This is a genomic window from Streptomyces sp. NBC_01445, assembly GCF_035918235.1.
Lineage (GTDB): Bacteria > Actinomycetota > Actinomycetes > Streptomycetales > Streptomycetaceae > Streptomyces.
Map to the genome: position 1 here is coordinate 6,020,345 of NZ_CP109485.1, position 56,868 is coordinate 6,077,212.

The following is a 56,868-nucleotide window of genomic DNA, read 5'->3' on the forward strand; positions in this document are numbered from 1 at the left end:
CGCCACCCGGTGCTCACCTTCGTGGGCCCGTACGAGGAGAAGCAGATCGGCGCGGCCGTGCGCCGTGAACTGCTGCGCGAGGGCCAGGTCTTCTACATCCACAACCGCGTCGAGTCCATCGACCGCGCGGCGGCCCGCCTGCGCGACATCATCCCCGAGGCGCGCATCGCGACGGCCCACGGCCAGATGTCCGAACAGGCCCTGGAACAGGTGGTCGTGGACTTCTGGGAGAAGAAGTTCGACGTCCTCGTCTCGACGACGATCGTCGAGTCGGGCATCGACATCTCGAACGCGAACACCCTCATCGTCGAGCGCGGCGACAACTTCGGCCTCAGCCAGCTCCACCAGCTGCGCGGCCGCGTCGGCCGAGGCCGCGAGCGCGGTTACGCGTACTTCCTCTACCCGCCGGAGAAGCCGCTCACCGAGACCGCGCACGAGCGACTCGCCACCATCGCCCAGCACACGGAGATGGGCGCGGGCATGTACGTGGCGATGAAGGACCTGGAGATCCGCGGAGCGGGCAACCTGCTCGGCGGCGAGCAGTCGGGCCACATCGCGGGCGTCGGCTTCGACCTCTACATCCGCATGGTCGGCGAGGCGGTGGCCGACTACCGGGCCGCCGTCGAGGGCGGCGTCGAGGAGGAGCCGCCCCTGGACGTCAAGATCGAGCTCCCGGTCGACGCGCACGTCCCGCACGACTACGCGCCGGGTGAGCGGCTCAGGCTGCAGGCCTACCGCGCCATCGCCTCCGTGAACACGGAAGCGGACGTCAAGGCGGTCCGCGAGGAGCTCACCGACCGCTACGGCAAGCTGCCCGAGCCGGTCGAGAACCTGCTGCTCGTCGCCGGCCTGCGCATGTTCGCGCGGGCGTGCGGCGTCGCCGAGATCGTCCTCCAGGGCAACAACATCCGCTTCGCCCCCGTGGAGCTGAGGGAGTCGCAGGAGCTGCGCCTCAAGCGCCTCTACCCGGGCACGGTCATCAAGGCGGCCGCGCACCAGGTACTCGTCCCGCGCCCGAAGACCGCGAAGGTGGGCGGCAAGCCGCTCGTCGGACGCGAACTCCTGGGCTGGGTCGGGGAGTTCTTGACGTCGATCCTCGGTTCGTAGAGTCTCGCGGGACGGGCCCGGGGCCTGTCCGGGGCGGGGTGAGTGCGACGAGGGGACGGTCGGTCATGTCCGAGAGTGCTGAGGTCGGGCCCGGCAGGGTGCGCCAGATGTGGCACCTCATCGAGCCGCTCCACGCGGTGCTGTACTACGCGCCCGAGGCCTTCGAGGAGGCGGCCGGGCTCGGGTTCCGGACCGACGAGCGGTGGCCGAGCTACTTCGCCTGGCGTGCCGCCCCGCTGGGCGCCGCCGGGCCCACGCGGGTGGCCTCGGCGTTCTACAGCTTCAACCCGGACATGGTCGCCGAGCACGTACCGGCGGCGTGGCGGACCGCGGCACCGGACGCGGGCCTCGCGGGACGGCTGCGCTCCGTCGACCGCGCGTACCGCACGCTCTTCGGTGAGCGGCTCGACGGCCCCGAGCTCGCCGAGGCCGCCGCTCTCGCCCGCCGGGCCGCCGAGGCGGTGAACGCCGAGGGCCGCCCCCTGGCCGCCGCCAACGCCGAACTGCCCTGGCCCGAAGAGCCGCACCTCGTGTTCTGGCAGGCTGCGACGGTCCTGCGCGAGCACCGGGGCGACGGCCATCTCGCCGCACTGCTCGCGGCCGGCCTCGACCCGGTCGAGGCACTCGTGTCGTTCGCGGCGGTGGGCGCAGCTTCCGCGCAGACGTTCACCAGCCGAGGCTGGAGCCAGGACCAGTGGGACGCCGCGCGGGAACGGCTCGCCGCTCGGGGCCTGTTGGACGAGACGGGCTCCGCCACGGAGGACGGGAAGGCCCTGCGGGCGGAGGTGGAGGAGCGTACGGACGAGCTGGCCGCCGCACCGTGGCGCACGCTCGGCGCGACGGACACCGCCAGGCTCTCCGACCTCCTCGGGCCCCTGTGGGTGGAGGTGCTCGGCTCCGGACTGCTGCCGTCGGAGACGACACTGGGCATCGGGAAGGTGTGAGCGGGAAGGCGTGCGCGGGAGGGGCGACCGGAAGGTGTGGCTTCCGCGCCCCGGTGCGCCCCGGTAACGCGGGCGTTCACCCGATACGGTGACACCCGAACCGGACTAGCAGGGGGGAGCGTCGTGATGCGAGGCGCTGGGCGAGCCGTCGCCGCCGTACTGGTGACCGTGGCCGTCGCCACCGGCTGCACCGTGGAGCAGCAGGGCGGGTCGGGGTCCGGGCCCGAGTACAAGGCGGGCGGTGCGCTCGACGCCGTGAACTCGCTGACCGTCAAGGGGCGGGCGCCCAAGACCGGTTACGACCGGGGCCGCTTCGGCAGCGCCTGGGCCGACACCGATTCGAACGGCTGCGACACCCGCGACGACATACTCAAGCGGGACCTGACGGGGGTGAAGTTCCGCGACGGGCGCTGCACGGTCGTGTCGGGGACGCTCGCCTCCGACCCGTACACCGGCAAGGAGATCGCCTTCGCGCGCGGCCGCAGTCAGGTCGACATCGACCATCTGGTGGCCCTCTCCGACGCCTGGCAGAAGGGCGCCCAGAAGTGGGACCCGAGCAAGCGCATCGCCCTGGCCAACGACCCGCTCAACCTCCTCGCGGTCGACGCGGGCCCCAACCGCAGCAAGGGCGAGGGCGATACGGCGACCTGGCTGCCGCCCCGCAAGGGGTACCGGTGCACGTATGTCGCCGGGCAGGTCGCCGTGAAGAAGAAGTACGGGCTGTGGGTGACGGCCGGTGAGCGGGACGCCATGAAGCGCGTGCTGTCGAGCTGCCCGGACCAGGCGCTGCCCACGGGCGGCAACCCGACGTCGGCGCCGGAGCGCTTCCACGCGCGCTGAGCCTTCGGGCCCGGTCAGCCGCCCATCTTGTCCAGGTCGACGACGTCCTTGTCGGCCGGCGGCGCGGCCTCGACCGGCTTGTCGTAGTCCGAGAACGTGAGCGAGCCCGGCTCCTTGGCGGACTTGGTGACGAGCTTGAGCACGTACGGCTTGCCCTCGGTCGCGACGTAGAGCGTGTACTCGTCCTTGCCGTCGGTCTCGGTGACCGTGAACGCGGGCGTGCCGTCGACCGTCGTCGCCCGGCCCTTGCGGGCGAGGGTGTCATTGCTCTTGAACTCGGCGAGCAGCGAGTCGAGGTCGCAGAACGCCGCCATGTCCTTGGCGTCGGGGCTGTCCGCCTTCGACTTCATCCAGCGTCCCGCGAGCATCTTCACGACGGCGTCGGTGTCCGCCTTGGACTCGCCCTCGCTCTGGGCGCGCAGGAACGCCTCGTCGGACTTGAGGTACATGGTCGGGCCCGTCTTGATCAGGTCGACCCTGCCCTGCCCCTTCATGCTCATCGAGCCGGCGCACTCGCCCTTCCTGTCGAGGGCGACGTCGAGGGCGATCTGCCCGCCCTCCCCGTCGGCCGCGTTGCCCTTGATGGTGAGGGACGTGGCGCCGCGGGTGGCCTTCATGGCCTTGTTGGCGATCTCCGGTCCTGACAGGTCGGCGAAGGGGGCCTTGGGCTTGTCGCCCGACCCCGCGGCGTTGCCGGGGCCGCCGGGCCCGCACGCGGTGAGCGAGACGGCGGCCGTGACGACGGTGAGGCAGAGGGCGGCAAGTGTGCTGCGGCGCATGGGAGTTCCCCGGGAAGTGGTTGAGGTGGTGGAGGCGGAGCGGTGGTGTACGGCCGTCAGAAGTTGCCGTTGGTGATGATCTCGCCGTCGGCGTCGTAGACCGTGACCAGGCCGTTCTTGCTGTCCTTCCAGTCCGCGAACGCGGAGGCGATCAGCTTGGAGGGGCCGGAGCCCTCGCCCGTCAGACCGCCGGTGAAGTCGGTGTAGACGTCGGCGCTGTCGAGGATGTCGTTCTGCTGGTCGGCGCCCTGGACCTTGAGGACGTGGGCGACGGCGTCCTTCTCCTTGGGCGTGCCGTTCTTCGCCACGAAGGCCTTGAACTGCTCGGCCTGCGAGGCCTTCGACGCGCCCTTGTCGCCGGCGTCGGACTTGGCGCCGTCATCGGCCTTGCCGGCCTTGTCGCCCGCGTTCTTGCCCGCGGCGGCGGAGGTACCGCCGCCGTTCCCCCCGTTGCCGTTGTCGCCGTCACCCGAGTTCGCCGATACGACGCCGATCACGACGATTCCGACGACCGCACCCAGCGCGACCTTGGTCTTCATGCCCATGGCTGATCCCCCCACAGAAGGCGGCCCCCGATTCCGGCGACCGCTCGTTTCGATGGGTCAATAAGAGCAGAGCTTGTGAACCGAGTCAACACGCTTCACGAGGTCGAGTGTGTACACGCTCGTGAATGGGGTGCTTACGCGTTCGCGGGTATGCTCGGCGCCACAGTCATGTGGGGGAGCCGAGGGGAGCACGCCGGGTGCAGGACAACGCCACTGAAGTGACCGCGGCCGGGATCGCCCGGCTCGCGGGGGTCGGCCGCGCCGCCGTCAGCAACTGGCGCCGCCGCCATCCCGACTTCCCCAAGCCCGTCGGCGGCACCGAGACCAGCCCCTCCTTCGCCCTCGCCGACGTCGAGAACTGGCTGCGCGAGCAAGGAAAGCTCGCCGAGGTCCCGCTGCGTGAACGCGTCTGGCAGCAGCTCGCCGGACACCCCGCGGGCCCCGGCGTCGCGCTCCTGCACACCGGCTGCGCCCTGCTCCTCGTGCACGACCGGCCCACCGACTGGCTCGAACTCGCCGCGGTCTCCGACGAACACCTCGCCCAGCGCCTCCCGGCCGCCCTCGACGACGTCCTGACCCCGCGCTTCGGCCCCCGCGACGAGCGCGCGGTGCGCCTGCCCGACACGGGGCTCCTGCCCTCGGTCCCGCTGCTGCGCGGCGCCGCCGAACTCGCCGCGGAACTGGGCGCCCGTCAGACGTACGAGTTCCTGCTCGGCCGTCATCTCGACGCCAACCCGCGCCAGTACACGCTCACGCCCGCGGGTCCCGCCCAGCTCATGGCCGCCCTCGCCGGATCCGCCCGCACCGTCCTCGACCCGGCCTGCGGCACCGGTGCCCTGCTGCGCGCCGTACGCGACCTCGCGCCCGAGCCGGACCAGCGCCTCTACGGCCAGGACAGCGCCCCCGACCTCGCCGCCCTCACCGCGCTGCGCCTCGCACTCGGCACCCCCGCCGCCACCGACGGCGCCACCGTGCGCACGGCGGCCGGCGACACCCTGCGCGCCGACGCGTTCCCCGACGTCCGCGCCGACGCCGTCCTCGCCCACCCGCCGTTCAACGAACGCAACTGGGGCCACGACGAACTCGCCTACGACGCCCGCTGGGAGTACGGCTTCCCGGCCCGCACCGAGTCCGAACTCGCCTGGATCCAGCACGCGTTGGCCCGCCTGCGGGACGGCGGCACCGCCGTCCTGCTGATGCCGCCCGCCGCCGCGTCCCGCCGCTCTGGCCGCCGCATCCGCGCCGACCTCCTGCGCCGTGGGGCCCTGCGCGCCGTGATCGCCCTGCCCGCGGGCTCCGTCCCGCCCAACAACATCCCGCTCCACCTGTGGGTACTGCGCCGACCCGGCGCCGGCGCGCCGCCCGCGCCCGAACTCCTCCTCGTGGAGACGACCGGGGGCGGCCCGGCCGGCTCCGGCGACGGACGCGACAAGCTGCCGTGGGAGCAGGTCCAGCAGGCCGTCCTCGACGCCTGGCGCCCCTTCGACCGCGACGGCACCCTCGAGGAACTGCCCGGCATCGCCCGCTCCGTGCCCGTGATCGAGCTGCTCGACGACGAGGTCGACCTCGCGCCCGCGCGCCGACTGCCGCCCCCGGCCGCGGGCGGCGGCGCCGAGGAACTCGCCGCGGTCCGCACCCGCCTCGGCGACACCCTGCGCCTCACCGCCGACCGCGCCCCCGACACCCCGCCCGCCGCGCAGTCCCCGGCCCGGTGGCCCCGGACGACGGTCGGTGAACTCGCCCGCGCGGGCGCCCTGTTGCTCCGGACCACCACGGCGACCGCGGCGGCATCGGGTCCCGCCACCGGCGGCGCCGCGCGTGTGCCCGTCCTCACCGACCACGACGTCCTCGCCGGAACCGCGCCCTCCGGCTCACCCCAGGGCGGGGACGAGGAGCCCGTACTCGTCGAGGCGGGCGACGTCGTCGTGCCCCTGGCCGGCGGCGGCGCGGTCGTCCGCGTCGTCGACGAGGCCACCGCGGGCGCCGCACTCGGCCGCGGCCTGACCCTGCTGCGCCCCGACCCGGCAGCCCTCGACCCCTGGTTCCTCGCCGGGTTCCTGCGCGGCACCGCCAACAACCGTCAGGCCAGCAGCTACGCGTCCACCGCCACGCGCCTGGACGTGCGCCGCCTCCAACTGCCGCGCCTGCCGCTCGCCGACCAGCACCGCTACGGCGAACGCTTCCGCGCCCTCGCCGAGTTCGAGGACGCCCTGCGCCAGGCCGCGCGCCTCGGTGAACAGCTCGTGCAGGGCCTGCACGACGGACTGACGGACGGCACGCTCGGCCCCGAGTGACGCTTTTGACATCCGTACGACAACGGTTCCGTACAACCCGGCGCGGGTTGTCGGAGTCGGCCTATACGCTCGACACACCAAGGACCCGTCAGCAGGAGCAGCAGGAGAAACCATGCACGGCCAGGGCTACATGCCACCGCCACAGCGCCCGTCGCATGGCGTGCAGATCGGATTGCGCGTCCTGTTCGTGGCGCTCGCCGTGCTGAGCATCGGCTTCCTCGCGTGGACGGCGCTGCTGCGCCTCGCGCTGACGACGCGCAGCAGGACGGACTGGATCGTCTTCGCGTCCGGCGCCGCGCTCCAGGCCTGCACGGTCGTGCTGCTCGCCACGGACCCCGGCGTCGACGAGTTCACGACGTGGCGGGGCGACGCGGGCATGACGATCCTCCTGCTCACGCTCGCCGGAGTCGTCTCGTACTACCTGGTGGCCGACATCCGCCACGGCCGCAAGGGGCGCCTCGGGTTCTACGGCGGCGGCTACGCGAACGGATACCAGCCGCAGCAGCTGCCGCTCCAGCAGCAGCCGCTCCAGCAACCGCCGCACCAGCGGCCCGCGTACGGATTCCCGCAGCAGCAGCACTACGCGCCGCCCACGCCGCCGTCGACACAGCCCGTGCACGACCAGCTCACCCAGACCGCGGGCCCGGCCCCCACGCCCGTGCCCACCCCCGCACCGCAGACCCAGACGCCGCCGCCCCACCGCATCGACCAGGTCCGCGCGGAGCTCGACGAACTCAGCGACTACCTGCGAAAGCAGGAAGGCGGACGGTGACCCACCCCCTGAACGCGTCCGGCGGACAACTCGTCGCCGGGCGCTACGAGCTGTCCACCCTCATCGGCCAGGGCGGCATGGGCCAGGTCTGGACGGCGTACGACCAGCGGCTCGACCGGCGCGTCGCCGTGAAGCTGCTGCGCCCCGACCGTGTCGCCGGCCAGGAGGCCGACGAGCTGCGCCGCCGCTTCGTGCGCGAGTGCCGCGTCACGGCCCAGGTCGACCACCCCGGCCTGGTCACCGTCCACGACGCGGGCACCCAGGGCGAGGACCTCTACCTCGTCATGCAGTACGTCGACGGGGCCGACCTCTCCGACCACCTCGCCGAGCACGACCCCTACCCGTGGCAGTGGGCGGTCTCCGTCGCGGCCCAGCTGTGCGCCGTCCTGTGCGCGGTGCACGCCGTGCCGATCGTGCACCGCGACCTCAAGCCGCGGAACGTGATGGTCAAGCAGGACGGCACCGTCACCGTCCTCGACCTCGGCGTCGCCTCCGTGCTCGACACCGACACCACCCGCCTCACGCACACCGGCTCCCCCATCGGCAGCCCCGCCTACATGGCGCCCGAACAGGCCATGGGCGGCGCGGTGGGCCCCTACACGGACCTGTACGCACTCGGGGTGCTGCTGCACGAACTCCTCAGCGGAGACGTCCCGTTCGCGGGCTCCACCGCCCTCGGCGTCCTGCACCGCCACCTCTACGAGCCACCCCTGCCCGTGCGCCGGCTGCGCCCTGAGGTCCCCGAACCCCTGGAGGCCCTCGTCCTGCGCCTGCTCGCCAAGGACCCGCAGCACCGGCCGGCCTCCGCCCAGGAGACGTACGAGGCACTGCTCCCGCTGCTGCCCGCGCGCGGCGTGCCGAGCGGCGGTCCGCTCGACCCGACCCGCCCCTTTCTGCGCCCGCACGCCCCCTGGCCCGACCGCGCCCGCACCCCCGCCCCGCAGCCCGCCGCGCCCACCCCCCACACCGACAAGCCGGACGTCGCGGGCGCCGTCGACGAGGTCAAGCGCCTCCTCGGCGAGGGCCGCATCACCCAGGCCGTCGACATCCTCGGCGCGATCCTGCCCGCCGCCGCGGCCCAGCACGGCGAGCACTCACCGGTCGTCCGCACGCTGCGCAAGCAGTACGCCGCCACGCTCATGGACGACGGCCAGTACCGCCGCGCCCTGCCCGAGCTGCGCCGCCTCGCCGACGAGCGCGCCACCGAGGCGGGCCAGGCCGACCCGCAGTCCCTCCAGTTCCGCTACGAGGCCGCGCAGTGCCTGGAACAGCTCGGCGAACCGGCCGCCGCACTCGCCGAATACCGGGCGCTGCTCCCGTACTACGAGAACCAGTACGCGACGACGGACGTCACGCTGCCCCTCGAAGTCCGGCGCCGCATCGGCCACTTGCTCCTCGCCCTCGGCGACCGGGCCGCCGCTCACGACACCCTCGTGCGCCTCCTGCACGACGCGGAGCGCCTGCACGGGCCGGGACACCCGTTCCCGGCCGAAATCCGCCGCACCCTGCAGTGGCTGGGGCAGGTCCGGGGCTGAGCCGGGGCGGGCCGGGCGCGGGGAGTGCCTCAACTCCTGGCGAATCGTTGGGTCGAATAGGTGGCCGAGAGCACGGCCACTGCCTAACATCGATCACCGCCGGACTTTGTGCACCGACGCACAAACTCGTCGCAGGGAGGCCCACCTTGCACCGCCGCAAGAGCAGCAACAGCCGCCGCACCGCGCTCGTCCTCTCCACCGCCGCCGTAGCCGCGGTCCCTCTCCTCACCGCCTGCGGCAGCGACGCGCACCCCGGCGCCGCGGCCGTCGTGGGCAGCGACCGCATCACCGTCTCCCAGCTGGAGAACCGGGTGAACGAGGTGCGCGACGCCCAGCAGGCCGCCACCAAGGGCGACCAGCAGTACGAGCAGGCCATCGCCAAGTCCGGCGGCCTCACCCGGAACACGCTGCACTCCATGGTCTTCGACCGCGTCCTGCACCGCGCGGCCGCCGACGCGGGCGTCACGGTGACCCGCAGGCAGATCCAGGAGCGGAAAGCCGCGATGGCGCAGCAGGCCGGCGGCGTCCGGCAGCTTGAGCTCGCCCTGCTCGAGCAGTACAGCATCGCGCCCGAGCGCGTCGCGGACAGTGCCCGCACCGACCTCGAGGTGATGGGCCTTGCCCAGAAGGTCGGCGCGAACATGCAGTCCCAGTCCGAGACCGACCAGGCCCCCTTCTGGAAGGCGCTCGACCAGGCATCCAAGGAGCTGAACGTCGACCTGAACCCGCGCTACGGCACCTGGGACATCGCCAAGAGCCATGGCCGCGCCGACGCGAAGACGCCCTGGGTGCGCGAGGTCACGTCCCCGAAGACCGAGCAGCAGACGGCGTAGGGCCTCTCGCCCGGTGCGCGGCAGGCGGCCTGGGTTACGTTCGAGGCGTGAACGCCGAGAACGCACCCGCCGCCGCCCCGACCGGCCGCATCGTCCTGCTCACCACCAGCCACCGCGTCGCGCCCGGCCTGCTGTCGTGGTCGGCCTGGCAGCTCCTGCACGCCGCCGACGAGGTGCTGTGCGCCGACGCCGCGCACCCGCAGCTGCCGTATCTGCGGGAGGCGGGCATCGAGGTGCGGGAGGCCGCGCCGACCGCCAGTGAGCTCGTCGACGCCTGTGCCGGGGGCCGCACCGTCGTGGTCGTCGCCACCGCCGAGGGCGACCGGCGCCTGACCGACGGCCTCGCCGCGCTCGCCGGGTCGGGCCGCGTAGCGATGCCCGACCTGGAACTGCTCCCGGCCTCCTACGATCTGCCGGGCGCCCGCCTCCTCGACCTGGTCCAGGTCATGGACCGCATCCGCCGCGAGTGCCCGTGGTCCTCGCAGCAGACCCACAAGGGCCTCGCGAAGTACGCGATCGAGGAGGCGTACGAACTCGTCGAGGCGATCGAGGACGGCGACCGGGACGAACTGCGCGAGGAGCTCGGGGACGTACTCCTCCAGGTCGTCTTCCACGCCCGGATCGCCGAGGAGGCCTCCGGCGAGGAAGGGGACGAGGCCTTCTCCGTGGACGACGTCGCCGGCGGCATCGTCGAGAAGCTCATCCACCGCCACCCGCACGTCTTCGGCGACGACACGGCGCTCACGCCCGAGGACGTGAAGGAGCACTGGCTGCGCACGAAGGCCGTGGAGAAGCAGCGCGAGTCCGTCACGGACGGGGTGCCGGTCGGCCAGCCCGGCCTCGCACTCGCGGCGAAGCTGGGGTCCCGCGTCCGCACGGCCGGCCTCGACGTGCCGACGCCGGGCGGCGACGGCGTCGGCTACGAACTGCTCGCCCTCGCCCTGCGAGCTGAGTCCGACGGAGTCGACCCGGAAGCAGCGCTGCGGGCGGCGGCCCGGGCGTACCGGGACGCGATCCGCGCGGCGGAGGGGCTGGCCTAGGGCCGGTCGTCACCTTCCCGCCTGCCCGGCGGCGTCCGGCACGCACTCCCCGAGCTCTCGGCCCCGCTCGGGCAGGGGAGACCCCGGTCGAAGGGCTGTCCGGCGCCTGGCGATCGCACGCATCAGATGCCGCCAGGTCCGCCCGCAGGGCGGACGACGGGAATCTGGCGACAGGCCCCGGAACCGGTCGGCGGTGGGGTCCGGCCAACGGGCCGCCCCGCGCCGGATACCGTCGACGCGTGACCGAAAAGCCCGCGCAGCGCACCGCTCCCGAACTCTTCACCTGGGAGTTCGCCACCGATCCGTACCCGGCCTACGCCTGGCTGCGCGAGCACTCGCCCGTTCATCGCACCACGCTCCCCAGTGGCGTCGAGGCCTGGCTGGTCACGCGGTACGCGGACGCGAAGCAGGCGCTGGCCGACCAGCGCCTGTCCAAGAACCCGGCGCACCACGACGAGCCCGCCCACGCCAAGGGCAAGACCGGCATTCCGGGCGAGCGCAAGGCCGAGCTGATGACGCATCTGCTCAATATCGACCCGCCGGACCACACCCGCCTGCGCCGCCTCGTCTCGAAGGCGTTCACCCCGCGCCGGGTGGCCGAATTCGCGCCCCGGGTACAGGAGTTGACCGACCGGCTCATCGACGAGTTCGCCGCCAAGGGCGAGGCGGACCTCATCCACGACTTCGCCTTCCCGCTCCCCATCTACGCGATCTGCGACCTGCTCGGCGTCCCGCGCGAGGACCAGGACGACCTGCGGGACTGGGCGGGCATGATGATCCGCCACGGGGGCGGCCCGCGCGGCGGGGTCGCCCGCTCCGTGAAGAAGATCCGGAACTATCTCGTCGAGCTCATCCACCGCAAGCGCGACGAGCCCGGCGACGACCTGATCTCCGGCCTCATCCGCGCCTCCGACCACGGCGAGCATCTGACGGAGAACGAGGCCGCCGCGATGGCCTTCATCCTCCTGTTCGCCGGTTTTGAAACCACCATCAACCTCATCGGCAACGGCACATACGCCCTGCTCACCCACCCCGAGCAGCGCGAGCGCCTGCAACTCTCCCTGGAAAGGGGCGAATCGGGCCTCCTCGAGACCGGCATCGAGGAACTCCTGCGCTACGACGGCCCGGTGGAGCTCGCCACCTGGCGCTTCGCGACCGAGCCGCTGACCGTCGGCGGACAGGACATCTCCGCCGGCGACCCCGTCCTCGTCGTGCTCGCCGCCGCAGACCGCGACCCGGCGCGCTTCGAGGAGCCCGACACTCTCGACCTGTCCCGGCGTGACAATCAGCACCTCGGATACGGGCACGGCATCCACTACTGCCTCGGCGCACCCCTCGCGCGCCTGGAGGGACAGACCGCCCTCGCGACGCTTCTGACGCGCCTTCCGGACCTGCGACTCGCGGGAGAACCTGCCGATTTGCGCTGGCGCGGCGGGCTCATCATGCGGGGATTGCGCACACTTCCGGTCGAGTTCACGCCGCATCAGGAGGGCTCGGACAAAGCCCCGTAACTGACGGGCCGTCAAGACTGTGACTTTCACGTGATCTCTGCTGCATCGACTTGTGACAAGCGTTCGACTCCCGCTACGTTCACCAGTCATCGCGGCACCACCCGCCGCAGCATTCCCCGAGCCACCGAAAGGCGCCTCCATGCTCACCGGGAACGGTCGTCACCGTCGCCCCCGCCAGGCTCCCGCGCTCATCGTCGCCGCGGGAGTGGCCGGCTCCGCCATCGCGATCCCTCTGCTCGGCGCGACCAGCGCGAGCGCCGCGTCGACGGCCACATGGGACAAGCTCGCCGAGTGTGAGAGCGGCGGCTCCTGGAGCGCCGATCCGGGCAACGGCTATTACGGCGGGCTCCAGTTCTCCCAGGAGACCTGGGAGAACTACGGCGGCCTCGACTTCGCGCCGCGCGCCGACCAGGCCAGCCGCTCGCAGCAGATCGCCGTCGCCGAGAAGGTCCTCGCCGACCAGGGCCCGCGGGCATGGCCGGTCTGCTCGGTCACCTCGGGGCTCACGGCGGACGCCGCCGCCGCCGATGTCGACCCCGGGGCGGCCCTGCCGACCCCGTCGGCGTCGGCCGGTGACTCCGGGAGCGACGACGCGGCGGACGGCGCCGCGAAGGGGGACGCGAGCGACGAGCCGTCGGACTCCGCTTCCTCGGGTGCGAAGGACACCTCCCGAGAGAAGAATCACGACAAGACGGGTGATACCGCAGGTAACACCTCGGATGACTCCAAGGGTGACAAGTCCGGCCGGGACGGCTCGACTTCGACCCCCGCGACGCCCTCGCCGGAGACCTCCGCCGGCTCGGACGCGGCCACCCCGCCCGCCTCCGGCCGGCACCGCGGCGACGCCGCCGCGGACGACACCGCGGACTCCTTGCGCGCCGACGACGGCTCGGGCCGCCATGCCTCACGCGGCGACGAAAGCGGGCGTAAGCAGGCGAATCAGGACGAAGGTGCCTACACCGTGCGCGCCGGCGACAACCTCTGGGACATCGCCGACACCCATGACGTGGACGGCGGATGGGCCGCTCTGTATGCCGAGAACAAGAAGACGGTGGGTGCCGACCCGGACCTCATCCTTCCTGGTCAGAGTCTGGATCTTGGGCTCGAATCGGGCGAAAAGTAGCGGCAGTTCGGGCTGAATGTCCGCTTTGGCGAGAGTGAGAGATGGGTCTCAAAGGCCCTGATCGTCTTTGAAATTCCGGCGATCCACTGCTTACGGTCATCACCGCTCGCCACAGCGGGCCCCGTCGGATGTCACGCCGAATCCTGCCAATGTCCGTACGGGAACAGTCGTCGCGTAAGCGCCGTAGGCAGGAGCGGGGGACCCAAGGTAAGTGCCGGCCCCGGCCGTTGAGAGACGGCCGGACGACCGGCTTGGGGTTAAGTCGCACGCAGGACGTGCGACCGGGCACTCATCCGGCCCGAACCCGACAGCTCACCTCGTAGGCGTCGGTGAGGGGATCTCTCGATGCTGTTTTCCAGCAAGGGCAAGCACCGCCGCCCGTCCAAGGCCGTTCGCGTCGCCACGCTCGCCGGTGTCGCCGGTGCCGCTGTCGCCGTCCCGCTGATGGGTGCCACCGGTGCCTCCGCCGCCACCGCCTCCGAGTGGGACGCGGTCGCGCAGTGCGAGGCCGGCGGCAACTGGTCGATCAACACGGGCAACGGCTACTACGGCGGCCTCCAGTTCTCCTCGTCCACGTGGGCCGCGTACGGCGGCACCGCGTACGCCTCCACCGCCGACAAGGCCTCCAAGGCGCAGCAGATAGCCGTCGCCGAGAAGGTCCTGGCCAGCCAGGGCAAGGGTGCCTGGCCGAGCTGCGGCGTGGGCCTGTCCGCCGCCTCGACCGGCTCCGCCCCGGCCGCCGCCCCGCAGCCGGAGCGCAAGGCCGAGCAGCCGACCACCCGCAGCCAGGAGCGCAAGGCGCCTGCCGCGAAGCAGAAGTCGAAGAAGACCGTCGAGACCCCGGCCGGCAAGAAGGTCAAGAAGGGTGACGGCGAGTACAAGGTGAAGGCCGGCGACACGCTCAGCACCATCGCCGAGGCGCACCACACCAAGGGCGGCTGGGCGAAGCTCTTCAAGCTGAACAAGGACATCGTCGAGGACGCCGACCTGATCTACCCGGGCCAGCAGCTCCACCTCAAGTAAGTAGGAGAGGAGCAGCGGCCCCAGGCCGCTCGGGTACCGGCTTTCGGCGGACGGCCGGTACCACGCCAGGTTCCCCCAAGGACTCCCCGCCCCGGGTGCGCATTCCCCCGTCGCGCCCGGGGCGGGGCTTTGGTGTGTGAGGGGTCCTGGGCTTTCGTCCGTTGTCGGCCGGGACTTTTTGTTCCGTTCGGAAACAATTCGCTCTCGGTTTTGTCCACGGGCCGGTCGGTCGGCTGGCCGATGCCTGGAGCCGGATAGGCTCAGGTGTTGCCGGACCATGCGGCCCGGCGTAGTTGCGTCACATCCCAGAAGGAGATGCTCGTGCCGTCCATCGACGTCGTCGTAGCCCGGGAAATCCTGGACTCCCGAGGCAACCCCACGGTCGAGGTCGAGGTCGGCCTCGACGACGGCAGCACCGGTCGTGCCGCTGTCCCGTCCGGTGCGTCCACCGGCGCGTTCGAGGCCATCGAACTCCGCGACGGTGACCCGAACCGCTACCAGGGCAAGGGTGTCGAGAAGGCCGTCCTCGCCGTCATCGAGCAGATCGGCCCGGAGCTCGTCGGCTACGACGCCACCGAGCAGCGCCTGATCGACCAGGCGATGTTCGACCTGGACGCCACCGACAACAAGGGCTCGCTCGGCGCCAACGCCATTCTCGGCGTCTCCCTCGCCGTCGCGCACGCCGCCTCCGAGGCCAGCGACCTGCCGCTGTTCCGCTACCTCGGCGGCCCGAACGCGCACCTGCTGCCCGTCCCGATGATGAACATCCTCAACGGTGGGTCGCACGCCGACTCCAACGTCGACATCCAGGAGTTCATGATCGCGCCGATCGGCGCGGAGTCCTTCTCCGAGGCCCTTCGCTGGGGCGCCGAGGTCTACCACACCCTCAAGAAGGTGCTGAAGACCAAGGGCCTGTCCACCGGCCTGGGCGACGAGGGCGGCTTCGCCCCGAACCTCGGCTCGAACCGCGAGGCCCTCGACCTCATCGTCGAGGCCATCAAGCAGGCCGGTTACGTCCCCGGCGAGCAGATCGCGCTCGCCCTCGACGTCGCCGCGTCCGAGTTCTACAAGGACGGCAAGTACGAGTTCGAGGGCAAGTCCCGCTCGGCCGCCGAGATGACCGAGTACTACGAGGAGCTCGTCTCCGCGTACCCGCTGGTCTCCATCGAGGACCCGCTGTACGAGGACGACTGGGCCGGCTGGAACGTCATCACCGAGAAGCTGGGCGACAAGGTCCAGATCGTCGGCGACGACCTCTTCGTCACCAACCCCGAGCGCCTCGCCCGCGGCATCGAGGAGGGCTCCGCCAACGCCCTGCTCGTCAAGGTCAACCAGATCGGTTCGCTGACCGAGACCCTGGACGCCGTCGAGATGGCCCAGCGCAACGGCTTCAAGTGCATGATGTCCCACCGCTCCGGCGAGACCGAGGACGTCACCATCGCAGACCTCGCCGTCGCGGTGAACTGCGGCCAGATCAAGACCGGCGCCCCGGCCCGCTCGGACCGCGTCGCCAAGTACAACCAGCTCCTGCGCATCGAGGAGATCCTCGACGACGCCGCGGTCTACGCCGGCCGCAGCGCATTTCCCCGCTTCAAGGGCTGAGCCACACAGGCTTCGGTAGAAGCGTCGTACGTACGTCCCCGCACCCGGTCCCGTACCGTGTGCGGGGACGTACGCACGTAAAGGGGAGGCGCGAAGATGGCCGGGAGAGTCCGGGACAGGGACCGTGACCGGTTCTCCACCGCGACCCGGCTACGTCTGCTCGGCGAGCAGACCGCCGAGCGCGTCTACCGCTCACAGACCAGACGCCAGGCCCGCCGCTCCCGCCTCACCGGCCGCGCGGCACTCCTGGCCCTCGTCCTGTGCACCCTGGTCGTCGCGCTCGCCTACCCCATAAGGCAGTACGTCTCCCAGCGCGGTGAGATCGCCGATCTCCAGCGCCAGCAGCAGGAGGCCCAGAGCAGGGTCGACAGGCTGCGCGACGAGAAGGCGCGCTGGCAGGACGACTCGTACGCGGAGCAGCGGATCCGCGACCGGCTCCACCTGGTGATGCCGGGCGAGACCGGCTACATCGCCCGCGACCCCGACGCGGCGAAGCGCACCCGCTCCGAGCAGGGCGCGGCGGGCCGGCCCTGGTACTCGAACGTCTGGGACGGTGTCGACAAGGCCGACCGCCCCGACAACTGACCCGTCTCACCAACGCCCGAAGCCGAAGCCCCAAGCCGCAAGCCCGAAGCCCCGAGCCCGAACCCGTAGTACCCCCACCGAAGTTCACTGAAGGAAAGCCCCCAGGCATGGACACGCCCCCGCCCCAGACCGAGCCGACCACGCCCACGGACGCCGACATCCAGGCGTTCAAGGAGCAGCTCGGCCGCCCGCCGCGCGGCCTGCGGGCCATCGCGCACCGCTGCCCGTGCGGCAACCCGGACGTGGTCGAGACGGCCCCGCGCCTCGAGGACGGCACGCCCTTCCCGACGACGTACTACCTCACGTGCCCGCGCGCCGCGTCCGCGATCGGCACCCTGGAGGCGAACGGCGTCATGAAGGAGATGACGGAGCGCCTCTCGACGGACCCCGAGCTCGCGGACGCGTACCGCAAGGCGCACGAGGACTACATCGCGCGCCGCGACGCCATCGAGGTCCTCGAGGGCTTCCCGAGCGCGGGCGGCATGCCGGACCGGGTGAAGTGCCTGCACGTCCTGGTCGGCCACTCCCTGGCCGCGGGCCCGGGTGTGAACCCGCTCGGCGACGAGGCCATCGCGATGCTGCCCGAGTGGTGGGCGAAGGGCCCGTGCGTGTCGGCCGCGCCCGAGGAGAGCGAGTGACCAGGGTCGCCGCCGTCGACTGCGGCACGAACTCGATCCGCCTGCTCGTCGCCGACGCCGACCCTGTGACGGGCGAACTCGTCGACCTGGACCGCCGCATGACGATCGTGCGGCTCGGGCAGGGCGTGGACCGCACGGGACGGCTCGCGCCCGAGGCGCTGGAGCGCACCTTCGCGGCCTGCCGCGAGTACGCCGAGGTCATCAAGGCGCACGGCGCCGAGAAGATCCGGTTCGTGGCCACGTCCGCGTCCCGCGACGCCGAGAACCGGGACGACTTCGTGCGCGGGGTCATGGACATCCTGGGCGTCGAGCCCGAGGTCATCACCGGTGACCAGGAGGCCGAGTTCTCCTTCACCGGCGCGACGAAGGAGCTGACGGGCCGGGCCGACCTCGACAAGCCCTACCTCGTCGTGGACATCGGCGGCGGCTCGACGGAGTTCGTCGTCGGCGAGGACACGGTCGTGGCCGCGCGCTCCGTCGACATCGGCTGCGTCCGTATGACGGAGCGCCACCTCGTGGGGGAGGACGGCCAGGTCACCGACCCGCCGACGCCCGCGCAGATCGAGGCCGTCCGAGAGGACGTCGTCGCGGCCCTCGACCTCGTGACGCAGACCGTCCCGCTGACCGCGGCCCGCACGCTCGTCGGCCTCGCCGGCTCCGTGACGACGGTCGCCGCCCTCGCGCTCGGCCTGACCGAGTACGACTCGGTGGCCATCCACCACTCCCGTATCTCCTACGAGCGCGTCGCCGAGCTCACGGACTGGCTGGTGACGTCCACGCACGACCAGCGCTCCCTGAACCCGGTCATCCACCCGGGCCGTGTCGACGTCATCGCCTCCGGCGCACTGGTGCTGCGCCTGATCATGGAGTGGATCGGCGCCAAGGAGGTCGTGGTGAGCGAGCACGACATCCTCGACGGCATTGCCTGGTCGATCGCCTAGCCCGCCCGTCCAAGGTGCCCGGCCCCTCCAAGACCCCTCTCCCGGCCTCTTCCTGGAGGGGGGCGACACGCTCCGGCGACACCCCGTCGGGAAAGTTCGTGAAGTTCTTCACAAGGAATTCGGCCCCGTTGGGCGAGGTTCCGGGTCAGATGGCCCGCGGAAGGGGGTCCTGGGGCCCTGGCGGCTGACGCGCGGGGCGTTCCAGACTTGTTTCGGACAGATGAACCGGGCGAGTGGTCCACCCCCGCCAAATGCCCGGAGCGGCAGCTCAACAGGGGTGTGGAACGACCGGCGTTATACCGTGGTTCCCCGCTGGGGCCATGACGTCCGTCACGTGGGCGGCGAAGTGTAGCAGAGGCCCTCTCCATGCTTGTGAAGGGGCGCACGAGCGACCCCCTCCGGACAGGTGGATACTCGATGGCATGAGCACCACGGAGCGTCCCAGGATCCTCGTAGTAGGCGGTGGGTACGTAGGCCTGTACGCAGCACGACGCATTCTCAAGAAGATGCGTTATGCGGAAGCGACCGTCACGGTCGTGGACCCGCGCTCGTACATGACTTACCAGCCCTTCCTCCCCGAAACTGCCGCCGGCAGCATCTCGCCGCGCAACGTCGTCGTCCCGCTGCGACGCGCTGTGCCCGGAGCCGAGATTCTCACCGGGCGGGTCACCACCATCGACCAGGACCGCAAGGTCGCCACGGTCGCCCCGCTCGTCGGCGAGGCGTACGAGGTTCCCTTCGACTACCTGGTGATCGCGCTCGGCGCGGTCTCCCGCACCTTCCCGACGCCGGGCCTCGCCGAGGTCGGCATCGGTATGAAGGGCGTCGAGGAGGCCATCGGCCTGCGTAACCACGTGCTCGAGCAGCTCGACAAGGCCGAGTCCACGAACGACGAGGAGATCCGCCGCAAGGCGCTCACCTTCGTGTTCGTCGGCGGTGGCTTCGCGGGCGCCGAGACGATCGGTGAGGTCGAGGACCTGGCGCGCGACGCGGCCAAGTTCTACAAGAACGTGAAGCGCGAGGACATGCGCTTCGTGCTCGTCGACGCCGCCGACAAGGTGCTGCCCGAGGTCGGCCCCGAGCTCGGCACGTACGGCAGGAAGCACCTGGAGTCCCGCGGTATCGAGGTCTACCTGAAGACCACGATGCCCTCCTGCGTCGACGGTCACGTCGTGCTCAGCAACGGCCTCGAGGTCGACTCCAACACCGTCGTGTGGACCGCCGGCGTCAAGCCGAACCCGGCCCTCGCGCGCTTCGGTCTCCCGCTCGGCCCCCGCGGCCACGTGGACACCCAGACCACCCTCCAGGTGCAGGGCAGCGACTACATCTGGGCCGCGGGCGACAACGCCCAGGTCCCGGACCTGGTGGCCGTCAAGAACGGCACGCCGGCCGAGCGCGCCTGGTGCCCGCCGAACGCCCAGCACGCCATGCGCCAGGCCAAGGTCCTCGGCGACAACGTGGTCTCCGGCATGCGGGGCTTCCCGCAGAAGGAGTACAGCCACAGCAACAAGGGCGCGGTGGCGGGTCTCGGCCTGCACAAGGGCGTCGCGATGATCGTCATGGGCAAGATGAAGATCAAGCTCAAGGGCCGTCTCGCCTGGTACATGCACCGTGGCTACCACGGGCTCGCCATGCCGACCTGGAACCGCAAGACCCGTGTGATCGCCGAGTGGACGCTCAACATGTTCCAGAAGCGCGACATCACCGCGCTCGGTGCCCTCGAGTCTCCCCGCGAGGAGTTCTACGAGGCCGCCAAGCCGGCGCCGGCCCCGGCCGTCGCCGAGGCTCCGAAGGTCGAGGAGAAGGCCAAGGCCTCCTGACCCCGGTCCAGTAACACCCCTGAAGGGGCGCTCGCCATCCGTGGTGCGAGCGCCCCTTCGGCGTTCCCGGAGCCGCCCGGGACCGCCCGGAAACCGACCCGGCACGCCGATATACATGCCTGCTACATGTATTTTGCCGATCCGTAACGCAGTAACGGGACTGCGAGAGCGGCCCGTTGGTGTTTACGTGGTGTTGGACGATTCCGGGATCGTCTCCCATCACGGAGGTGTGCGCCATGCAGGACGCCGCACAGCGGCTCAAGAACCTCGCCGAACAGCTACTCGGAGTACCGCTCCCCGTCAGGCTTCGCGCCTGGGACGGTTCGGAGGCCGGGCCGCCCGCCGGACCCACTCTCGTCGTACGCAACCGCCGCGCCCTGCGCCGCCTGTTGTGGAAGCCGGGAGAACTCGGCCTGGCCCGCGCCTGGGTGGCCGGTGACCTGGACGTGGAGGGCGATCTGTACGACGCCCTCGGCCGGATGGCCGGACTCATCTGGGAGCGCCCCGAGGAGGACAGCAGGAGCCTCGTCGAGGCACTGAAGGAGCCCAGGGTCAGGGCCGCCGTCGCCGAGCTGGTCAAGCTCGCCGGACCCTTCCTGCCGCCCGCCCCGCCCGGTGAGGAGATGCGCAGGCACGGCCGCCTGCATCTGCACACCAAGCGCAGCGACCGACGGGCCATCAGTCACCACTACGACGTCGGCAACGACTTCTACGAGCTGGTGCTCGGCCCCTCGATGGTCTACTCGTGCGCGTACTGGGCCTCGCCGGACGGCACCCTCGAGGACGCCCAGCGCGACAAGCTCGAACTCATCTCCCGCAAGCTCGGCCTCGCGCCCGGTCAGCGCCTGCTCGACGTCGGCTGCGGCTGGGGCTCCATGGCCATTCACGCCGCCCGCGAGTATGACGTCGGCGTCGTCGGCGTGACGCTCTCGCAGGAGCAGGCCGCGTACGCCCGTAAGCGGGTCGCCGAGGAGGGGCTCACCGACCGGGTGGAGATCCGGGTCCAGGACTACCGCGACGTGCGCGACGGGCCCTTCGACGCGATCTCGTCCATCGGCATGGCCGAACACGTCGGCTCCGAGCGGTACCTGGAGTACGCCGAGGCGCTCTACGCCCTCCTCAAGCCGGGCGGCAGGCTCCTCAACCACCAGATCGGCCGACGCCCCCAGAAGGACGAGTCGACGTACGAGGTCGACGAGTTCATCGACGCGTATGTCTTCCCGGACGGGGAGCTCGCGCCGGTCGGCACGACCACCGGGATCCTGGAGCGGGCCGGCTTCGAGGTCAGGGACCTGGAGGCGATCCGGGAGCACTACGCGCTCACGCTGCGCCGCTGGGTGGCCAACCTGGAGGCCGCCTGGCCCGCGGCCGTGAAGTTCACGAGCCCCGGCCGGGCCCGCATCTGGCGCCTGTACATGGCCGCGTGCGCGCTGAGCTTCGAGCGCAACAAGATCGGGGTGAACCAGATCCTCGCCGTGAAGACGCCCCTGTCGGGCGACCCGGGTATGCCCCTGCGGGCGCGTACCTGGAACTGACGGCCCGGACACACGGATGGGGCGCACCGGCACTCGGCCGGTGCGCCCCATCCGCCGTATCGCTACTCCGACTTGATGGCGGCGAGCATGTTCAGCCGCGCCGCGCGGCGGGCCGGCCACAGGGCCGCCAGGATGCCGACGAGGGCGGCCAGCACGAGGAAGATCCCGATCCGGCCCCAGGGCAGGACCAGCTCGTACGTCGTCAGGGACGTCGCCATCAGCTTGCCCGCGGCCCAGCCGAAGAACACGCCGAGGCCGACGCCGAGGACGCCGCCGAACAGCGAGATCACCAGGGACTCCAGGCGCACCATGCGCTTGATGCCCTTGCGGTCGAGGCCGATGGCGCGCAGCATGCCGATCTCCTGCGAGCGCTCGAAGACGGACATGGCGAGGGTGTTGATGACGCCGAGGACGGCGACGATGACCGCCATGGCGAGCAGGCCGTAGAGCATGTTCAGCATCAGCGTGAACATCTTCGAGATCGCGTTGGAGATGTCCTGCTTGTCCTGGACGAGGATCGCCGGGTTGTCGCCGAGCGCCTTCTCGATGCGGTCCTTGGCGGCCGCGGACGTGCCGCCGTCGGTCTTCACCATGACCTGCATGTCGGACGGGTCCGTGACGTGCGGGGTCAGGACGGCGGAGTCCAGCATGATGCCGCGCATCATGTCGTTGCCCTCGTAGACCCCGGCGACGGCCAGCTGCTGCTTCTTGCCGTCCTCGAAGTTCGTGGTGAACGTCGAGCCGGTGCGCCAGCCGTGGTCCTTCGCGGTCTTGTCGTCCACGACGACGTCACGGCCGCCGATCCGGAAGGTGCCGCTGTCGACCTTGAGGTCGGTCAGCGAGCCGATGGTCGCGCCGTTGACGCCGGTCAGGAACTCGGTCTGCCCGTCGATGCGTGAGGGCGAGTTGCTCAGGCCGCTGGTGGCGGTGACGCCGTCGACCTTGGCGAGCTTGCCGGCGACCTCGGGGGACAGGGAGTTCATGTTCGCCATGGAGACGACGTAGTCGGCCTTGAGGGCGGACGACGCCATCTTGTCGATGGCCTGCTGGGCGCTGCCCGCGATGACCGTCATGCCGGTGATCAGCGTGAGGCCGATCATCAGGGCGGAGGCGGTCGCGGCGGTGCGGCGCGGGTTGCGGACGGCGTTCTGGCGGGCCAGCTTCCCGGAGACCCCGAAGACGCGCAGGACCGGCCCCGCGGCCGCGATCAGCGGGCGCGAGAGCAGCGGGGTGAGGACGAAGACGCCGATCACGAGGAGGCCCGCGCCGAGGCCCAGGGGGGCCTGCGCCGAGGTGCCGTCGCTCATCGTCGTGGCGTAGAGGGAGGCGGCGATGCCGGCCGCCGCGAACAGCGCGCCGATGGTGTTCCGTACGACGAGGGAGCGGGTGGTTGCCGTGGCGTGCACGCTGCTCATCGCCGCGACCGGCGGGATCTTCGCGGCTCGGCGGCCCGGCAGCCACGCGGCCAGCATCGTGATGACGACGCCGACGACGAGGGACGTGGCGATCGTGCCGGGCGAGACCACGAGCGGTCCGTCGGGGATCTGCGCGTCGGTCGCGCCCATCAGGGAGCGCATCCCGGCGCCGATGCCGATGCCCGCCGCCAGACCGGTGACCGCCGCGACCGCGCCGACGATGAACGCCTCCGCGAGGACGGAGCGCGTGACCTGCTTGCGCGAGGCGCCGACGGCCCGCATGAGCGCGAGTTCCTTGGTGCGCTGGGCGACGAGCATCGTGAACGTGTTGGCGATGATGAAGACGCCGACGAAGAGCGCGATCCCGGCGAAGACCAGCAGGCTCGACTTCATCGAGCTCATGCTGGAGGAGATCTGCTCGGCCTGGTCGTCGGCGAGCTGCTTGCCGGTCGTGGTCTTGGCCTGGTCCTTCGGCAGGGCCTTGTCGAGCGCGCTCCGCAGGGCGGCCTGGCTGGTGCCGGCGGCGGCCTTGACGTCGATCTCGTCGTACGAGCCCGGCTTGTGCAGGAGCTGCTGCGCGGTCGCCGTGTCGAACAGGGCGAGGCTGCCGCCGGCCGCGACGTTGCCGTCCTCGGTGGTGAAGACGCCGGTGACGGTGGGCGTCAGGACGGGCCCGTCGATGGACATCCGTACGGTGTCGCCGACCTTGTAGCCCGCGCGCTTCGCGGTCTGCGAGTCGAGCGCGACCTCGCCCTTGCCGCTGGGCGCCCTGCCGCTCTTGAGCGGGTAGCGCGGGTCGTTGTCACCCCAGTAGTTGGCGCCCTGGGTGGAGAAGCCGTTGCCGACGAGCTTGCCGTCCTTGTCGGCGACGGCCGCGAAGCCGCTGACGACGCCGATGGCGGACGCGGCGCCCGGCGTCTTCGCGGCCCGGTCGAGGGTGGCCTGCGTGAGCTTCGGGTCCTCGGCGACCTTGTCGCCCTTCGACTCGGCGATCTCGGGCGTGACGGCGACGTCGACCTGGTCGAAGCCCTTGGCGGAGCTCTTCTGGAAGGCGTCGGAGATGGTGTTGGTGAAGACCAGGGTGCCGGAGACGAAGGCGACGCCGAGCATGACGGCGAGCACGGTCATCAGGAGCCTGGCCTTGTGCGCGAACACATTGCGCAAGGCGGTACGGAACATGGGTTACTCAGTCCAGGGGTACGGCGACGAGGCGTCGAGGCGGCGGCGGGCGGCGGCTGTGCGGGCGGGCGTCAGCTGGTACGGCCCTTGGCGTCGAACTGCTTCATGCGGTCCAGGACCGAGTCGGCCGTCGGGGCGTACACCTCGTCGACGACGCGGCCGTCGGCGAGGAAGATCACGCGGTCCGCGTAGGCGGCGGCGACCGGGTCGTGGGTGACCATGACGACGGTCTGGCCCAGCTCGCGTACGGAGTTGCGCAGGAAGCCGAGGACCTCGGCGCCGGAGCGCGAGTCCAGGTTTCCGGTCGGCTCGTCACCGAAGATGATCTCGGGCCGGGAGGCGAGGGCGCGGGCCACGGCCACGCGCTGCTGCTGGCCGCCGGAGAGCTCCGAGGGCCGGTGGCCGAGCCGGTCGGACAGGCCCACCATCGCGATCACGTTCTCCAGCCACTGCTTGTCCGCCTTGCGGCCCGCGATGTCCATGGGGAGTGTGATGTTCTCCAGGGCCGTCAGGGTGGGCAGCAGGTTGAACGCCTGGAAGATGAAGCCGATCTTGTCCCGGCGGAGCCTGGTGAGCTGCTTGTCCTTGAGGGACCCCAGCTCGGTGTCGCCGATGCGCACGGAGCCCGACGAGAAGTTGTCGAGGCCGGCGACGCAGTGCATCAGGGTCGACTTGCCGGACCCGGAGGGGCCCATGATCGCGGTGAACTCGGCCTGGCGGAAGTCGACGGAGACCCGGTCGAGGGCGACCACCTGGGTCTCGCCCTGTCCGTAGACCTTGGACAGATCCGTGGCGCGCGCGGCCACTGCGGTGGCCTTGCCGGCGATGGGGGTGGTGGTCACGGAAGGGTGCTCCTGTCGGACGACGGGTGGGGACGGGGTCCCGTTGGAGGGACCTCTCCATCGTCGTGGCCGTAGAGGGCCGTGAAGTCAGCCGCTGTTCCGGTTCCTGGGGGCGACTTCGGAGGGACCGGAGCCGGTCGGGTCATACCTGGGGATGACCCGTGACCCTGAGAGCGAAGATCACCGCGGGAGGTGAAATCCCGTCAATCCACGGTGACGGGGGCGAGGGCGCCAAGGGCTGTGGAAGGGCCTGCGGCATGTGCTGATGGCGGCTACCGTGGTCTGATGCACCCTCAGACGTCAATAAAATAAGACAACATCGAGCGGGCGTTCCGCTGTTCGGGGGATCTGTCCCGATAGGCTCGGAACCTCGTTGCGGAGCCCACGGCCTGCCCGGATGGTGGAATGCAGACACGGCGAGCTTAAACCTCGCTGCCCCTTCGCGGGCGTACCGGTTCAAGTCCGGTTCCGGGCACCTCCCACTTCCCCCTGCCGCTCCCGGCCGAGCCGTTTCCTGTCGCCGCGTGCCGATCGAATCCGATCGCCGCGGCTTTTTTCTGTGCCCCGGTGCCGTTTTCTGCGGCCCGGAACCGTTGACAGCGCATCGAGCCGGGCGGAGACTCCGCTGAGCACATTATGAACGAAAGTTCACCAGGCGAACAAGGCTGAACGAAAAAGAAGGTACTCATGCGCACCACCGTCGGCATCATCGGAGCGGGCCCCGCCGGACTGCTCCTCGCCCGGCTCCTGCACAACGCCGGAATCGACTCCGTCGTCCTGGAGAGCCGCGACCGCGCGTACGTCGAACAGCGTCAGCGCGCCGGGATCCTGGAGCAGGGCACCGTCGACGTACTGCGCGCGGCGGGCGCGGCGGAGCGCATGGACCGCGAAGGGCTCCCGCACGACGGCATCGAGCTGCGCTTCGACCGGCGCCGCCACCGCGTCGACTTCCCCGCCCTGACCGGCGGCAGGTCCGTGCTGGTCTACGCCCAGACCGAGGTGTGCAAGGACCTCATCGCCCTCCAGCTCGCCGAGGGAGGCCCGCTGCTCTTCGAGGCGGAGGCGCTGGCCGTCGAGGGCGCCGAGACCGACCGCCCGAGCGTCCGTTTCCGCCACGAGGGCCGCGAGGACGTCCTCGACTGCGACTACGTCGTCGCCTGCGACGGCTCGTGGGGCGTGGGCCGCAAGGCCGTACCCGCCGACGTCTCCCAGGTCTTCGAGCGCACGTACCCCTTCGGCTGGCTCGGCATCCTCGCCGATGTCGCCCCGTCCCACGACGAGTTGGTCTACGCCCGCCACGACCGCGGCTTCGCCCTCCTGTCCATGCGCTCCCCGTCCGTGACCCGCGCCTACCTCCAGGTCCCCGAGGCGACGAACGCCCACGACTGGAGCGACGAGGAGATCTGGGACGAACTCGACCGCCGCCTGGAGACCGCCGACGGCTGGAAGCTGGAGCGCGGCACCATCACCTCCAAGTCCGTCACACCGATGAGGAGTTACGTCCACGAGCCGATGCGCCACGGACGGCTCTTCCTCGCCGGGGACGCCGCCCACATCGTCCCGCCGACCGGCGCCAAGGGCCTCAACCTCGCCGTCGGCGACGTCGTCACCTTCGCCCGCGCCCTGGCGCACCGCCAGAAGACCGGCTCCACCGAGCGCCTCGACGCCTACTCACAGACCTGCCTGCGCCGCGTCTGGCAGGCCGAGCGGTTCTCGTACGCGATGACGACGATGCTGCACCGCGCCCCCGACGCGACGCCCTTCGACGACCGTATCCAGCGCGCCCACCTCGACCGGATCACGGCCTCGTCCGCCGCGGGGACCGACCTCGCCGAGGGCTACACGGGCTTCCCCCTCGACTGAGCCCGCACCACCGCACCGTCCACGAACCGCCGCACACCCGTCCCCGCGTACCCACGACGAAGTGAGTGCTCATGTCCCCCGACACCCCCCACGGCACCGCCATACCCTCCCCGCCCCGCACCTTCAGGGCCGTCGCCCCCGTCATCGCCCTGTGCTGGCTCGTCGTCTTCTTCGACGGCATGGACGTCAACATCTACGGCGCCGTCATGCCGCACCTCCTCGACGACAAGGGCTTCGGCTTCACCGCCTCCACCGCCGGCACGATCGGCTCCTGGACCACGTTCGGCATGCTGATCGGCGCGCTCGGCTGCGGCACGCTGACCGACTGGCTCGGTCGCAAGCCGATGGTCACCGGCTCCGTCGTCCTCTTCTCCGCAGGCTCCGCCGTGTGCGCGCTCGCCCAGAGCGCCGCCGTGTTCGGCGGGGGCCGCTTCCTCGCCGGGCTCGGCCTCGGCGGCCTGATGCCGATCGGGCTCGCGATCGTCGCCGAGTTCGCCCCGCCCCGCAGGGCCGCCCTCGCCACCGGCCTGATGATGACCTCGTACCACGCGGGCGGCATGGCCGCGACGGGCCTCGGCCTCGCGCTCGGCCCCGACCACGGCTGGCGCGTCGTCTTCTGGGCCGGCGTCATCCCGGCCGTCATAGCCGTCCCCCTCGTCCTGAAATGGCTGCCCGAGTCCCCGGCCGTCCTGTTCGCCAAGGGGCGTACCGCCGACGCGAACACCGTCGCCGCCCGCTACGGGCTGCCCGAGCCGACCCGCGCCGAGGCCCCCGCCGCCGGCGCCAAGGGCCGCTTCGCCGCCGTCGCCTCGCTCTTCGCACCCGGCACCCGTGCCGCGACCCCGCTCCTGTGGGTCGCCTCCTTCGCCGGCCTGCTCCTCGTCTACGGCGTCTCCACCTGGCTCCCCGAGCTGATGCGAGCCTCCGGCTACTCGCTCTCCTCGTCCGTCACCTTCCTCATGGTGATCAACGCGGGCGGCATCGTCGGCATGCTCGTCGCGGGCCGCGCGGCCGACCGGTTCGGCGCGGCCAGGGTGTCCGCGCTGTGGTTCGTCCTGACAGCCTGCGGCGCCTTCCTGCTCCGCGCCCACCTGCCGCTCGGCGTCGCGTACGCCCTGGTCTTCGTCACCGGCGTCTGGCTGTTCTCCGCCCAGGTCATGGTCTACGCGGCCGCCCCTTCCGTATACACGCCCGGCCAGCGCGCCACCGGCCTCGGCTGGATCACCGGCGTGGGCCGCACCGGAGCCGTCGTCGGACCCTGGCTGGGCGGCGCGGTCGTCGCCGGAGGCAACGCGGGCCTCGGCTTCACCACCTTCGCCGCGGCCGCGGTCCTCGGCGCCGTCGCCATCTCCCTGGTGCCGCTCGTTCGGCGGAACACCGGGCATGTCCCGGACGTTGCGGGTAACAGGATGGGAAAGATCCTCCCTGAGCACTAGGCTGGGATCTTTGCCTGCCTATTACCCTTGAGCGCAAGGCCGCGCAGGGTGGCCATGGAGGAGTGAGATGAGGAGCAGTAACCCGGTCTTCTCGCGACGGGGGTTCAGCCGCGACAACGGCTACGCGGGCTTCAACGCGCAGCCGCAGGCCGGGGGACCCGCAGTCGGCACACAGGGGAACCCCTACGCCGGCAACAACCCGTACGCGCAGAATCCCTACGCACAGCAGGACCTGCAGTACGGCGCTCCGCCGCAGGCCCCGGCCACCACCGGCCGCATGACGATGGACGACGTCGTCATGCGCACCGCCACCACACTCGGCGTCCTCGTCGTGACGGCCGCGCTCGCCTGGGCGCTGCTGCCGGTCGACGACGCGCACATCAACAAGTCGTACGGCATCGCGATCGGCGCAGGCCTCGTCGCGATGGTGCTCGGCTTCGTCCAGGCGTTCAAGCGCAAGGCGTCCCCGGCGCTGATCCTCACGTACGCGGGCCTCGAGGGTGTCTTCCTCGGCGTCCTGTCGAGCATCGTCGACAACCGCATCGCGAGCGGCGCGGCCATGCAGGCCGTGATCGGCACGATGGCGGTCTTCGTGGCCGTCCTCGTCGCGTACAAGGCGGGCTGGATCCGGGTCAACCGCCGGTTCTACGGCTTCGTGATGGCCGCGGCCATGGGCTTCATCCTGCTCATGGCGGTGAACCTGCTGTTCTCCGTCTTCGGCGGCGGTGACGGCCTCGGCTTCCGCAGCGGCGGCCTCGGCATCGTCTTCGGCATCATCGGCGTGCTGCTCGGCGCGTGCTTCCTCGCTCTCGACTTCAAGCAGGTCGAGGACGGCATCGCGTACGGCGCCCCGCGCGAGGAGGCCTGGCTCGCGGCCTTCGGCCTCACGATGACGCTGGTCTGGATCTACCTCGAGTTCCTGCGCCTCATCGCGATCCTGCAGGGCAACGACTGATCAGCCGGCAGTAGTAGCTGAAAGGGCCCGCGCACCTACGGTGTGCGGGCTCTTTCATGGGTGCGGTCATGGGTGCGGTTGTCGTGGGGACGGTCGGGTCGGGGGTGGAACGCTCAGCCCAGGCGGCGGGCGGCCCGCCGCAGGTCGTACTCGTGGATGATCGCCTTGGCATGGCCGTACGCGAGCTCGTGCTCCCCGCGCAGCCAGCTGACCTTGTCTTCGAAGCGGAGGAAGCACGGGCCTTCCTCGACGGTGCGCAGCCAGTCGGAGATCTCACGACCGGTGCAGTGGGGGATGCGAGCCAGCAGATTCTGATGGGTCTCCTGCGAGAACACTTGGGACATCGGCGCCTCCGGACGCATTGCGATGTAGCCGGTCCTTCAGGCCACCGTGCCTGAGCGTTCGGTTGTTGGCAACAGTCGAGGGAAGGCGCATAGGGTCGCGGCATGCTCGATACGACGCCGTTGACGGATGCAGTGGACCGATTCGCCGACCGGCTGCGCGCCGCGCCGCAGAGCCGGCTCCAGCGAGGGGCCGCCGCCGAGGCGCTCGCCCTCGCCAGGGAACTCTCCGCCTGGGCACAGCGCCTGGAGGACCCGGAGGGACCCGTACGGGAGATGCCGGACGCCGGGATGTTCGCCGGGTCCGACCAGATCACCGTCGCCGCACGTGACCTGTCCGTCGTCCTGGAGGACACCGCCCAGCTGACCCAGGCGCTCACGCTCGTCGAGGAGGCACAGAAACGCGCCGGGGTGTGAGCCGACCCGGCGCGTTCTTCGATGTGTGGAGTTGGAAGCAGAGCGGGGGCGCTCAGACGGACGCTATGACCCGGTCGGCCAGGATGTAGACGTTCTCGTGGCCGCAGGCGAACGTGAGCGCGTACGCGCCCGAGACACCCGAGCCGCCGAGCAGCACGGGGGACTCGCCCTCGCGCAGCGCCGCGGCCAGCTGCTCCGCGGTCTCGCGGTGGCCGGGGGTCATGCAGAGCGTCGTGCCGTCCACGAAGACGTACACGTCGAGCGTGCCGAGCGGGCCCGGGCGCACATCGGCGAGCGCGGTGCGGGCGTCGGCCAGCTCCTCCAGACACGCCACCGTCCGCTCGTGGTCGCTGCTCCCGCCCGAGACGGGCGACTGCACCGGCACGAAGTCGGGGTGCGAGGGGTGACGGCGACGGGCGGCCGCGAGCTCCGCGGATTCTCCCGCGAACTCGTCCGCGCCCGCGTCGGCCGGCTCCACCACGGGCTCCAGGCCCGCCGCGAGACCCGGCTCGAGGCCCGCGAAATCGGCCTGGCGCGGCATGAACAGATCGTCACCGAGCCCCAGCGCGCCACCGAGCACGGACGGTGCGTCGGAGGCGTCCCGCGCCTCCTGCGCGGCCCAGAAGGCACGCGCCTCGGCGAGCTCGCGCTCCCGCTCCTCGGCGAGGGCGTCGGCGACAGCCGCGCGTATCTCCTCGGTGTCGGGCGTGGTGCGCGCGGCGGGCACGCCACGACCGGCGCCGATGGCGCGGTCATGGGCGAGCTCGTCCCGCAGTTCGGTGATCTGCCTGCGCAGTCCGTGGACGGTGTGCAGGGCAGCGGCGCCCACGGCCGTGGCGGCGGCCGTGGTGATGAGCAAAGCAAAAGGCATGGCGCTCACTGACGTACTCCCGGTTTCAAGTCGACCCCCGACTTCCTACATCAGCTTGAAGCCTGGACCATCCTGCTGTCAGTGCATTACGTCACGAAATGGACAGCTCTTTTGGCCGGGTGTTTAGGGGTGTTATGCCCTGAGAGCCCTGCTGACCTGCAAAAACCATCTCCCCCAGGAGATACGTCACATCCTGGGGGAGATTGGATCACGATTCAGCAGAGGCGCAACCCCGCCCCTCGGGCCACCAGGCTCAGCTGAGGCGCTCGATGACCATCGCCATGCCCTGGCCGCCGCCGACGCACATGGTCTCCAGACCGAACTGCTTGTCGTGGAACTGGAGGCTGTTGATCAGGGTGCCGGTGATGCGGGCGCCCGTCATGCCGAAGGGGTGGCCCACGGCGATCGCGCCACCGTTGATGTTCACCTTGTCCTCGTCGATGCCGAGGTCACGCGCCGACGGAATGACCTGCGCGGCGAACGCCTCGTTGATCTCGACCAGGTCGATGTCGCCGATGCCGAGCCCGGCGCGCTTCAGCGCCTGCTTCGACGCCTCTACCGGGCCGAGGCCCATGATCTCGGGGGACAGGCCCGAGACGCCGGTGGAGACGATGCGGGCGAGCGGCGTCAGGCCGAGCTCGCGGGCCTTCGTGTCGGACATGATCACAAGGGCCGCGGCGCCGTCGTTGAGCGGGCAGCAGTTCGCGGCCGTGACCATGCCGTCGGGGCGGAACACCGGCTTCAGGCCCGAGACGCCCTCCAGCGTGACACCCGCGCGCGGACCGTCGTCCTGCGAGACGACCGTGCCGTCGGGGGTGGTGACCGGGGTGATCTCCCGCTCCCAGAAGCCGTTCTTGATGGCCTGCTCGGCCAGGTTCTGCGAACGCACACCGAAGGCGTCCATGTCCGCGCGCGTGACGCCCTTCGTCCGCGCCAGGTTCTCGGCGGTCTGGCCCATCGCGATGTACGCGTCCGGGACGAGGCCGTCCTCGCGCGGGTCGTGCCACGAGGCGCCCTCGGACTCCGCGACGGCGGCCGTACGGGCCTCTGCCTCGGCGAACAGCGGGTTGTGCGTGTCCGGCAGCGAGTCCGAGTTGCCCTTCACGAAGCGCGACACCATCTCGACACCGGCCGAGATGAAGACGTCACCCTCGCCGGCCTTGATCGCGTGCAGCGCCATGCGGCTGGTCTGCAGCGACGACGAGCAGTAGCGGGTGACCGTACATCCCGGCAGGTGGTCCATGCCCATCTGCACGGCCACGATGCGGCCCAGGTTGTTGCCCTGCTCGCCGCCGGGCAGACCGCAGCCGAGCATCAGGTCGTCGATGTCCCGCGGGTCGAGCTCGGGGACCTTGGCCAGCGCGGCCTGGATGATCGTGGCGGTCAGATCGTCCGGGCGCAGGTCCTTGAGGGACCCCTTGAAGGCGCGGCCGATGGGAGAGCGGGCGGTCGAGACGATCACGGCTTCGGGCATCACGGCTCCAAGAGGTCTACGCGTACGAGCTATTCGCCTACCAGCTGGGAAGTTACCTTTACGTACTGTCCGGGTCACCGGTGTGCGCGTGTGACTCCCACCGCATTTTTCTAAGCGCTTGCTCAGGGCTCCGCCAGGGTAGGGGGAGCCTGGCCCGGGGGTGCCACAGGGCCCTAGATGTTCAGCGGTGTCGGGTCCTGAGTCGTCAGACGCCGGCGCCTACGACGCTTCAGCAAAGCCCACGGCCCCCTCGGACCCGTCGGCATCGCCGGCGTCACCTCCGTGCCGCCCTCTCCGGCCGCCTGGGCCGCCGCCCTGGCCACCGGCAGGAAACCCTCGCGCCGCGACACGTCCGGACGCTCCTCCTCCGGCCACAGCCCCAGCGACGCGCACAGCGTCGGCAGCACCGCCATCGCCGCCGTCGCATACCCCTCCGCCGACGGGTGGAAGTTGTCGGGACCGAACAGCTCCCGTGGGTTCGCCAGGAACTCCGGGCCGAGCAGGTCGCCCAGCGACACCGTGCGCCCGCCCTGCTCCACCGTGCCGATCGTCTGCGCCGCCGCCAGCTGCCGTGAGGCCCGCCGGGCCAGATACCGCAGCGGCTGGTTCACCGGCTCGATCGTGCCCAGATCCGGGCACGTCCCCACGACCACCTCCGCACCCGCCGTACGCAGCCTGCGCACCGCCGCCGACAGATGGCGCACCGAGCGGGTCGCCGGCATCCGGTGCGTCACGTCGTTCGCGCCGATCATCACGACGCACACGTCGGGCACCCAGTCCGGATCCGAGAGGATCACCGCGACCTGACGGTCCAGATCGTCGGACCTGGCGCCCGGCAGCGCCACGTTGCGCAGCTCCACCGGCCGCTCGGCCACCGCCGCGAGCCCCGAGGCGAGCAGCGCGCCCGGGGTCTGCCGGGCCCGGTGCACGCCCTGCCCCGCCGCCGTCGAGTCACCCAGCATCGCGAACCGCAGCGGCTCCGTCTCCGCCACCTCCGCGGCCGGACGCTCGGCGAACACCCTCCCGTAGAGACCGTTCGCGGACGGGACCTGCACGCCTCCCCTGTTGTGGTTGCCCACCTGCCGCTTCGCCAGTTGGACCTCCGCGATCACCAGACCGACCGCGGCCGCGCCGACCAGACCGATACCGCCGCCGCCGTACGCCGCGCCCGCGGCGATCCGCCGTGCCACCCTCGCCCTCGACATACGTCGCAGCCACCTGCCTCTGCGTAGTCCTTTTCAGCCGTACATCCAGTCATTGCCCCGTAAGTACGGTCGGCCAATCGCAACAGGCGATGAAGGGGCGGCACTCGGCTTACGCTGACCGCACATCACATCGCGGATCCCTCACAGATCCATCGCAGCCCGGAGACAACGGTGCAATTCCACGACTCGATGATCAGCCTCGTCGGCAACACCCCGCTCGTGAGGCTCAACAGCGTGACCGAAGGCATTCAGGCAACCGTCCTGGCCAAGGTCGAGTACTTCAACCCCGGCGGTTCGGTGAAGGACCGCATCGCCGTGCGAATGATCGAGGCGGCGGAGGAGAGCGGCGCGCTCAAGCCCGGCGGCACGATCGTGGAGCCGACCAGCGGCAACACGGGCGTCGGCCTGGCCATCGTGGCCCAGCAGAAGGGGTACAAGTGCATCTTCGTGTGCCCCGACAAGGTCTCCACGGACAAGATCAACGTGCTGCGGGCGTACGGCGCGGAGGTCGTCGTCTGCCCGACGGCCGTGGACCCGGAGCACCCGGACTCGTACTACAACGTCTCCGACCGGCTCGTGCGTGAGACGCCCGGGGCCTGGAAGCCGGACCAGTACAGCAACCCCAACAACCCCCTCTCGCACTATCACTCCACCGGCCCCGAGCTGTGGGAGCAGACGGAGGGCGAGATCACGCACTTCGTGGCGGGCGTCGGCACGGGCGGCACGATCTCCGGCACCGGCCGCTATCTGAAGGACGCGAGCGAGGGCCGCGTGCAGGTCATCGGCGCCGATCCGGAGGGCTCGGTGTACTCCGGCGGCTCCGGCCGCCCGTACCTCGTGGAGGGCGTGGGCGAGGACTTCTGGCCGACGGCGTACGACCGCACGGTCGCGGACGAGATCGTCGCGGTCTCCGACAAGGACTCCTTCCAGATGACCCGCCGCCTCGCCAAGGAGGAGGGCCTCCTCGTGGGCGGCTCCTGCGGCATGGCAGTCGTAGCGGCCCTCCGCGTAGCGGAACGCCTCGGCCCCCAGGACGTGGTGGTGGTCCTCCTCCCGGACAGCGGCCGCGGCTACCTCAGCAAGATCTTCAATGACGAGTGGATGGCCGACTACGGCTTCCTCGCCGACACGGGTACGAGCGCGCGCGTGGGCGACGTGCTCCAGGACAAGGAGGGCGGCGCGCTGCCGTCACTCGTCCACATGCACCCGGAGGAGACCGTCGGCGAGGCCATCGAGGTGCTGCGCGAGTACGGCGTCTCGCAGATGCCCATCGTGAAGCCGGGCGCCGGCCACCCGGACGTGATGGCGGCCGAGGTCATCGGGTCCGTCGTCGAACGGGAGCTGCTCGACGCCCTGTTCACGCAGCGCGCCTCGCTCGGCGACCCGCTGGAGAAGCACATGTCGGCCCCGCTGCCGCAGGTCGGCTCGGGCGAGCCGGTGGAGGACCTGATGTCCGTGCTCGGCTCCGCGGACGCGGCGATCGTCCTGGTGGAGGGCAAGCCCAAGGGTGTGGTCAGCCGCCAGGACCTGTTGTCCTTCCTCGCGAAGAGCGCGAGCAGCGGGAAGTAACGGGAGCGGGTTCGTGCAATCGGTACGAGCGCGACACGTGCGCGCAGCACCCGCTTAACACGGGTCCGGCACATTGGTGGGTGTCGGCAGGGGTGGGAGCGGCTCCCCGCCCAGGCCGGCACCGTAGCGGCGTCAAGGACCTCCGGAGCGGCTCCCGGACCTCCACGGACGCCTGCGGACGCGGTGACCCGGTCCTGACCCGGTTCCGTGTCCTTCGCGGGGACCGCCGTCGTCCCGCCCCCCGTTCACGGGGGTGCGGCGGTCCCCGCGCAACACTCTTCTGAGCCTTCTGAGCGCTCTCCTATTCGACGAACAGGCTCCGTTCCGCCGCGCGCACGTCGAATTCCTCCAGGCGGGCCTGCGCCTCGGGCAGGTTGTCGCACATCGCTTCCAGGAGTACGCGGCCGAGCAGCATCGGTGAGCACGCCGTGTCGAAGGCGAGGCCCTCGCCGACCGCGGCGGGCAGGAGCAGGTCCGAGTGCTTGGCGACGGGGGCGAAGGCCGAGTCGGCGACGGTGATCACGGTGAGGCCGGCCGACTTGGCGTAGGCGAGCGCGTCGACGACTTCCTTGGGGTGGCGGGGGAGCGCGAAGCAGAGGAGCGCGGTGGCTCCGGCGCGGACCGCGGCGTCGACGCGGTCGGCGAGCATCGTGCCGCCCTCGTCGAGGAGCCGTACGTCGGGGTGGACCTTCGCCGCGAAGTACGAGAAGCCGTAGGCCTGGGAGGCCGCGGCGCGCAGGCCGAGGACGAGGAGCGGGCGGGAGGCGGCGAGGAGGCGGCCCGCACGTTCGATCGGGGCGGGGTCGGCGAGGAGCTGGGCGAGGTGACGCAGGTTCTCGATCTCGGCCTCGACGGCCTGCTGGTACTCGTTGGCCGAGGCGGGGGTGGCGGGTTCGGCGGGGGCGACCTCGCGCAGGTGTTTGCGCAGGGCGGGGTAGCCGTCGAAGCCGAGTGCCACCGCGAAGCGGGTGACGGAGGGCTGGCTGACTCCCGCGAGTTCGGCGAGTTCCACGGAGGAGAGGAACGGGACGTCGGCGGCGCGGCGCACCATGCAGTGGGCGATGCGGCGCTGAGTGGGTGTCAGGCGGTGGACCTCGAAGAGCTGTTGGAGTCGTGCGGCAGGGCTGTCGTTCATTCCGTCCCCCCAGGGCGGTCTGATCCGGCTGTTGCGGTGGCTGTGGCCGGTCCGTCTGTTCCGTCGGCGATGCGGGTGAAGCTGTCCAGGAGTCCCGCCGCGGCCCGGGTGACATCTTCCGTCAGGGGGCGGTCGGTTGCGTCCTGGTCGAGGACCGTATCCGCGAGGGCGAAGGCGCGGCCGACCGGGAGTTCGGGGTCGGGGTGCATGTCGCGCTGGCGCAACGCCCGTACGGCGGCGACGAGTTCGCAGCCGACGACGAGGCGGTAGGCCTCGCAGATGCGCAGGGTCTGGCGGGCGGCGAGGGACGCGAAGCTGGCCTGTTCCTCGACGCCGCGGGAGAGGACCGCGTGGCCGAGTGACGCGGGGGCGGCGAAGGCGCGCAGGTCGCCGAGGGCCGCTCCGGCCGCGTATTCGAGGATCATCACGCCCGAGGAGGCGGGTTCGCCGTCGGCGAGGAAGGGGCGCAGACGGGTGTAGGCCGGTTCGTTGAGGGTGGACAGGCGTGAGGTGGAGAGCCGGGCGACCTGGGCGATGGCGAGCCTGAAGTGGTCGAGTGCCAGGGCGAGTTGGGCCATGTAGAAGCCGCCGTGGTGGTAGGCGGCCATGTCCTGGGGGGAGATGAGGGGGTTCTCGGCGGCGGCGTTGATCTCGACGGTGAGTACGTCTTCGAGGGCGTCGGCGGCGTCCTGGGCGGGGCCGTGGATCTGGGGGACGCAGCGGAAGCCGTACGGGTCCTGGATGCGGCCCAGCGGCGGGGTCGGGCGTTCGGGGGCCCCGAGGATCGCGCGCATGCGGGCGGCGACGGCGTACGAGCCGCGGTGGTGGCGGGCCTCGTGGACGGGCAGGGCGTACGCCTCGTAGGAGCCGTCGACGGCCAGCAGGGAGAGTGCGGCGACGAGCTGGGTGGCGGAGATCAGGTCGCGCAGTTCGTGGAGCGCGAGGGCCGACTGGCCGAGAGTGAGGGCGTTGCTGCTGATGAGGGCGAGGGCGTCGTTGTTGTCGAGGGGCTGGGCGTCGGGGGCGCCGTCGCCGCGCCAGGGGTGCTCGCCGGCGAGGGCGAGGCCCATCTGGGCGAGGGCGGCGATGTCGCCGGTGCCGACGGAGCCGAACTCGTTCACGACGGGGTAGGCGCCGGCCTCCAGGGCTTCGCAGAGCGCGGTGACGACGGTGGGCCGCAGCCCCGCACCGCCGGCGAGGAGCTGGTTGGCGCGGACGGCTAGCATGGCGCGGACCTGCCGTGCGGGCAGCTCGTCGCCGATGGCGCCGGCGTGGCTGCGGAGCAGGCGCAGGCCGTGGTCGGCGGCGGCCTCGGTGGGCACGTCCTCGTTCCGGTTCGCGCCGACGCCGGTGGAGCGGCCGTAGACGCGGCCCCAGGCGGCGATCTCGCGGGCGGCGTTCCAGGACTCCTCGACGCGCTTCATGGCGTCGGTGCCGGGCACGGGCCGGGCGGCGGAGTCGGCCAGGCGTACGACGTCGGGCACGGGGAGACCGTGTCCGTCGAGCACGACGACGGGCGTGAGGCCCGGGGTGGCCGTCATTCGGGGCTTACCCGCGGTGTCCGCGATGTGAGACGACATGGTGCGCCAAACCCTCCTCAAACGGACGTCTTGTCTCGTTCCTCGGCTGCGTTAACCAGCGATTTACCTGGCGATGTGCGCCGGGGCATTGACAACTTATTCAGATACAGAGAACTCTGCATGACGATATGCAGCCCGGGCAAGGGGACTCCACATGATCCAGTTCGATACGGTCCACAAACGCTTCCCGAACGGCACGACGGCAGTGCACGACCTGACGCTCGACATGCCGGAAGGGGGCGTGACCGTCTTCGTCGGGTCTTCCGGTTGCGGCAAGACGACCAGTCTGCGGATGATCAACCGGATGGTCGACCCGACCTCCGGCACCATCCGCGTCGGCGGCCGTGACGTCCTTGAGCAGGACGCGGCCGAGCTGCGCCGCTCCATCGGGTACGTCATCCAGCAGTCCGGCCTCTTCCCGCACCGCACCGTCCTCGACAACATCGCGACGGTGCCGCTCCTGCTCGGCTGGGGCCGGCGCAAGGCGCGGGCGCGGGCGGCCGAGCTCCTGGAGACCGTCGGCCTCACCGCCGAGGCCGGCAAGCGCTACCCGCACCAGCTCTCCGGCGGCCAGCAGCAGCGCGTCGGCGTGGCCCGCGCGCTCGCCGCCGACCCGCCGGTGCTGCTCATGGACGAGCCGTTCGGCGCGGTCGACCCCGTCGTGCGTACTCAGCTCCAGGACGAACTCCTGCGCCTCCAGCAGGAGTTGAACAAGACCATCGTCTTCGTCACGCACGACATCGACGAGGCCGTACGGCTCGGCGACCGGATAGCCGTCTTCCGCACGGGCGGTCACCTCGTCCAGTGCGCGCCGCCCGCCGAGCTGCTCGCCCGCCCCGCGGACGACTTCGTCGCCGACTTCCTGGGCGCCGAGCGCGGCCTGAAGCTGCTGTCCCTGACCACGCTCGCGGACGTCGGCCAGGGGCCGGCCCCGGAGGGCACCGGCTGGGAACTGGTCCTCGACGCGGCCCGCAAGCCGCTGCTGTGGCGTGACGAGGGCACCTCCGCCGAGGTGCCGGTGCGCCCGCTGCGGGACACGGACTCGCTCCTGTCGGCGCTGAACGAGTCGCTCGCGGCGCCCGGCGGCCTCGTGGCCCGGGTCGACGCGGACGGCGTCCTGACCGGCGTCACGTCCCGCGACGAGATCCACGACCGCGCGGGCCTCGCCCACATAGCCGCCGGCACCCGCGTGGACGCGCCCGAGGCCGCAGGCGACACCAGCGACGCCGCCGTCCACAAGGACGACACGGACGTCCAGAAGGACTCGGACGTGGCCTCATGACCATCGACTGGTCGTGGATATCGGAGCACACCTCCGACCTCACCACGCTCACGCTCTCGCACCTCCAGGCAGCGCTCTCCGCCGTCCTGCTCGGCCTGGTCATCTCGCTGCCGCTGGCCGTCGTCGCCCATCGCGTCAAGCCGCTGCGCGGCTTCCTGCTCGGGTTCTCGAACGTCCTGTTCACGATCCCGTCGATCGCGGTGTTCGTCCTGCTGCTCCCGGTCTCCGGCCTCACCCGCACCACCACGGTCATCGGCCTGACGATCTACACGCTCGTGGTGCTCCTGCGGAACACCGTCGAGGGCCTCGACTCGGTACCGGCGAAGACCAAGGAGGCCGCGAAGGCCATGGGGACGCGCCCGCTGCGCACCCTGCTCACCGTCGAACTGCCCCTCGCCCTGCCGGTGATCATGGCCGGGGTGCGGATCGCGACCGTCATGGCGATCTCCCTGGTCTCCGTGGCGACGTACATCGGCGACGGCGGGCTCGGCCAGCTGTTCACCGACGGGTTCCAGCGCAACTTCCCGACCCCGGTCATCGCCGGCGTCGTGCTGACCCTGCTCCTCGCGCTCGCCGCGGACGCGGTCCTCGTCGCGGTGCAGTACGTGCTGACCCCCTGGACCCGCCGCCGGAGGAGTGCCTGAGATGTACGAGCTCTTCAAGAACCTCGGCGCGTGGCTGGTCGACGGCGACCAGTGGGCGGGCCCCGACGGCATCGCGCACCGTCTCGCCGAGCACCTCCAGTACTCGCTGCTCGCCACGCTCATCGCGGCCGTCATCGCGCTGCCGCTCGGCCTGCTCATCGGCCACACCGGGCGCGGCGCGTTCCTCGCGATCAACCTGTCCAGCTTCGGCCGCGCGCTGCCGACCGTCGGCCTGGTCGTCCTCGTCTTCCTGGCGAGCGGCCTGTCCATGTGGCCGGTCTACATCGCGCTCGTGGCCCTCGCGGTCCCGTCGATCGTCACCAACACGTACGCGGGCATGTCCGCCGTGGACCCGGAGGTCAGGGACGCGGCGCGCGGCCAGGGCATGCGCGGCCACCAGGTCCTGTTCCAGGTGGAGCTGCCGCTCGCGATGCCGCTGATCATGACCGGGCTGCGGCTCGCCCTGATCCAGGTCGTCGCGACGGCGACCATCGCCGCGTACGTCTCCTTCGGCGGCCTCGGCCGCTACGTCTTCGACGGGCTCGCCCAGCGCGACCTCGTGCAGGTGCTCGGCGGTGCCGTCCTCGTGGCGGTCGTCGCCGTCGTACTCGACCTCGCGCTCTCCGCACTGCAGCGCGCCCTCTTCCGCCACCGCCCCGCCAAGTCGGCCTAGGAGCACGCAAGATGAACCGCAGGACTGTCATCGGCGGCCTGTTCGCCGCAGCCTCCGTCCCCGCGCTCGCCGCGTGCAGCGGCGGCATCACCTCTCTCGACGGCCAGGGCTCGGGCGGCGGGGGCGGCGGCTCCAGCAAGAACGGCGTCACCATCGGCACCGCCAACTTCACCGAGAACCAGGTGCTGGGCTACCTGTACGCGGCCGCGCTCGAAGCGGCCGGTGTGAAGACGAAGGTCCGCCCCAACCTCGGCACCCGCGAGATCCTCATCCCCGCCCTCAAGGGCGGTGACATCGACCTGCTCCCCGAGTACCAGGGCGCCCTCCTGCACTACCTCGACCCGAAGTCGACGGCCACCGAGGAGGGCGAGATGCAGAACGCCCTCGCCGTCGTCCTGCCCAAGGGCCTGCAGATCCTGCCCTACGGCCTGGCGGAGGACTCCGACGCGTTCGTCGTCACCGCCGAGACGGCGAAGAAGTACAAGCTGACCTCGCTCGCCGACCTGGCCGAGCACAACGGCAAGCTCGTCATCGGCGCCGCCCCCGAGGTGAAGAAGCGCCAGGTGGGCGCGGTCGGCCTGAAGGACGTGTACGGCGTCGAGTTCAAGGAGTTCAAGTCCCTCGACTCGTCGGGTCCGCTGGTCAAGGGCGCCCTGAAGAAGGGCGACGTCGACGTGGCGAACCTCTTCACCACCGACACGGACATCGTCGACAACCACTGGGTCGTCCTCACCGACCCCAAGAACCTCGTCCCCGGCCAGCACGTCGTCCCGCTCGTCGCCGACCGCAAGGCCGACTCGACGGTCCGCAAGGCGCTCGCGCGCCTGGGCAACGTACTGACCACGGAGCAGCTCACCGAGCTCAACCGGCAGGTGGACAAGGACAAGAAGGATCCCGAGGACGTCGCCAACGCGTACGCGCGTCAGCACGGGATCAGCAAGGGCTGAAGGAGAGTCGGATCATGGCCGAAGCACTCGTGGAGCGGCGCTCCATCGACGTAGTCCCCGACGAGGAACGTCACGGCACGGCGTTCTCGCAGTTCACGCTCTGGCTCGGCGCGAACCTCCAGATCACCGCCGTCGTGACGGGCGCACTCGCCGTCGTCTTCGGCGGGGACGTGGTCTGGTCGCTCGTCGGGCTCGTCGTCGGCAACCTGCTGGGCGGCGCCGTCATGGCGCTGCACTCGGCGCAGGGCCCCAGGCTCGGCCTGCCGCAGATGATCCAGTCACGCGCCCAGTTCGGTGTGCGCGGCGCGGTCGTCCCGCTGCTCCTGGTGATCCTGATGTACGTCGGGTTCTTCGCGAGCGGCAGCGTGCTCGCCGGACAGGCCGTCGGCGAGCTCACGCACACCGGCGACACCACGGGCATCGTCGTGTTCGCCCTGGTCACCGGGGCGATGGCGACCGTCGGCTACCGCGTCATCCACGCGCTCGGCCGGGTCGCCAGCATCGTGTGCGCCGTCGCCTTCGTCTACCTCGGCATCCGGCTCCTGGACCGGGTCGACCTGTCCGCGCTGCTGCACGACGCGCACTTCGACGCCCCGATGTTCCTGCTCGCCATCTCGCTCTCCGCGTCCTGGCAGCTCGCCTTCGGCCCGTACGTCGCGGACTACTCGCGCTATCTGCCCCGCACGACGTCGGCGAAGTCCACGTTCTGGTGGACGCTGTCGGGGTCGGCGATCGGCTCGCAGTGGTCGATGACGTTCGGCGTCCTCGTCGCGGCGACGGCGGGCGCGAAGTTCCTCGACAACCAGGTCAGCTACGTGGTCGGCCTCGGCGGCGCCGGGATCATCGCCTCGTTCCTGTACTTCGTGATCGCGCTCGGCAAGCTCACCATCAACGTGCTCAACACGTACGGCGGCTTCATGTCGATGGTGACGAGCGTCAGCGGCTTCCGCGGCCAGAAGGTCCTCTCGCAGGGCGCCAGGGCCGCGTACATCGCGCTGATCATGATCGCGGGCACGGCGGTCGCGCTCATCGGCAAGGACAGCTTCCTGTCGTCCTTCAAGGACTTCCTGCTGTTCCTGCTGACCTTCTTCACGCCCTGGTCGGCGATCAACCTGGTCGACTACTACCTGATCTCCAAGGAGCGGTACGACATCCCGGCCCTCTCCGACCCGCACGGGCGCTACGGGGCCTGGCGCTGGGACGCGCTCACCGTGTACGCGGTCGGGCTCCTCGCGCAGCTCCCGTTCCTCGCCACGCACTTCTACACGGGCCCCCTCGTCGAGCCGCTCGGCGGCGCCGACGTCTCCTGGATCGTGGGCCTCGTGGTGCCGGCCGTCCTGTACTGGGCCGTGGCCCGGCGCAACACGGCGCACATCCCCGAGCGGACGCTGCGTGAGCCGGTGGCGGCGGAGTAGGGACCGGCCCAGGGACAAGAGGGGGGCTAGCCCCACTGCCACGGCGGGATTCACTCCGTACCGTAGGCCGGTATGGAAGCCCGTGACGCCGAACTCAAGAAGGAACTCGACGCCACCCTGCACGCGCGCAGGGAACTCGGCGAAGAGTACGAGTCCGCGCTCGTCGACTCGTTCCTGGACAAGGTCGAGCAGCGCCTCGACGGTGCCGTGGACCGCCGCGTGCGGCGGCAGCTGGCGGAGCAGCAGATGGTCGTCGCCCGCGGCGCGCGCTCCCCGCGCGGCGACAGCGACAGCTGGGGCGAGCGCTTCGGCTTCGGCGTCGTCTCCCTGGTCCTCGCCATCCCGCTGTCCGCGATCGCCGTCGTCAACGCCGATCTCCCCGGCCTGCTGATCGCCTGGACGGGCATCGTCGGCGTGAACGCGCTGCACGCGGTGCGGGGGATGCCGAGGTTCGGGTCGCGCAAGGAGCGCGACTCCTCGGACTGGGAGGACTGAGCCCCCGCACGCGCGGGGGGCGCCGCACCCGGCGGGGCGCGGCGCCGTCCCTGAGCGGGCGGGAGGGCCTGGAGACTCAGACGTCCAGCTCCGCCTCGATCTTCTTCAGCTGGTGGCGTGCCATCGCCAGGTTCGCGCGGCTCGAGTCGAGGACCAGGTACAGGAAGAGGCCGTTGCCGGATCGCCCCGACAGCAGGCGGATCAGGTGGTACTGGGTGCCGAGCGTGATCAGGATGTCCTCGATCTCGTCCTTGAGGCCGAGGTGCTCCATGGTGCGGAGCTTCGCCCGTACGACGTCGGTGTTGCCCGCGGCGGCCACTTCGAGGTCGAAGTCCTTGCTGCCGCCGATGGTGCCAAGCGCCATGCCGCTCGTGTAGTCGACGAGCGCGGCGGCGGTGGCGCCTTCGATCGAGGTGACGGCGTCCTTGAGGGAGGCTTCGGTGTTGGCCATGGTCGGTCCTTTCGAGGGATGCACGTGTGCGGTGGAGTCGTTCAGGAAGCGGACGGGGGCGGTACGGGGCGTGTCGGCAGCCGCTGTTGCCGGGGCGACGGCCGTGCCTGCCGCCCCTCGGGCGCGGGCCGAGGTTCGACGGGTGTCAGGACGTCCGCCACGAGTTCGCCGATACGCGCCCCGGAGCGGCGGCCCTCCAGGTGCAGGCGGCCGACGCTGACCTGGTCGTCCGCGAGCAGCGTCAGGACGGCTGACGGGCCGGCCGCGTAGGTGGCCACATAGCCGTGCGTGCCGCGCACGAGGAGTTCGCGGAGGGCGCCGCGCCCCGTCGCGTCGGCCATGCGCAGGGCCACACCGAGTGAGGCGGCGGTGAGCGCGGCGAGGGACTCGGCCTCCACGCCCGGGGTGTCCTGGGCGAGCACGAGCCCGTCGACACCCGCCGCGAGCGCACCCGTGAGGCGGGGCATCCGAGCCCTCAACCGGTGCAGTTCTTCGAGGACTTCGGCCTCGGCCGTCATCAGCTGTCTCCTCTCGGCACGCTGGCGGAGCGCGCGTCTCACAGGGCCTCCAGCGCGTCTCTGAGGCGGCGTAACAGGGCGACATCGGCGTCGGCCGACGCCGCGCCGGCCCAGGCGGGCACGGCCGGGGCGGGCGGCAGCGGACGCGGCGCCGCAGCCCGTACGAGGCCGGCGGCGGCGAGCCTGCGCAGATCCACCAGGGTGTGGAAGGCGGGCCTGCCGAGGACGTGGGAGATGTCGGCCGCGGTGCGCGCCCCGTCCACGAGGGCGAGCACCGCGCGCTGGCGCGGCGGCACCGCGGGGCTGTGGCGGCCGCCGTCCCGTTCGAGGGGCGCCGTGTCGGTCGCGGCGTCGGGCCGGATGCCGTGCAGCAGCTCGCGCCGGCGCAGCGTCTCGGCCTCCACGGACGCGACGGAGACGGGATGGACGGTGCCGAACCAGTGGGCGGCGCCGTAGCGGAAGCGGGCCGGGGCGCCGCTGGGCGCGAGGGCGAAGAACGCGGCGTCGTAGAGGGCGCCCAGGTGGCAGAGTTCGAGCGCGCCGTCGGTGAGCCGGCCGCTCTCCACGAGGTACCGGCCGACCCGCTGCCGTGTCCCGGCCGCGTCGACGGCCTCCCACCAGCCGTCGGGGTGCAGGGTGCCGCCGGTGGTGAGCAGGACGTCGATGCCGGGCGTCGCGGGGCTCTCGGCGTGCACGACCTGTCCGTCGGCGAGGTAGAGCGTGCCGCGGTCGCGCAGCAGGGCGCCGGTGGCCCGCTCCTCGGCGAGGCGGCGCAGCATGGGGGAGACCCCGGCCGGTGCCGTGGTGCGCCCCTCGGCCCTGGCCGCTGCCGTCGCGGTCACCCGAGCACCAGCCGGTCCGCCATCTCGCCGAGCCGGATGCGGGACAGCGCCAGGTTGCCTTGTTCCCGGTCGAGCCACAGATGGAGGAAGACGCTGCTGTCGAACGTGGTCCGCACGAAGCGCAGCACGTGATAGCCGTCCCGGCTGGTGACGATGACGTCCTCGACCGGCGGCTCGCCGGCGGACCAGTCGGCGCCGCCGGCGGGCGCGAAGGCGCGGTGCTCGGCTGTCATCCGGGCCAGCTCGGCGGCTTCCGCGGCGGTCGCCTCGTGGTCCCCGTTCGGCGAGTCCCCGACGGTGCCGAGGGCGAGCCCACTGGTCCAGTCGACCACGGAGGCACCCCGCGCACCGGGCAGCCGCATGGCTTCCAGCAGGCACTCGTCGATTCCGGGCACACCGGACTCCTCCCGTACGTGACGTTCGGCCGTGTGCACGACGCTACGCAACGTACGGAGGCCAGGTGAGGGTTCTGGCATTTTCCAGTGGAACATGCGTGGATCTACTAAAATCCGCCAACCAGCTTGATATCCGCGGGAGTCGGGGTGCCGTCCTGCCCGGAGGAAGCCCCTCCGCATGGCCCCCGCAGTGCCTCCGCAGCGCCCCCTCAAGGCCCCGGCAGTGCCTCCGGTGCGTCACCGCCCGACTCCCTGACGATCTCTGTGACCAGGCGATCACCCCTGTCCGGCGCGGCGGCGCGGCAACCGGCCGCGGAGATGTATTGACTAGCTCTATTCAGAACGCCAGGATGTGAATAATCACGGCAACAGTTTCTAGGAGGCAGCCATGTCAGGACCCCGCCCCGTACGAGCCCCGCGCGGTACGGAACTGAACACCCTGGGATGGCAGCAGGAGGGCGCCCTGCGGATGCTCATGAACAACCTCGACGCGGAGGTTGCCGAGCACCCCGACAAGCTGGTCGTCTACGGGGGCACCGGCAAGGCGGCCCGGTCCTGGGAGGCGTTCGACGCGATCGTGCGCACGCTCAAGACGCTGAAGGCGGACGAGACCCTCCTCGTGCAGTCCGGCAAGCCGGTCGGCGTGATGCGCACGCACGAGTGGGCGCCGCGCGTGCTGCTCGCCAACTCCAACCTGGTGGGCGACTGGGCCAACTGGGAAGAGTTCCGCAAGCTGGAGGCCGAGGGCCTGACCATGTACGGCCAGATGACGGCCGGTTCGTGGATCTACATCGGCTCGCAGGGCATCGTCCAGGGCACCTACGAGACCTTCGGCGCCGTCGCCCGCAAGAAGTTCAACGGCACCCTCGCCGGGACCATCACCCTCACCGCCGGCGTCGGCGGCATGGGCGGCGCCCAGCCCCTCGCGGTCACCATGAACGAGGGTGTCGCCATCTGCGTCGACGTCGACGAGACCCGCATCGACCGCCGCATCGGCACCCGCTACCTGGACGTGAAGGCCGACAACCTGGACCACGCCCTCGAGCTCGCGGTCCAGGCCCGTGACGAGCGCCGCGGCCTGTCCATCGGCGTGGTGGGCAACGCCGCCGAGATCTTCCCGGAGCTGCTGCGCCGCGAGGCCCCGATCGACATCGTCACCGACCAGACCTCCGCCCACGACCCGCTGGCCTACCTGCCCGTCGGCATCTCGGTCGAGGACTGGGACAAGGAGCGCGAGGCCGACCCGGCCGGCTTCACCGACAAGGCGCGCCACTCGATGCGCCTCCACGTCGAGGCCATGATCGGCTTCCTCGACCGCGGCGCCGAGGTCTTCGACTACGGCAACTCCATCCGCGACGAGGCCCGCAAGGCGGGCTGCGAGCGTGCCTTCGACTTCCCCGGCTTCGTCCCGGCGCACATCCGCCCGCTGTTCGAGGAGGGCCTCGGCCCGTTCCGCTGGGCCGCCCTGTCCGGCGACCCGGAGGACATCGCCAAGACCGACAAGGCGATCAAGGAGCTGTTCCCGGAGAACAAGCACCTGCACCGCTGGATCGACATGGCCGCCGAGCGGATCGCCTTCGAAGGCCTGCCCGCGCGCATCTGCTGGCTCGGCTACGGCGAGCGCCACCTGGCCGGTCTGAAGTTCAACGAGATGGTCGCCTCCGGCGAGCTCTCCGCCCCGGTCGCCATCGGCCGTGACCACCTCGACTCCGGCTCGGTCGCCTCCCCGTACCGCGAAACCGAGGCCATGAAGGACGGCTCCGACGCCATCGCCGACTGGCCGCTGCTCAACGCCCTGGTCAACACGGCCTCCGGTGCCTCCTGGGTCTCCATCCACCACGGTGGCGGCGTCGGCATGGGCCGCTCCATCCACGCCGGCCAGGTCTGCGTCGCCGACGGCACCGAGCTGGCCGCGCAGAAGATCGAGCGCGTCCTCACCAACGACCCGGCGATGGGCGTCATCCGCCACGTCGACGCGGGCTACGAGCACGCGGCCGAGGTCGCGGCCGAGCGCGGGGTGCGGGTGCCGATGCGCGAGGGTGACGACGCGTGACGAGTTCTTCCTTCGGCGAGATGTGGCGCGACCTCGCGCCCATCGGCCGCAACAACGAGAGCGGCGGCTACCGCCGCTACGCCTGGACCGCCGCCGACACCGACTGCCGGGCCTGGTTCAGGGCACAGGCCGAGTCCCGGGGCCTGACCTACGAGCTCGACCGCAACGGAAACCAGTGGGCCTGGCTCGGTGACCCGGCCGCCGGGGACGCCGTCGTCACCGGCTCCCACCTGGACTCCGTACCGGACGGCGGCGCGTTCGACGGGCCCCTCGGGGTCGTGTCGTCCTTCGCCGCCCTCGACGAACTCCGCCGCAGGGGAGCGGAGTTCACCCGCCCCCTCGCCCTCACCAACTTCGGTGACGAGGAGGGGGCCCGGTTCGGCCTGGCCTGCGTCGGCTCCCGCCTCACCGCGGGCCGGCTCACCCCCGAGCAGGCGGCGCAGCTGCGGGACGGCGACGGCGTCAGCCTCCCGCAGGCCATGGAGCGGGCGGGCTACGACCCGGAGGCGATCGGCCCCGACCCCGAGCGCCTCGCGCGCATCGGCGCCTTCGTCGAGCTGCACGTGGAGCAGGGCCGCGCCCTGGACCTGTCCGGCGACGCCGTGGGCATCGCGAGCGCGATCTGGCCGCACGGCCGCTGGCGCTTCGACTTCCGCGGCGAGGCCAACCACGCGGGCACCACCCGTCTCGTGGACCGCCGCGACCCGATGCTGTCGTACGCGCAGACCGTCCTGGCGGCCCGCCGCGAGGCGGAACTCGCGGGCGCCGTCGCCACGTTCGGCAAGATCTCCGTCGAGCCGAACGGCGTCAACGCCATCCCGTCCCTGGTCCGCGGCTGGCTCGACTCCCGCGCCGCCGACCAGCAGACCCTCGACACGGTCGTCACGGCCGTCGAGAAGGCGGCCCGCGAGTACGCCGACGCGCACGGCATCGACCTGGAGACCGTGCGCGAGTCGTTCACGCCGGTCGTCGAGTTCGACCACGCGCTGCGCGACGAACTCGGCCGCATCCTCGGCACCGACGACAAGCTCACCGTCCCGGTCCTCGGCACCGGCGCGGGACACGACGCCGGAATCCTCGCGGACTCCGTGCCGACCGCCATGCTGTTCGTGCGCAACCCCACGGGCGTCTCGCACTCCCCGGCCGAACACGCCGCGGAGGACGACTGCCTCGCCGGGGTGAACGCACTCGCCGACGTACTGGAGGGCTTGGCGTGCAGGTGACGTACTGGCTGGAACATGCCTGGCTCGACCCGGAGGTCGAGCCGGGCGTGGTCGTCGAGGTGTCGCAGGACGGCCGCATCGCGGACGTGCGCACCGGCGTCGACACCCCGCCCCCCGGCGCGACCGTGCTGCGCGGCCTGACCGTCCCCGGCCTGGCCAACGCCCACAGCCACGCCTTCCACCGCGCCCTGCGCTCCACCGTCCAGGTGGGCTCGGGCACGTTCTGGACGTGGCGCGAGGTCATGTACTCGGTCGCCGACCGGCTGACCCCGGACACGTATCACGCGCTCGCCAGGGCGGTGTACGCGGAGATGGCGCTCGCCGGGATCACCGCCGTCGGCGAGTTCCACTATCTGCACCACGCGCCGGGCGGCACCGCGTACGACGACCCCAACGCGATGGGCGAGGCCCTGATCGCGGCCGCCGCCGAGGCCGGCATCCGCATCACGCTCCTCGACACGGCGTACGTCTCCTCCGGCTTCGGCAAGGAGCCGGACCGCCACCAGCGGCGCTTCTCCGACGGCGCCACCGAGGCGTGGGCCGAGCGGGCCACGCTCCTCAAGGACCGCGACCACGCACGCATCGGCGCGGCGATCCACTCCGTGCGGGCCGTCCCAGCGGACCAGCTCGACACGGTCGCCGAGTGGGCGAGGACGCGCGGCGCGCCCCTGCACGTCCACCTCTCCGAGCAGACCGCGGAGAACGAGGCGTGCCTGGCCGCGCACGGCTGCACGCCGACCCGGCTCCTCGCGGACCACGGCGTGCTCGGCCCGGACACCACGGGCGTCCACAACACGCACCTCACCGACGAGGACATCGCCCTGCTCGGCGGTTCCGGCACGGGCACGTGCATGTGCCCCACGACGGAACGCGACCTGGCCGACGGCATCGGCCCCGCCGTCGCCCTCCAGAAGGAGGGCTCACCGCTCTCCCTGGGCTCGGACAGCCACGCCGTCATCGACCTCTTCGAAGAGGCGCGGGCGATGGAGCTGAACGAGCGGCTGCGCACGCGCACCCGGGGCCACTGGACGGCGGCGGCCCTGCTGCGCGCCGCCACGGCCGACGGGCACGCGGCGCTCGGCTGGACCGACGCCGGACGTATCGAACGCGGGGCCCTCGCCGACTTCACGACGGTGGCCCTGGACTCCGTACGCACAGCGGGCCCGCTGCCGCGCCTCGGGGCGGAGACAGCGGTGTTCGCGGCGTCGGCCGCGGATGTCCGGCACACGGTCGTGGGCGGCCGCCAGGTGGTCCGTGACGGGCAGCACGAGCTGGTCGGGGATGTCGCGGGGGCGCTGACGGCGGCGATCGGGGCGCTGCGGGGGTAAAGCTTCCCCAGCCCGCCCCTTCCCGATTCCCGAATGTCCTCGAACGCCGGACGGGCTGACACCACAGCCCTTCCGGCGTTCGAGGATTCCCCACCCGCGGAGAGGAACCATGACCACCACCGTCATCACCAACATCGGCTCCCTGGTCACCAACGACCCGGCCCAGGGCGACAGCCCTCTCGGTCTCGTCGAGAACGCGGCCGTCGTCATCGAGGACGACCGGATCGCCTGGGTGGGGCCGCAGGCGCAGGCGCCGGCCGCCGACGCCACCCACGACGCCGAAGGCCGCGCCGTCATCCCCGGCTTCGTCGACTCGCACTCCCACCTGGTGTTCGCGGGCGACCGCACCCAGGAGTTCAACGCCCGCATGTCGGGCCGCAGTTACTCCGCCGGAGGCATCCGTACGACGGTCGCGGCCACCCGCGCCGCCACGGACGCGGAGCTGGAGGCGAACCTCACCCACTACCTCGCCGAGGCGCTGCGCCAGGGCACGACGACGTTCGAGACGAAGTCGGGCTACGGCCTGACCGTCGAGGACGAGGCGAGGGCGCTGCGCATCGCGGCGAGGCACACCGACGAGGTCACCTACCTCGGCGCGCACATCGTGTCGCCGGACTACGCGGACGACCCGGCCGCCTACGTCGCGCTCGTCACCGGCGAGATGCTGGACGCCTGCGCCCCGCACGCCCGCTGGGTCGACGTCTTCTGCGAGAAGGGCGCCTTCGACGGCGACCAGGCCCGCGCGATCCTCAAGGCCGGCCAGGCCCGCGGCCTGCACCCCCGCGTCCACGCGAACCAGCTCAGCTACGGGCCCGGGGTCCAGCTCGCCGTCGAGCTCGACGCGGCGAGCGCCGACCACTGCACGCACCTCACGGACGCGGACGTCGACGCCCTCGCGAACAGCGGGACGGTCGCCACGCTGCTGCCCGGCGCCGAGTTCTCGACGCGCGCCGAGTGGCCCGACGCCCGTCGTCTCCTGGACGCGGGAGCGACCGTGGCGCTGTCCACGGACTGCAACCCGGGCTCGTCCTTCACGTCCTCGGTGCCGTTCTGCATCGCCCTGGCCGTACGGGACATGGGGATGACGCCGGACGAGGCGATCTGGGCCGCGACGGCGGGCGGCGCGCGGGCGCTGCGCCGCGACGACATCGGCCGCGTGGCGCCGGGCGCGTACGCGGACCTGGCCCTGCTCGACGCGCCGAGCCATGTGCACCTGGCGTACCGGCCGGGCGTGCCGCTGGTGTCGGCCGTCTGGCGGCGCGGAGTGCGCGCCGCCTGACCGGGCACACACGCCGCCTCCGCACGCACACGCCGCCTCCGCGCCGAGTGCGCGGAGGCGGCGGAGGTCAGTCGGCCGGCGTGACGGCTATTCCTCCAGCGTGAGGCCCTTGCGCAGGCGTACCAGCGTGCGCGAGAGCAGCCGCGACACGTGCATCTGGGAGATGCCCAGCTCGTCACCGATCTCCGACTGCGTCATGTTGGCGACGAAGCGCAGGGAGAGGATCTTCCGGTCCCGCGAAGGGAGTTCGGCGATCAGGGGCTTCAGGGACTCGACGTACTCGATGCCCTCGAGCTCATGGTCCTCGTACCCGATGCGGTCCGCGAGCGCGCCCTCGGAGTCGTCCTCCTCGGGCTGTGCGTCCAGGGAGCTGGCCGTGTAGGCGTTGGAGGCGGCCATGCCCTCGACGACCTCGTCGTTCGTGATGCCCAGGCGCTCGGCGAGCTCGCCCACCGTCGGTGCGCGGTCGAACTGCTGGGCGAGTTCGTCGCCCGCCTTGGCAAGGTCGAGACGAAGCTCCTGGAGCCGCCGCGGAACGCGGACCGACCAGGACGTGTCGCGGAAGAAGCGCTTGATCTCGCCGACGATGGTCGGCATCGCGAACGTGGGGAACTCGACGCCACGGCTCAGCTCGAAGCGGTCGATCGCCTTGATCAGGCCGATCGTGCCGACCTGGATGATGTCCTCCATCGGCTCGCTGCGGGAGCGAAACCGGGACGCCGCGAACTTCACCAGGGCGAGATTGAGTTCAACCAGCGTGTTGCGGACATACGAATACTCGTGGGTGCCCTCTTCGAGGGACTCCAGCCGCCCGAAGAGCGTTTTTGACAGGGCCCGTGCGTCCCGGGGAGCCACCTCGTCGAAAGGCGGGATCTCCGGCAGGCCGGCCAGGTTGTCGAAGGCCTCGTGTTCCGGTGGGGGTGTCGACGTCGACGCCTGGTCAGTACGCGATTCGTCGAGCCGGGGTGACATGATGTCCTCCATCGTTCTCGGCATATGGCTGCCGATGCCAATACGTGCACTGCGGTGTGCGGCGCCTCCGTAGCCGGCCGTGGTTGAAACTGTCCTTACTAGGCCTACCCGCTTTTACGCTCCGCCCGCAAGTGCGTTCTGTCAGTAAATGTCCGATTCCTAGGGGTTGTTCGGGTACCGGAGGGCGTAGCAAAGGCGTAGTGTTCGAGGGCGTCAATGAACAGCCACGACGGTCGAGCAGACTCGGAAGAGAGAGACGTCATGGACCGCGGGACAGTCGGCAGCGCGCATCGGGGCCGGCTTCTGGTCGAGGTGCGGGAAGAGGGCGCCAGCGCCGTCGTGACTCCGGTGGGTGAGCTGGATCACCACACCGCAGATCTGTTGCGAGAACCCCTGGAGAGCTGCCTCACGGCCGGATTCTCACGGCTGGTGATCGACTGCTCACGGCTGGAGTTCTGTGATTCGACCGGGCTCAATGTGCTGCTCGGCGCCCGCCTCAAGGCGGAAGCCGCCGGCGGCGGAGTCCATCTGGCCGGGATGCTGCCCGTGGTGGCCCGGGTCTTCGAGATCACCGGTGCGGAGGCCGTCTTCACCGTCCATGAGTCGCTGGACGCGGCTCTCGGCGACTGACGGGACGCGTACGCAGGTGAAGCACGGAAGTTACGCGTCAGTTGTCTCTACGTGATCGAGGCGTTACCAGCGTCACACCGACCATGCCGAAGAAGTGGGTGTTCTCGCGGATCGGCCGGGCAGGAGACATGCTGGGTCCCACCCCGGACCGCGCCGCCACGGCGGATCATTTCCACACATCACACGTCAAGAGTCTCGGTGAGGTGAAGTGCTGATGGGCACCACCCGGCCTTACTCGCCGGGCGACCGCGGCCCGGAGCCGGAAGCCGCCGGTGATACCGGTGGCACGCCAGGTCTGTCCTCCGCCGACGTCGGGCGGGCAGCCGGGCACCAGAGCCGCAGGCTGAACCTGGTCGGGGCGGCCGGCATCGTCCCCCTGGCCCGCGACTTCACCCGTGAGGCGCTGCACGCATGGGGCTGGATGCCGGCGGGCACCGCCGACCGGCGGGCCGCCGCCGAGGACGTCCTGCTCGTCGTCTCCGAGCTGGTCACCAACGCCTGCCTGCACGCCGAGGGCCCCGACGAGCTGCGCATCTCCTGCGACAGCAAGGTGCTGCGCATCGAGGTCTCCGACCGGGGAGCCGGGCAGCCCGCGCCCCGGACCCCGCACCGCGCCGGACGCCCCGGCGGGCACGGGATGTTCATCGTGCAGCGCCTGTGCATGGACTGGGGCGTCGTCAGGGCCGCAGGCGTCCCCGGTAAGACCGTCTGGGCCGAAGTCGGGGCACCCGCCTGACCGGAGCCCTTGGGGGGCTTGGGGTTACCCCGGGTTCGTACGTCTCTTCGCACGCGCCGGATCCCATCGGATCCGGCGCGCACTTATGTCTTCCCTCGACAAGGTCCCCGGCGTACCTTGAGCGCCCAATCTGATGTGCCGTCAGTAACTTGGCGCGTGCAACTCAGGAACTCCCGGCATGAGGGGAACTCGAGGTGTCGTACCGGACGTACCAGAAGCGAACGGCAGGGCTCGCGCTCGCCGCGGCCCTGGGCTGTGGCGCGGCTTCCACGGTGCTGCTGGCCGCACCCGCAGCCCACGCCGATGTGCAGGACGTCAACTACCAGTGCAAGACGCCGATCGGGAACAAGGGAGCGGTCTCCCCGATCGACATCAAAGGCGTGAAGAGCGGCAGCGGCTACAAGATCACCATGTCCTTCCAGAAGGGCGTCTCGTCCAGCCCGGTCGAGCTCGGCAAGGGCGCGATGAAGCCCAGCGCCGTCATCAAGCTGGGCGGCGCGGAGAGCGGCTCCCTGCCGGTGTCCGGGCCGCCGAACGCGGAGGCGGTCCCCGCCAACACCCCCATCAAGATCAGCGACTTGTCGGGCACCTACACACCGGCCAAGAGCGGCAAGGTCACCTTCACGGCGGGTGTCCTCACCATCAAGGCGCTCGGCACCACGACCACGTGCACACCCGCGAACAGCCCGAAGCCGTCACTGACCCTGGACGTCAAGTCGGCCGGGGGCGGCGGCACTTCGGGCGGCTCGCAGAGCACCCCGTCCGGCGGCGAACTGCCGCAGACCGGACCCGAGGACTCCGCGATCGCGCTCGGCACCCTCGGTGGCACGGTGCTGCTCGCGGGCGCGGCGGGCGTGCTGTGGCTGACGCGGCGCAACCAGGCGGCGCGCTGACCTCGGCGGCCGTGCCCGTCCGACACCCGTACGCGAACCTGGAGCCGCCGATGCCGTCCAGTCCCCGGGCCCGCGCCCGCCTGCGCGCGCTGTGCGGGGCCGCCGTCCTGCTGACCGCGGGGGCGGGGGTCCCGGCGGCCGCGGCCGGTACGGCGCCCGCGTGGTCGGTCGCCCCGTCGGCGGGCGGCGGCACCAGGCCCGCGACGGACGGGCGCCCCTACTTCTACGCGGAGGGGGTGCCCGGCGCCGTGCTCCAGGACAAGGTGGCCGTCACCAACCCCGGCGGCCGCCCCCTGACCGTAAAGCTGCGGGGCGCCGACGCCGACAACACCGGCACCGGCGCCCTCTCCCTGCGCACGAAGTCGACCGACACGGGCGCGTGGATCACCTTCGCCCGGCGCGAGGTGAGGATCCCGGCGCGCACCCGCGCCGAGGTGCCCTTCACCGTCACCGTCCCGGCCGACGCCACACCCGGCGACCACCCCGGCGCCGTCGTGGCGAGCGCGAACGGGCGCGACACCGGGGTCAGTATCCATCTGCGGGTCAGCGGCCCCACCCTGTCGGCGCTCACCGTCGAGCGGGTGCGGGTCACCGGCGGCCGGATCTCGTACGACCTCGTCAACCGCGGCAACACCGTCCTGACGCCGAGGCTGGCCGTGCGTGCCGACGGCGTACTCGGCCGGGCGCTGGACCGGCGTCCGCGCACGCTGCCGGTCGAGCTGCTGCCCGGCCGCCGCGTGACCCTCAGCGAGCCCTGGAAGAACAGCCCCGTCCTCGATTCGGTCCGGGTGCGGCTCACGGTCACGGCCGGGGGCGGCGCCCACGACGAGGCGACGGCGACGAAGCGGTTCGTGCCGTGGGCGGCGGTCGCGGGAACGTGCGCCGTGATCCTGGCCGCCGGGGGCGCGGCCTTCTGGCTCGTACGCCGACGGCGGCATGCGAACGGCGAGAACGGCGCGGACAGCGGAAGCAGCGAGAACGGCGCGGACAGCGGGAACCACGGGAGCCACGAGATCCAAGGGAGTTGGTCATGAACCGCCGCCACCGCTGCGGGCCCCGGCTGTGGGCGGCAGCGCTCGTCCTGGTCACCGCGCTCGGCCTGGCCGCCCTGCCGCAGCTGACGGCCTCCGCCGCCTCCGCCGCGGAAGGGCCGGCCGTGACGCTGTCCAAGTCCCAGGCGGGGACGGGTGGTTCGATCACCGTCAGCGGCTCCGGGTGGCGTTCCAAGACGCTGCTCATGATGCTCATCTGCGGCCAGTCCGAACCCGGCAGGGGAGTCATCGGCGGTACGAACTCCTGCGCCAACGCCGACGGCCGCGCCGTCACCACCGGGGACAAGGGCACCTTCAGCAAGAAGCTCCCGGTCGCCGAGCCGCCGGTGCCCTGCCCGTGCGTCGTCCACGTGGCGACCGTCACCGGCGACAAGGCGCAGGCGGACGCGGTGCTCAAGGTCGCGGGCCATCCGGTCAAGGCGCTCCCCACGCAGTCGGGCGGCGGGAAGCTGTCCGTTCTCAGCGATACGCGGCTCGACGGTTCGAGCGGCGTCCTGACCTGGTTCGGCGCCCCGGCGTCGCGCACCTTCGTCTTCACCGTCGGCAACGTCGGCTCGGCCCCCCTCAAGGACCCGGTCTTCCAGGTCGGCACGTCCCACGGCGTGTTCGCCCCGCAGTGGGAGGACCAGCAGTGGCGCGGCACGATCGCCCCCGGCAGGAAGGCGCAGATCAAGCTGCCCGTCGAGCTCACTTCGGGGGCGCACGGCAACTACCTGGTCTCCCTCAAGTTCGGCGGCAAGGTCCTCGCCGAGCAGCCGTGGGGTGTGGGCCGCCCCTGGGGCGTGACCCTCTTCTGGATCCTGCTCTGCGTCGTCGTACCGGCCGCCGTGTTCCGTATCGGGATGGCCGTCGTCGAACGCGTACGCCCACGGCGGTCCGGCGGCGCGGGCCGGCACCGCGGTGGCCTGCGCCTGTCCGAAGTGACGGCGCGGCTGCCGAGATTGACCCTCCCGGAATCGTCCCGCCGCTCCACGGACAGGGATCCCGGCCCCACCACGACTTCTACTTCTACGGCCCTGCCCTGGTTCACCCCGGACACCGATCCGGGCGCACCGGCCGGTCAGCTCTCCGCACCGTCAGACAACAGCCCGACAACGAAGGGAAACACGTGAGCACCCAACGGAGAGTGAGCGCGGCCGGCGTCGCCCTGATGCTGGGCGGTGCGGGCCTGCTGCTCGCCGCCGCACCGGCACAGGCCGCCGAGGTCGCGTACAAGACCGAGTGCATCCCGCCCGCGATCTCCGGCCTGCCGCCCGTGGAGGGCACGACGAAGGTGGAGATCACGGCGCCC

At 71.3% G+C, this 56,868-nt stretch carries 53 protein-coding genes, 1 tRNA gene and 1 riboswitch (2 of these 55 only partly in view); of the genes, 39 read left to right on the forward strand and 15 right to left on the reverse strand.

Going from position 1 to position 56,868, the window contains the following annotated elements:
- The 3 genes from mfd to OG574_RS27510 form a co-directional block, all read left to right on the forward strand.
- A protein-coding gene (mfd, locus tag OG574_RS27500; protein ID WP_326775382.1) for a transcription-repair coupling factor crosses the window boundary here: on the forward strand, positions 1-1,107 show its 3' portion. It extends 2,424 nt beyond the left edge of the window; 1,107 of the gene's 3,531 nt are visible here — the last part of the coding sequence; its start codon lies off the left edge, out of view; the stop codon is at positions 1,105-1,107.
- Positions 1,108-1,172: 65 nt separating this feature from the next.
- Positions 1,173-2,051, forward strand: coding sequence for an SCO6745 family protein (locus OG574_RS27505; protein ID WP_326775383.1), 879 nt, complete (start codon positions 1,173-1,175; stop codon positions 2,049-2,051).
- 126 nt (positions 2,052-2,177) lie between these two features.
- Positions 2,178-2,891: an HNH endonuclease family protein gene (locus OG574_RS27510; RefSeq protein ID WP_100597896.1), complete on the forward strand. Its 714-nt coding sequence runs from the start codon at positions 2,178-2,180 to the stop codon at positions 2,889-2,891.
- Between the two features lie 14 nt (positions 2,892-2,905).
- Here the strand turns inward: OG574_RS27510 and OG574_RS27515 are convergent, their stop codons facing one another.
- A complete protein-coding gene (locus OG574_RS27515; protein WP_326775384.1) occupies positions 2,906-3,670 on the reverse strand; it encodes a hypothetical protein in 765 nt (254 codons plus the stop codon).
- 56 nt (positions 3,671-3,726) lie between these two features.
- Positions 3,727-4,215 (reverse strand): hypothetical protein, encoded by a 489-nt coding sequence (locus OG574_RS27520; protein WP_326775385.1) that lies wholly within the window; start codon positions 4,213-4,215, stop codon positions 3,727-3,729.
- Between the two features lie 197 nt (positions 4,216-4,412).
- Here OG574_RS27520 and OG574_RS27525 point away from each other — a divergent pair, with 197 nt between their 5' ends.
- The 14 genes from OG574_RS27525 to OG574_RS27590 all read left to right on the forward strand — a co-directional run bounded on the left by OG574_RS27525 (position 4,413) and on the right by OG574_RS27590 (position 21,467).
- The gene (locus OG574_RS27525; RefSeq protein ID WP_326775386.1) at positions 4,413-6,509 is read left to right on the forward strand and encodes an N-6 DNA methylase; all 2,097 of its coding nucleotides are present in this window, start codon (positions 4,413-4,415) and stop codon (positions 6,507-6,509) included.
- 112 nt (positions 6,510-6,621) lie between these two features.
- A complete protein-coding gene (locus OG574_RS27530; protein ID WP_326775387.1) occupies positions 6,622-7,281 on the forward strand; it encodes a hypothetical protein in 660 nt (219 codons plus the stop codon).
- Positions 7,282-7,331: 50 nt separating this feature from the next.
- Positions 7,332-8,816: a serine/threonine-protein kinase gene (locus OG574_RS27535; RefSeq protein WP_326778639.1), complete on the forward strand. Its 1,485-nt coding sequence runs from the start codon at positions 7,332-7,334 to the stop codon at positions 8,814-8,816.
- A gap of 146 nt (positions 8,817-8,962) precedes the next feature.
- Complete coding sequence (locus tag OG574_RS27540) at positions 8,963-9,649, forward strand: SurA N-terminal domain-containing protein (protein WP_326775388.1); 687 nt, start codon at positions 8,963-8,965, stop codon at positions 9,647-9,649.
- A gap of 47 nt (positions 9,650-9,696) precedes the next feature.
- A complete protein-coding gene (locus tag OG574_RS27545; protein ID WP_326775389.1) occupies positions 9,697-10,689 on the forward strand; it encodes a nucleoside triphosphate pyrophosphohydrolase in 993 nt (330 codons plus the stop codon).
- Positions 10,690-10,928: 239 nt separating this feature from the next.
- Complete coding sequence (locus OG574_RS27550; RefSeq protein WP_326775390.1) at positions 10,929-12,200, forward strand: cytochrome P450 family protein; 1,272 nt, start codon at positions 10,929-10,931, stop codon at positions 12,198-12,200.
- A gap of 139 nt (positions 12,201-12,339) precedes the next feature.
- Positions 12,340-13,323 (forward strand): transglycosylase family protein, encoded by a 984-nt coding sequence (locus tag OG574_RS27555; RefSeq protein ID WP_326775391.1) that lies wholly within the window; start codon positions 12,340-12,342, stop codon positions 13,321-13,323.
- Positions 13,324-13,492: 169 nt separating this feature from the next.
- A riboswitch (cyclic di-AMP (ydaO/yuaA leader) is annotated at positions 13,493-13,664 on the forward strand.
- 4 nt (positions 13,665-13,668) lie between these two features.
- Positions 13,669-14,346, forward strand: coding sequence for a transglycosylase family protein (locus OG574_RS27560; RefSeq protein WP_326775392.1), 678 nt, complete (start codon positions 13,669-13,671; stop codon positions 14,344-14,346).
- A 315-nt stretch (positions 14,347-14,661) separates the two neighbouring features.
- Positions 14,662-15,948: a phosphopyruvate hydratase gene (gene eno / locus OG574_RS27565; protein WP_116512577.1), complete on the forward strand. Its 1,287-nt coding sequence runs from the start codon at positions 14,662-14,664 to the stop codon at positions 15,946-15,948.
- Between the two features lie 96 nt (positions 15,949-16,044).
- A complete protein-coding gene (locus OG574_RS27570; RefSeq protein ID WP_326775393.1) occupies positions 16,045-16,533 on the forward strand; it encodes an FtsB family cell division protein in 489 nt (162 codons plus the stop codon).
- Between the two features lie 107 nt (positions 16,534-16,640).
- Positions 16,641-17,171, forward strand: coding sequence for a DUF501 domain-containing protein (locus tag OG574_RS27575; protein ID WP_100597908.1), 531 nt, complete (start codon positions 16,641-16,643; stop codon positions 17,169-17,171).
- Positions 17,168-18,112 carry a Ppx/GppA phosphatase family protein gene (locus OG574_RS27580; RefSeq protein WP_326775394.1) on the forward strand — a complete coding sequence of 315 codons (945 nt, stop codon included), beginning with the start codon at positions 17,168-17,170 and terminating at the stop codon, positions 18,110-18,112. Before OG574_RS27575 ends, OG574_RS27580 begins: the two co-directional genes overlap by 4 nt.
- 422 nt (positions 18,113-18,534) lie before the next feature.
- Positions 18,535-19,932, forward strand: a complete 1,398-nt coding sequence (locus tag OG574_RS27585; protein ID WP_100597910.1) for an NAD(P)/FAD-dependent oxidoreductase — start codon at positions 18,535-18,537, stop codon at positions 19,930-19,932.
- Between the two features lie 236 nt (positions 19,933-20,168).
- The gene (locus OG574_RS27590; RefSeq protein ID WP_326775395.1) at positions 20,169-21,467 is read left to right on the forward strand and encodes a cyclopropane-fatty-acyl-phospholipid synthase family protein; all 1,299 of its coding nucleotides are present in this window, start codon (positions 20,169-20,171) and stop codon (positions 21,465-21,467) included.
- A 62-nt stretch (positions 21,468-21,529) separates the two neighbouring features.
- Here the strand turns inward: OG574_RS27590 and OG574_RS27595 are convergent, their stop codons facing one another.
- Together OG574_RS27595 and OG574_RS27600 are read right to left on the reverse strand one after the other, a co-directional pair.
- Positions 21,530-24,061, reverse strand: a complete 2,532-nt coding sequence (locus tag OG574_RS27595; RefSeq protein ID WP_326775396.1) for an ABC transporter permease — start codon at positions 24,059-24,061, stop codon at positions 21,530-21,532.
- Positions 24,062-24,132: 71 nt separating this feature from the next.
- Positions 24,133-24,903, reverse strand: a complete 771-nt coding sequence (locus OG574_RS27600; RefSeq protein WP_326775397.1) for an ABC transporter ATP-binding protein — start codon at positions 24,901-24,903, stop codon at positions 24,133-24,135.
- Positions 24,904-25,294: 391 nt separating this feature from the next.
- Between OG574_RS27600 and OG574_RS27605 the strand changes: the two genes are divergently transcribed.
- The 4 genes from OG574_RS27605 (at position 25,295) to OG574_RS27620 (ending at position 29,157) form a co-directional block, all read left to right on the forward strand.
- Positions 25,295-25,378, forward strand: a tRNA-Leu gene (locus OG574_RS27605).
- A gap of 212 nt (positions 25,379-25,590) precedes the next feature.
- A complete protein-coding gene (locus tag OG574_RS27610; RefSeq protein ID WP_326775398.1) occupies positions 25,591-26,766 on the forward strand; it encodes a 4-hydroxybenzoate 3-monooxygenase in 1,176 nt (391 codons plus the stop codon).
- Positions 26,767-26,837: 71 nt separating this feature from the next.
- Positions 26,838-28,202, forward strand: coding sequence for an MFS transporter (locus OG574_RS27615; RefSeq protein WP_326775399.1), 1,365 nt, complete (start codon positions 26,838-26,840; stop codon positions 28,200-28,202).
- 67 nt (positions 28,203-28,269) lie between these two features.
- The gene (locus OG574_RS27620) at positions 28,270-29,157 is read left to right on the forward strand and encodes a Bax inhibitor-1/YccA family protein (protein ID WP_326775400.1); all 888 of its coding nucleotides are present in this window, start codon (positions 28,270-28,272) and stop codon (positions 29,155-29,157) included.
- Positions 29,158-29,270: 113 nt separating this feature from the next.
- Here the strand turns inward: OG574_RS27620 and OG574_RS27625 are convergent, their stop codons facing one another.
- On the reverse strand, positions 29,271-29,501 hold the full coding sequence (locus OG574_RS27625) for a DUF4287 domain-containing protein (RefSeq protein WP_326712632.1): 231 nt from the start codon (positions 29,499-29,501) through the stop codon (positions 29,271-29,273).
- Positions 29,502-29,603: 102 nt separating this feature from the next.
- On the opposite strand from OG574_RS27625, the gene OG574_RS27630 reads away from it, so the two are divergent.
- Entirely contained in the window at positions 29,604-29,915 is a 312-nt protein-coding gene (locus OG574_RS27630; protein ID WP_100597918.1) for a hypothetical protein, read from the forward strand.
- Positions 29,916-29,967: 52 nt separating this feature from the next.
- Here the strand turns inward: OG574_RS27630 and OG574_RS27635 are convergent, their stop codons facing one another.
- From OG574_RS27635 to OG574_RS27645, 3 genes are all read right to left on the reverse strand, one after another.
- Positions 29,968-30,786 carry a hypothetical protein gene (locus OG574_RS27635; RefSeq protein WP_326778640.1) on the reverse strand — a complete coding sequence of 273 codons (819 nt, stop codon included), beginning with the start codon at positions 30,784-30,786 and terminating at the stop codon, positions 29,968-29,970.
- Between the two features lie 253 nt (positions 30,787-31,039).
- Positions 31,040-32,260, reverse strand: coding sequence for an acetyl-CoA C-acetyltransferase (locus OG574_RS27640; RefSeq protein ID WP_326775401.1), 1,221 nt, complete (start codon positions 32,258-32,260; stop codon positions 31,040-31,042).
- A gap of 173 nt (positions 32,261-32,433) precedes the next feature.
- Entirely contained in the window at positions 32,434-33,465 is a 1,032-nt protein-coding gene (locus tag OG574_RS27645; protein WP_199842041.1) for an SGNH/GDSL hydrolase family protein, read from the reverse strand.
- A 171-nt stretch (positions 33,466-33,636) separates the two neighbouring features.
- Here OG574_RS27645 and OG574_RS27650 point away from each other — a divergent pair, with 171 nt between their 5' ends.
- Positions 33,637-35,034, forward strand: a complete 1,398-nt coding sequence (locus tag OG574_RS27650; RefSeq protein ID WP_326775402.1) for a cystathionine beta-synthase — start codon at positions 33,637-33,639, stop codon at positions 35,032-35,034.
- A 301-nt stretch (positions 35,035-35,335) separates the two neighbouring features.
- Here OG574_RS27650 and OG574_RS27655 read toward each other — a convergent pair whose 3' ends face one another.
- Both OG574_RS27655 and OG574_RS27660 read right to left on the reverse strand, forming a co-directional pair.
- On the reverse strand, positions 35,336-36,169 hold the full coding sequence (locus tag OG574_RS27655) for a MurR/RpiR family transcriptional regulator (protein ID WP_100597922.1): 834 nt from the start codon (positions 36,167-36,169) through the stop codon (positions 35,336-35,338).
- Positions 36,166-37,749 (reverse strand): aromatic amino acid ammonia-lyase, encoded by a 1,584-nt coding sequence (locus OG574_RS27660; RefSeq protein ID WP_398377919.1) that lies wholly within the window; start codon positions 37,747-37,749, stop codon positions 36,166-36,168. The genes OG574_RS27655 and OG574_RS27660 overlap by 4 nt, the downstream gene beginning before the upstream one ends.
- A 154-nt stretch (positions 37,750-37,903) precedes the next feature.
- On the opposite strand from OG574_RS27660, the gene OG574_RS27665 reads away from it, so the two are divergent.
- The 6 genes from OG574_RS27665 (at position 37,904) to OG574_RS27690 (ending at position 43,205) form a co-directional block, all read left to right on the forward strand.
- A complete protein-coding gene (locus OG574_RS27665; RefSeq protein ID WP_326775403.1) occupies positions 37,904-39,031 on the forward strand; it encodes an ABC transporter ATP-binding protein in 1,128 nt (375 codons plus the stop codon).
- Complete coding sequence (locus OG574_RS27670) at positions 39,028-39,675, forward strand: ABC transporter permease (protein WP_326775404.1); 648 nt, start codon at positions 39,028-39,030, stop codon at positions 39,673-39,675. Before OG574_RS27665 ends, OG574_RS27670 begins: the two co-directional genes overlap by 4 nt.
- A gap of 1 nt (position 39,676) precedes the next feature.
- Entirely contained in the window at positions 39,677-40,348 is a 672-nt protein-coding gene (locus OG574_RS27675) for an ABC transporter permease (RefSeq protein WP_326775405.1), read from the forward strand.
- 11 nt (positions 40,349-40,359) lie between these two features.
- Positions 40,360-41,295, forward strand: a complete 936-nt coding sequence (locus tag OG574_RS27680; RefSeq protein WP_326775406.1) for an ABC transporter substrate-binding protein — start codon at positions 40,360-40,362, stop codon at positions 41,293-41,295.
- A 14-nt stretch (positions 41,296-41,309) separates the two neighbouring features.
- Positions 41,310-42,710 carry a purine-cytosine permease family protein gene (locus OG574_RS27685; RefSeq protein ID WP_326775407.1) on the forward strand — a complete coding sequence of 467 codons (1,401 nt, stop codon included), beginning with the start codon at positions 41,310-41,312 and terminating at the stop codon, positions 42,708-42,710.
- A gap of 72 nt (positions 42,711-42,782) precedes the next feature.
- On the forward strand, positions 42,783-43,205 hold the full coding sequence (locus tag OG574_RS27690) for a hypothetical protein (RefSeq protein ID WP_100597928.1): 423 nt from the start codon (positions 42,783-42,785) through the stop codon (positions 43,203-43,205).
- 76 nt (positions 43,206-43,281) lie between these two features.
- On the opposite strand, the gene OG574_RS27695 is transcribed toward OG574_RS27690, so the two are convergent.
- The 4 genes from OG574_RS27695 to OG574_RS27710 are packed head-to-tail and all read right to left on the reverse strand — an operon-like array spanning position 43,282 to position 45,411.
- Positions 43,282-43,656 (reverse strand): hypothetical protein, encoded by a 375-nt coding sequence (locus OG574_RS27695; protein ID WP_326775408.1) that lies wholly within the window; start codon positions 43,654-43,656, stop codon positions 43,282-43,284.
- Positions 43,657-43,697: 41 nt separating this feature from the next.
- The gene (locus OG574_RS27700) at positions 43,698-44,174 is read right to left on the reverse strand and encodes a roadblock/LC7 domain-containing protein (RefSeq protein WP_326775409.1); all 477 of its coding nucleotides are present in this window, start codon (positions 44,172-44,174) and stop codon (positions 43,698-43,700) included.
- Between the two features lie 38 nt (positions 44,175-44,212).
- Positions 44,213-45,016: a transcriptional regulator gene (locus tag OG574_RS27705; RefSeq protein ID WP_398377920.1), complete on the reverse strand. Its 804-nt coding sequence runs from the start codon at positions 45,014-45,016 to the stop codon at positions 44,213-44,215.
- Positions 45,013-45,411 carry a hypothetical protein gene (locus OG574_RS27710; RefSeq protein WP_100597931.1) on the reverse strand — a complete coding sequence of 133 codons (399 nt, stop codon included), beginning with the start codon at positions 45,409-45,411 and terminating at the stop codon, positions 45,013-45,015. The genes OG574_RS27705 and OG574_RS27710 overlap by 4 nt, the downstream gene beginning before the upstream one ends.
- A gap of 388 nt (positions 45,412-45,799) precedes the next feature.
- Here OG574_RS27710 and hutU point away from each other — a divergent pair, with 388 nt between their 5' ends.
- From hutU to hutI, 4 genes are all read left to right on the forward strand, one after another.
- A complete protein-coding gene (gene hutU / locus OG574_RS27715; protein ID WP_100597932.1) occupies positions 45,800-47,464 on the forward strand; it encodes a urocanate hydratase in 1,665 nt (554 codons plus the stop codon).
- A gap of 20 nt (positions 47,465-47,484) precedes the next feature.
- Positions 47,485-48,687 carry an allantoate amidohydrolase gene (locus OG574_RS27720; RefSeq protein WP_326778643.1) on the forward strand — a complete coding sequence of 401 codons (1,203 nt, stop codon included), beginning with the start codon at positions 47,485-47,487 and terminating at the stop codon, positions 48,685-48,687.
- Positions 48,678-50,015 carry a formimidoylglutamate deiminase gene (locus tag OG574_RS27725; RefSeq protein WP_326775410.1) on the forward strand — a complete coding sequence of 446 codons (1,338 nt, stop codon included), beginning with the start codon at positions 48,678-48,680 and terminating at the stop codon, positions 50,013-50,015. Before OG574_RS27720 ends, OG574_RS27725 begins: the two co-directional genes overlap by 10 nt.
- 109 nt (positions 50,016-50,124) lie before the next feature.
- Positions 50,125-51,294: an imidazolonepropionase gene (gene hutI, locus OG574_RS27730; protein ID WP_326775411.1), complete on the forward strand. Its 1,170-nt coding sequence runs from the start codon at positions 50,125-50,127 to the stop codon at positions 51,292-51,294.
- An 87-nt stretch (positions 51,295-51,381) separates the two neighbouring features.
- Here hutI and OG574_RS27735 read toward each other — a convergent pair whose 3' ends face one another.
- Complete coding sequence (locus OG574_RS27735) at positions 51,382-52,266, reverse strand: RNA polymerase sigma factor SigF (RefSeq protein ID WP_100597980.1); 885 nt, start codon at positions 52,264-52,266, stop codon at positions 51,382-51,384.
- Positions 52,267-52,527: 261 nt separating this feature from the next.
- Between OG574_RS27735 and OG574_RS27740 the strand changes: the two genes are divergently transcribed.
- The 6 genes from OG574_RS27740 to OG574_RS27765 form a co-directional block, all read left to right on the forward strand.
- Positions 52,528-52,896 (forward strand): STAS domain-containing protein, encoded by a 369-nt coding sequence (locus OG574_RS27740; protein WP_326775412.1) that lies wholly within the window; start codon positions 52,528-52,530, stop codon positions 52,894-52,896.
- A 214-nt stretch (positions 52,897-53,110) separates the two neighbouring features.
- A complete protein-coding gene (locus OG574_RS27745; protein WP_326775413.1) occupies positions 53,111-53,632 on the forward strand; it encodes an ATP-binding protein in 522 nt (173 codons plus the stop codon).
- 194 nt (positions 53,633-53,826) lie between these two features.
- Positions 53,827-54,525 carry an LPXTG cell wall anchor domain-containing protein gene (locus tag OG574_RS27750; RefSeq protein WP_326775414.1) on the forward strand — a complete coding sequence of 233 codons (699 nt, stop codon included), beginning with the start codon at positions 53,827-53,829 and terminating at the stop codon, positions 54,523-54,525.
- A gap of 50 nt (positions 54,526-54,575) precedes the next feature.
- Positions 54,576-55,559, forward strand: a complete 984-nt coding sequence (locus OG574_RS27755) for a COG1470 family protein (protein ID WP_326775415.1) — start codon at positions 54,576-54,578, stop codon at positions 55,557-55,559.
- The gene (locus OG574_RS27760) at positions 55,556-56,689 is read left to right on the forward strand and encodes a hypothetical protein (RefSeq protein WP_326775416.1); all 1,134 of its coding nucleotides are present in this window, start codon (positions 55,556-55,558) and stop codon (positions 56,687-56,689) included. The genes OG574_RS27755 and OG574_RS27760 overlap by 4 nt, the downstream gene beginning before the upstream one ends.
- A gap of 38 nt (positions 56,690-56,727) precedes the next feature.
- A protein-coding gene (locus OG574_RS27765; protein WP_326778644.1) for a hypothetical protein crosses the window boundary here: on the forward strand, positions 56,728-56,868 show its 5' portion. Its footprint extends 1,152 nt past the window's final position; the window shows 141 of its 1,293 coding nt (coding positions 1-141); it begins with the start codon at positions 56,728-56,730; its stop codon lies off the right edge, out of view.

Coding starts and splice junctions, on each gene's coding strand:
- OG574_RS27635 (WP_326778640.1), bottom strand. CDS start 30,786: ATGCCTTTTGCTTTGCTCATCACCACGGCCGCCGCCACGGCCGTGGGC.
- OG574_RS27645 (WP_199842041.1), bottom strand. CDS start 33,465: ATGTCGAGGGCGAGGGTGGCACGGCGGATCGCCGCGGGCGCGGCGTAC.
- OG574_RS27695 (WP_326775408.1), bottom strand. CDS start 43,656: ATGGCCAACACCGAAGCCTCCCTCAAGGACGCCGTCACCTCGATCGAA.
- OG574_RS27555 (WP_326775391.1), top strand. CDS start 12,340: ATGCTCACCGGGAACGGTCGTCACCGTCGCCCCCGCCAGGCTCCCGCG.
- OG574_RS27660 (WP_398377919.1), bottom strand. CDS start 37,749: ATGTCGTCTCACATCGCGGACACCGCGGGTAAGCCCCGAATGACGGCC.
- OG574_RS27575 (WP_100597908.1), top strand. CDS start 16,641: ATGGACACGCCCCCGCCCCAGACCGAGCCGACCACGCCCACGGACGCC.
- OG574_RS27505 (WP_326775383.1), top strand. CDS start 1,173: ATGTCCGAGAGTGCTGAGGTCGGGCCCGGCAGGGTGCGCCAGATGTGG.
- OG574_RS27625 (WP_326712632.1), bottom strand. CDS start 29,501: ATGTCCCAAGTGTTCTCGCAGGAGACCCATCAGAATCTGCTGGCTCGC.
- OG574_RS27630 (WP_100597918.1), top strand. CDS start 29,604: ATGCTCGATACGACGCCGTTGACGGATGCAGTGGACCGATTCGCCGAC.
- OG574_RS27745 (WP_326775413.1), top strand. CDS start 53,111: ATGGGCACCACCCGGCCTTACTCGCCGGGCGACCGCGGCCCGGAGCCG.
- OG574_RS27530 (WP_326775387.1), top strand. CDS start 6,622: ATGCACGGCCAGGGCTACATGCCACCGCCACAGCGCCCGTCGCATGGC.
- eno (WP_116512577.1), top strand. CDS start 14,662: ATGCTCGTGCCGTCCATCGACGTCGTCGTAGCCCGGGAAATCCTGGAC.
- OG574_RS27740 (WP_326775412.1), top strand. CDS start 52,528: ATGGACCGCGGGACAGTCGGCAGCGCGCATCGGGGCCGGCTTCTGGTC.
- OG574_RS27760 (WP_326775416.1), top strand. CDS start 55,556: ATGAACCGCCGCCACCGCTGCGGGCCCCGGCTGTGGGCGGCAGCGCTC.
- hutI (WP_326775411.1), top strand. CDS start 50,125: ATGACCACCACCGTCATCACCAACATCGGCTCCCTGGTCACCAACGAC.
- OG574_RS27655 (WP_100597922.1), bottom strand. CDS start 36,169: ATGAACGACAGCCCTGCCGCACGACTCCAACAGCTCTTCGAGGTCCAC.
- OG574_RS27570 (WP_326775393.1), top strand. CDS start 16,045: ATGGCCGGGAGAGTCCGGGACAGGGACCGTGACCGGTTCTCCACCGCG.
- OG574_RS27680 (WP_326775406.1), top strand. CDS start 40,360: ATGAACCGCAGGACTGTCATCGGCGGCCTGTTCGCCGCAGCCTCCGTC.
- OG574_RS27640 (WP_326775401.1), bottom strand. CDS start 32,260: ATGCCCGAAGCCGTGATCGTCTCGACCGCCCGCTCTCCCATCGGCCGC.
- OG574_RS27620 (WP_326775400.1), top strand. CDS start 28,270: ATGAGGAGCAGTAACCCGGTCTTCTCGCGACGGGGGTTCAGCCGCGAC.
- OG574_RS27560 (WP_326775392.1), top strand. CDS start 13,669: ATGCTGTTTTCCAGCAAGGGCAAGCACCGCCGCCCGTCCAAGGCCGTT.
- OG574_RS27720 (WP_326778643.1), top strand. CDS start 47,485: ATGTGGCGCGACCTCGCGCCCATCGGCCGCAACAACGAGAGCGGCGGC.
- OG574_RS27755 (WP_326775415.1), top strand. CDS start 54,576: ATGCCGTCCAGTCCCCGGGCCCGCGCCCGCCTGCGCGCGCTGTGCGGG.
- OG574_RS27665 (WP_326775403.1), top strand. CDS start 37,904: ATGATCCAGTTCGATACGGTCCACAAACGCTTCCCGAACGGCACGACG.
- OG574_RS27675 (WP_326775405.1), top strand. CDS start 39,677: ATGTACGAGCTCTTCAAGAACCTCGGCGCGTGGCTGGTCGACGGCGAC.
- OG574_RS27690 (WP_100597928.1), top strand. CDS start 42,783: ATGGAAGCCCGTGACGCCGAACTCAAGAAGGAACTCGACGCCACCCTG.
- OG574_RS27735 (WP_100597980.1), bottom strand. CDS start 52,266: ATGTCACCCCGGCTCGACGAATCGCGTACTGACCAGGCGTCGACGTCG.
- OG574_RS27595 (WP_326775396.1), bottom strand. CDS start 24,061: ATGTTCCGTACCGCCTTGCGCAATGTGTTCGCGCACAAGGCCAGGCTC.
- OG574_RS27615 (WP_326775399.1), top strand. CDS start 26,838: ATGTCCCCCGACACCCCCCACGGCACCGCCATACCCTCCCCGCCCCGC.
- hutU (WP_100597932.1), top strand. CDS start 45,800: ATGTCAGGACCCCGCCCCGTACGAGCCCCGCGCGGTACGGAACTGAAC.
- OG574_RS27510 (WP_100597896.1), top strand. CDS start 2,178: ATGCGAGGCGCTGGGCGAGCCGTCGCCGCCGTACTGGTGACCGTGGCC.
- OG574_RS27515 (WP_326775384.1), bottom strand. CDS start 3,670: ATGCGCCGCAGCACACTTGCCGCCCTCTGCCTCACCGTCGTCACGGCC.
- OG574_RS27585 (WP_100597910.1), top strand. CDS start 18,535: ATGAGCACCACGGAGCGTCCCAGGATCCTCGTAGTAGGCGGTGGGTAC.
- OG574_RS27700 (WP_326775409.1), bottom strand. CDS start 44,174: ATGACGGCCGAGGCCGAAGTCCTCGAAGAACTGCACCGGTTGAGGGCT.
- OG574_RS27670 (WP_326775404.1), top strand. CDS start 39,028: ATGACCATCGACTGGTCGTGGATATCGGAGCACACCTCCGACCTCACC.
- OG574_RS27685 (WP_326775407.1), top strand. CDS start 41,310: ATGGCCGAAGCACTCGTGGAGCGGCGCTCCATCGACGTAGTCCCCGAC.
- OG574_RS27610 (WP_326775398.1), top strand. CDS start 25,591: ATGCGCACCACCGTCGGCATCATCGGAGCGGGCCCCGCCGGACTGCTC.
- OG574_RS27590 (WP_326775395.1), top strand. CDS start 20,169: ATGCAGGACGCCGCACAGCGGCTCAAGAACCTCGCCGAACAGCTACTC.
- OG574_RS27520 (WP_326775385.1), bottom strand. CDS start 4,215: ATGGGCATGAAGACCAAGGTCGCGCTGGGTGCGGTCGTCGGAATCGTC.